Here is a 57,671-nt window from a genome sequence, read left to right on the forward strand (position 1 = left end):
GGAGCGATTAAATCGCAGCTCCCGTGCAAATGGGGTGAATAGCCAGAGAATAAGCCTAGGTGGAAGGGATCCGTTTAGTGATCTGTTTCCAGCAGAAGCCTGGCTTTTGCCGCCAACTCACCGCGTTCCTCGCGATGGGCTAATAAAGCATCCGCCCCCGCATCCAACCAACGGGCTTTATCCAGATCATCTTCAGCAGGCACAACGAGAATCCGCAAGTTGGTGTATTCGCTGCGAGATCTCAAATAATCGAGTACCTGAAAACCACCATCGCCAATCAGGCCCGCGTCGATAACCAACAATGCCGGTTTGGCATTGGCCAGTAAAATACCAGCTGAAAAACTGTCCCCAGCCACTTCTATTTCACAGCCAATATTCTTTAAAGCCTGAAGGCCCGTGGAAGTCAGCTCTGAATCGGTTGTCAGTAGCAGTACTTTTCGACTGGGCACCGCCAAGTCATTTGGCACTGGCATCGAGTTATCGCGAAGAAAACCCACAAAATCCTCCACACAGATACGGTGGTCACCGCGCCCTGGAAGTTTGTAAGCCTTCAACTGCCCCCGCTCAATCCAGCGAATCACCGTACGGAAATTGACTCCACAATACCGAGCCGCTTCCCCGGTGGTTAGCACATGTAGTTCGCTCATATTTATTCTCCCCAACAACTGCAATCCTTGATGAACAGGTCAATCTCTCGAGCCCAGGCCCCATCCCCCGAAGCCAGGCGCGAAATTATCCTGCACAACAGGTTCGCCCCTATAAATTATGCTGTTCAATGCTGCAAAACCAGCCCGAAATTCGGTCCATGTATTTAGTTAACGAACAGTGGAACAACCCCCTCAAAAAATACTAAAAGATATAGTTGACAGGTATGACAGGTCCCATAGAATGGCCTTAGATTTAGCGGTACAGCCGTGTCGCAAGATCCTCTCCAGCGGGTATGGCCGGCAAGCCAGCTACCCCGCGATTGGCAATTAGATGTTTGCTAAGCGAATACCCTAAGACCCTGGGCCCCCTTGTTTTTTCGGGGCCTTTTTTTTATCTTGCCAAAATCTCAAAACCTCCTCCCCTGAAACTCCTGCCCAATTCCCTGGTAAGTGGGCAGCGCCGGAACCAATGGATTTATGGCAGTGCAACCCTTCACCGGGAAACCGGTTTCTCCAGCCCCGGAGCGATTCCTTTGAAGATCTACCTCGTCGGTGGTGCCGTACGCGACAAATTACTCAACCGCCCCGTTACTGAGCACGACTGGGTTGTTGTTGGTACCAACCCGGAACACATGTTAGACATGGGGTATAGCCCTGTAGGAAAGGATTTCCCAGTTTTCCTGCACCCTGAGACCGGAGAAGAATATGCACTCGCGCGAACGGAGCGTAAGAGCGGACATGGCTATGGGGGGTTTTCCGTAAATACTGATGCCAGTATTACTCTTGAAGAGGACCTGCTACGCCGCGACCTCACCATCAATGCGATAGCGGAATCGGAAGACGGCGCCCTCATTGATCCCTATGGGGGACGAGCCGATCTCGAGGCCCGACTGTTACGCCACGTATCGCCCGCATTTGCCGAGGACCCCCTGCGCATCCTGCGCGTAGCCCGCTTTGCAGCCCGTTACCACCATCTGGGATTTATTGTTGCGGCGGAGACTATGGCGCTCATGCGACAAGTGGTTGAGGCCGGGGAAGTTGAATACCTGGTGGCAGAGCGAATCTGGAAGGAAGTTAGCCGCGCCCTTACTGAACCGGCCCCGGATATTTTTATCCAGGTATTGCGAGAGTGCGGAGCACTGGCAATTCTTCTACCGGAATTGGAACAGTTATTTGGGGTACCTCAGCCCCCCAAACACCACCCTGAGGTAGATACAGGCGAGCATGTATTAATGGCCTTGCGCTCAGCTCCTGCGGATCTGCCAGTGCGCTTTGCTGTCTTGCTACACGACCTGGGCAAAGGTTTAACGCCAGAGGAGATATTGCCCAGCCACCACGGCCACGAATCCGCCGGTATTCCCTTGGTGCGGGCAGTCTGTGAGCGCTGGCGCACTCCCAAAGAATTAACTGCATTGGCTGTTGGAGTCTGTGAATACCACCTGCACTGCCACAGAGCATTTGATCTACGTCCACAGACCATCATGAAGATGATTCGCAGTCTGGATGCACTCCGCCGTCCCGAGCGGTTTGAGAATTTCCTGCGCGCCTGTGAGGCGGATGCCCGAGGCCGCCAGGGGCTTGAGGACCGAGATTACCCACAGGTGAACTTCCTGCGCGCCACCCGCGACGCGGCGGCCGCGGTCACTGCTGAAGCACTGATCCAAGAAGGCTACCAGGGCGCCAAGCTGGGGCAGGCGCTGGACCGGGAGCGTGTTAAGGCGATCGCCAAAATAAAGGACCAATATGAGGAATAAGTTCAGTGCGTAGTGTATTGATTACCGGCGCCGCCGCACGCTTGGGTCGCGCCATTGCCGAAGAACTGCACAATGACCATCGGGTGGTTATTCACTATCGCAACTCGGCGGAAGCCGCTCGCGCCCTGGCACAGAACCTGAACGAACGCCGTCCCAATTCTGCCATCGCACTGCACAGTGACCTGAGTAGTGCCCAAGCCTGCTCGGATCTCGCTCGGCGAGCCCAAGATGTATGGGGCGGTATTGATGCCCTGGTGAACAATGCCTCAGCCTTTCACCCCACCCCAGTGGGCAAGGCCACTGAGGAGGATTGGGATCGACTAGTCGGCAGTAATTTGAAGGTGCCCTTCTTTCTTACCCAAGCCCTTAAAGAAAGTCTCGGCCGGCAGCAAGGCTGTGTGGTAAATATGGCGGATATCCACGCCGAGCGCCCTATGCCCGAGCATACTATTTACTGTGCCGCCAAAGCTGGGCTGGTAATGCTGACAAAAAGCCTCGCGCTGGAGCTATCACCCCAGATTCGAGTCAATGCAGTCGCCCCCGGTGCCATTCTTTGGCCAGAGCAAGAGGCATCTAACGAAGCCAAGAAAGCGCAAATCACCCAGCGCATTCCTTTGGCCCGAACCGGTGACCCTAGCGATATCGCAAAGACCGTGCGCTTCCTTGTCTGTGACGCCCCCTATATCAACGGCCAGGTTATTGCCGTTGACGGCGGCCGCAACCTCAATATCTAGAGCAGTCCAACCAATATCTAAAACAGTCCAACAGCGGGGCTTCACTTCAATTTCACCGGCACTCTGTCAGAATGTTTTGTAACTTTCTCTGCCACACGAGCTTTGCCGGTGCGCTCACTGAAGATATTGCTGATTGAAGATAACCCCACTATCGCCCGCCAGCTTGCCGAATTCCTGCTCGCTGAGGGCTGGCAAATAGATTATGCCCGCCGGGGTCGCCAGGGTTTACAGCTGGCCCTGGAACAAGTCTTCGATCTGATCATTCTCGACCTGGGCCTGCCGGATATAGATGGCTTGGAGGTCTGTGAAAAGATCAAGGCACAAGCCCCAGTTAACATGCCAATTCTGATGTTAACTGCCCGCGATGCTATCGCAGATAAAGAACGCGGTTTTGGTATCGGTGCCGATGATTACTTATGTAAGCCCTTCGAGCCAAGGGAACTGATACTGAGATGCCGCGCCCTGGCACGTAGACACCAGCTACATACCAGTGAAGAAATTAAGGTCGGTAATTTACAGATAAACCAGCACCAGCAAACGGCCTACCGGGATAAACAACCTCTGCCCCTGACAACGATCGGTTTTCGCATTCTCACTATGCTCGCCCAGGCGTCGCCAGCACCAGTAAGCCGCTCGGCAATAATCCACCATATTTGGGGTGATGAACCCCCAGAAACAGACGCCTTAAAATCCCACATTTATAGTCTTCGCCAAACACTGGATAAGCCTTTCCAGGCCCCTATGTTGAAAACCATCACCAATCTCGGTTATCAGTTGGAAATTCCCAATGCGCGAAACCAGTAATTTACAGAGGAAGGTCTTCGCTATTTTTGGCAGCTTTACCCTGCTGCTATGCTTGGTGTTTTTTGCCATCTGTATGATGGTGGCCTATGTGGTTGAAGACCATTTACTCGATAACTTATTGGCCGAAGAAGTCCGCCACCTCGAACAGCAGGCAAGACTGACTAATGCGACCCCAGAGCCACGCCTACCCTATTTAACGCTATACACTGAAAGCAAAATAATTCCGACCGAATTACGCACTGCCCTACCAAGCCATGCAGAAAAAGCAGAATGGTTTAGTGATTCGGAACATCACTTCCATCTACGCAGAGTACATTTTCCGGACAATAAATCCGCAGTTCTCGTGGCTGAAGTCAGTGAATTGCTCACTGTTACGAGGCAATCCTCACAATTTCTCTGGCTCTTTGCTGGGGCCTGTATCTTGACCCTACTCTTAGCCCTCTATTGTGCTTTTCGTATTTCCCGTAAAACCATCGCACCTGTAGTAACCCTGGCTAAAGCCGTCGAGCTGCAAAGAAACTGCGATTCTCTAATTTCCCTACCTTATAACTATAAACAAGATGAAATCGGTTATCTCGCAAGTACGTTGCAAGATACGCTTAACCAGCTCAAGCTAACATTGCGCAGGGAAACCGAATTTACCCGGGATACAAGTCATGAATTACGCACCGGGCTAACCATTCTGAAAAGCACGCTGGCTCTCAGTCAAAATCGGGAAATGACTAAACCTGAAAGAAATGAGCTATTAGAAACGGTTACCGGTATGGAAAAAACCGTTAAAACACTATTGGCCCTCGCCCGCTCAGAGTCTCTACAGCCGGAAGATATCCCATTGCGTGCCTTACTAGAGGAGCGCCTTTTAATTCAACACCCGATAATTGTGCAAAAGCATTTTACTGTTGATTTGAAATTAGGGCCCAAAGTCAGAGTCCTGGCCAACCGACACCTGGTAACTCTGCTATTCGACAACTTAATCAGTAATGCATTACAGCACGCTTCCAGCCCCAAATTGGTTATTGCCTATAAGGGGGACACACTCTTTTTTGAGAACGCCACAGACAATCAATTAGATCTAGAAACCTCCCTCTTACCCGGCCAAAAGAGGGAAGGCAGTGACGGTATTGGTCAAGGCCTTTTCCTGACCAAGAGAATCTGTGAAGCCTTAAATTGGACCATCTCTATCCAATGTCGAAAAAATATTTATCAGTGCGTTCTGTCTTTTACCCAGTAGCTGGCCAAGGTCCAGATATTCATTACTAGAACATACTGCGCTCAAAAGGCACAGCGAATCGGCATCCATGCCTTATACGATCCCGGGCACAGTTTATTCTTTCTTCCTATTTAGCAATCACGATCTCACCTGAATTTCACCTTCCCCCCCTTATTCTCCTGCGAATTCACTCACTAGAAGATTTTCCGTCTGCTACTGCAATTTTGGAGATTAATATGTTGAAGAAAATTGTTATTTCCCTGGCTCTGACTTTGTCCGTATTTTTTGGTTTTATTATTTGGATTAAGGGCCTAATTCCACCCCAAGAGCAGGACTTTTCCACTACGACAGTAAGTGACCTGCCGTATTTACAACAATTACCCAGGGAAAGCCAAGGAAAAATCTTAGCTGTTGTCACCAGTACTGAAACGATGGGAGATAGTGGCAAAGCTATCGGTTATGAATTAACGGAACTGGCACGCCCCTATTACATCTTTTCGGCCAACGGATTTATTGTTGATATTGCCAGCCCCAAAGGCGGCAAACCGCCTGCGGTGATCGATAAAGATGATATGGGGCCTTTCGATTACGCCTTTATCAATGACCCGGAGGCACAACAAAAGGTCAATAACAGTATTCCTATCAATCAGGTATCAGCAGAAGATTATCGGGCAGTATTTTTTGTCGGCGGTAAAGGCACCATGTTCGATTTCCCCGACAACCCCCATATTCAAGCCTTGGTGCGGGATCTCTATAGCAGCGGCAAAATTATCGGTGCGGTATGCCACGGACCGGCGGCGCTTGCCAATGTAACCCTAAATAATGGCGAGCCCTTGATCGCCGATCGGCAGATCAGTGCTTTTACTAACGAAGAGGAGTTATTTCTTATTCCCGACGCCCAGCAACGATTTCCATTCCTGCTGGAGGATCGCTTACGTGAACAGGGCGCGCTTTTTCAGGCTGGCCCCACTTACCTGGAACAAGTCAGCGTGGATGGCCAGCTTATTACCGGGCAAAACCCCTGGTCCACCTGGCTGGCAGCTGAGAGTATGGTAAAAGCGATGGGGTATGTCCCAGTTCCACGCCAAGTCACCCCGGCGGAGCAGACCGTCGAATTACTACTCACTTATGAGCAGTACGGCTTTACCGAGGCCACAGAGAAATTAAAAAAGCTTCAGGAGGAAGGGGGGATAGATCAGCGCCTACTGGCCATGCACGGCATTGTCTCTGTAATGCGCTGGGAACCCAGCAAGACCCTGGATATTATCAGGCTGCTATCGAAGAGCCAGGACTAACAAAGCCTGTGAAAAGCTCTCTAGCCAGCCTGCTCTAGGGGCTGGCCATTTTCATCCACAAATAATACATCGCGGATGCTGAGTTTTTGTCCCTGCGCACTCTGCACAGCCACTTCGGAGATTGGCTCGCCACTGTTTTTATCGACCAGATGCATACCATCTTTATTGCCGTTCCAGCGCATATTCCACTGGCGCAGGGCTATCACTACGGTGAGCAGGTCGCGGCCCTTCTCTGTTAAGCGGTACTCATAGCGGGTGCCGTGCTCACCCGCATCAAAACGCACCAACACTTCGTTATCCACCAGGCGGGACAAGCGATCCACGAGGATATTCTTGGCGATTCCCAGGTTCCGCTGGAAATCCACAAACCGGCGAGTACCCAGCATCGCCTGCTTGATTATCAGCAGGGACCACCAGTCCCCCACTTCATTCAGGGCACAGGCCAGAGAGCAATCGAGATCATCAAAACGTTTACGCGACATGCCCCCAGTATACCGGTAAAAGAGTTGCAACACGAAACCAGATATTGAACTCCAGACAAAAATAAGGTCTTATAACGCAACCATATTAACCATGACCCAGAGGGACCAGTGAGTCCCAGTATTGAATCGAGTAATTCAGGAGAGAGAAATGAGCGGTTCCCTGGACAGCCTGCTGCGTCCTTTCGAGCATAAATCCCTAAAACTGCGTAACCGGGTCGCTATGGCTCCCATGACCCGCACCATGTCACCGAGCTACGCCGCCAATGATCAAGTGGCCGGCTACTATCGCCGCCGCGCCGAGGGTGAGGTGGGCCTGATTATTACCGAGGGCACCTTCGTCAATCACAAAGCCGCCAACGGCTACGAAAATGTACCGGCAATTTACGGTGAAGCCGCCCTCGCCGGCTGGAAAAAAGTCGTGGATGAAGTCCACGCGGCTGGTGGCCAGATTATCCCCCAGTTGTGGCATGTGGGCTCCGTGCGCAAAGAGGGCATAGGCCCGGACAAATCCGTACCCGGCTACTCGCCCTCAGGCCTGTTCAAACCTGGCAAATCCAATGGCCAGGCGATGAGCAAAGAAGATATCCAGGAGGTCGTACAGGCCTTTGCTGATGCGGCCAAAGCCGCCAAGGAAATTGGTTTCGACGGTGTCGAGATTCACGGTGCCCACGGCTACCTGATCGACCAGTTCTTCTGGGAGGGCACCAACCAGCGCGATGACGAATACGGCGGCTCCATCGAAAATCGCACCCGCTTTGCAGTGGAAATTATCAAAGCGGTGCGTGAAGCCGTGGGCGAGGACTTTGCCTTAGTACTGCGCTACTCCCAGTGGAAACAGCAAGACTACGACGCCAAGTTGGCGCAAAACCCCGAAGAGCTAAGACGCTTCCTGACACCGCTCGTTGAAGCCGGAGTGGATATATTTCACGCTTCAACCCGACGTTTCTGGGTGCCGGAGTTCGAGGGCTCTGATCTTAACCTGGCAGGCTGGACCAAGGAACTGACCGGAAAGCCGGTAATTTCCGTAGGCAGTGTCGGCCTCGACGATGATTTTATCGGCGGTAATAATCAGGGAATGGGCGGTACCGCCAACCCTACCGACCTAAGCGAGCTGACCCGCCGTATGGACAATCAGGAGTTCGACCTGATCGCCGTTGGCCGCGTTCTTTTACAAGACCCCCACTGGTTCGCCAAGATGCGCGAGAACCGCGCCGAGGAAATCACGCCATTTACCAAGGAATCGCTAATGAGCCTCAGTTAAGGGTCAACGCAACAGAAAGCAGTCCTACCCGGCTGCTTTCTGTTAGCAATTACTACTGGGATGGAAGGAAAGAATACATCGCACTCGAGACACGCTGTGAATACATCCCTGTAAGCTCCTAATCGGCATCCATGCCTCATAGGGTCCCGAGCGCGGTGCATTCTTTCCTTCTCCCTCTCTAGTATTTTTGCCGAAAATCATCACCTCTCCCCCAACCTCACCCAAATTTCACCTGCCCTTGCTTAACCTCTCCTCCATAAATACTGGAGATCGGTTTTATGCAAAGGACATCCACCAAAATTATTAAAGCGCTACCCCTTGGCATTTTGGCTTTCGCCTCAATGGCTCTCTACTGGTACCTCTTTATTGCGCTGAAGGAGGAACCCATGAGTTATGAAGAAGTTGTTTCTTCCTACAACTACCAGGCTCCGCAGAATATTGATTTTTCCCTAACACCGCTTGGCAACCGGCAGTTCAGCTTCTCTTTTTCAAGTTTTGACGGCGACAGGGTAAATGGGCAAATTCGTTATCCCCAGACTGAAAAACCCAGCTATCCAGTTTTGTTGGGTGTTTCCGCAATGGGAAGAAGCCACGAGCGCTAGTGGGGGGACTCCTACAAAGGGCGCCCGACAATTACCCAGGTCAATAAAATTACCGATATTGCCAACAGTAAAGGCTATGTGGTTATCGCCATTGATGCACGATATCACGGCATTCGCAAAGACCCGGAACGGTCCCTAAGCAGCATCATGAAAAAATTGCACTTCTTTGGCGATAAAACCGCCTATGAGTATATGATTCGCAAAACCGTTCTGGATTATCGGGTTTTGATCGACTGGGTTTCAACGCAGCCCCAGCTCGATAAAACCAATATCAATCTCGCCGGTTACAGTATGGGAGCGCAAATCGTACTGCTACTCAGCGCACTGGAGGAGAATATTCAAAAAGTAATCAGTATGGTGCCACCTTATCTCGATAATAAAGTTGCCGCAGTGGCGCGGATAAACCTGGTCGCCCATAGCCGGGCAAAGGAACTTCTACTAATCACCGCCGATAACGATGAATATGCAACAGAAGAACAAAACAGAGGGCTGTTTGAACTTATCAATGCAAACAGTAAACGGCATAGGATCTTCGCCGGGAACCATATTTTGTCAGCTGGCTATATTGATACTGTTGCCGGATGGCTCCAGTAGATGAAAGGGTTTATGCCCCTCCAGAAACCAAAAAAGCAGCCCTTCGGCTGCTTTTTTGGTACGAAGGGAAGCGCGCAATCACGGCCAATTAAATTCTACCGGCCACAGTTTTTGCGAAGCCTGGTCGTACTCATCCCACAGCTGACGGTAAGTTTTCTGCTCGACCGGATGCAATACTTCTGGAGCAATCTCTGCCAGAGGCTGTAAAACAAAGGCATTTTTTACAATCTCACCGCGGGGTAACTTTACTCCGTCGATAGCACCAGTGAGATTATCGTAAGTGAGGATATCAATATCCAAGGTGCGGGCGCTGAACATGGGCCCTGAGCGCAGGCGACCATTGGCGTCTTCGATTCCGCGTAAACAAAGGGCCAACTGCCCAACCGGCAAATCTGTATGCAGCCCCACTACCAAGTTGTAAAAATTATCCCCAAGGAATCCTACCGCTTCACTTTCGAAGACACGAGATACCTGCAAGTCACCAAACTGCCCGGCGAGGGCGTCCAGCGCTGCGCGGATATATTGCGCGCGATTGATATTACTACCGAGGCTGAGATACACCTGAGCCACGTTTACACTCCCGCAGACATCGCTGCTGCTCCTTTTGCCGGCCTTTCGCCGCGCTCGATAATGACACCCACATCCCTGGACCCTCTGACCGCGCCGGGTTTAGACAAACGCAGTCGCAACCAGCTCACAGAAAACTCTTCCCTGACAATTGCCGCAGCCCGTTCCGCCATAGTCTCCACCAACAGAAACTCGCTGCTCTCAATAAAAGCAATCAGCCGCTTGGCCACCGCCTTATAGTTGAGCGTGTATTCGATATTATCTGTACGCGCCGCCTCGCTGATATCGAAAGCCATCTCCAAATCAAGGCTGACGGTCTGGCGTACTTCCCGCTCCCAATCGTAGATACCGATAATGGTATCCACCTTTAAATCCCGTATATAAACAATATCCATCTATCGGCTCTTTTCTTTTTACTGCCAGGATGTCCCTGCGATTTTTTAACGTTCCGTCTTGGGCAGTTCGGTCATCGGCCAGCGCGGGCGCACATCCACAGCCAGGTCGCTTTGCTCTCCAGCCTTCAAGCGCAAGCTACCGGCATAGGCGATCATGGCACCATTATCCGTACAAAATTCATGGCGCGGATAGTAAACGCTGGCGCCGTCCTTACTTAGGCCCGTTTCCAGACGCTCGCGCAATCGTTTATTTGCAGAAACCCCACCGGCAATCACCAGTGTTTTGTAGCCGGATGTCTCAATCGCGCGACGACATTTAATCACCAAGGTGTCCACCACCGCCTCTTGGAAGGCCGCCGCAATATCCGCACAGCTCTGCTCATCCGGTAGACCATCTTCAAGGGCGTGCTTGCGCACCGTGGTCAGGGTGTAGGTTTTCAGACCTGAGAAACTGAAATCCAGCCCCGGCCGATCCGTCATCGGGCGCGGGAAGGTAAAGCGCTTGGGGTCACCTTTCTCGGCCAAGGCTGCCAGCCGTGGACCGCCGGGGTAATCCAGGTCGAGCATCTTGGCCGCCTTGTCAAAGGCTTCACCCGCCGCATCATCCAGAGACTCCCCCATCAGCTCGTAGTCGCCGAGGCCACGCACTTCCACTAGCTGGGTATGGCCTCCGGAGACTAATAGAGCCACAAAAGGGAAGGCGGGAGGATTCTCCTCCAACATCGGTGCCAATAGATGGCCTTCCATATGGTGTACCGCCACCGCGGGAATACCCCAGCCATACGCCAGGGCGCGACCGGCGCAGGCCCCTACCATCAAGGCCCCTACCAAGCCTGGCCCTGCGGTATAAGCCACACCATCCAGATCAGAGGGCCTGGTATGCGTTTTGGCCATAACCCGGCGCACCAGGGGCAGCAGTTTGCGTACATGATCACGGCTTGCCAGCTCAGGCACCACACCACCGTAATCGGCGTGCAAGTCCACCTGACTGAACAGCGCATGGCCTAGCAGGCCGGACTCTGAATCGTAGATAGCGACGCCAGTTTCATCGCAGGAAGTTTCTATACCGAGGACGCGCACTTGATTTCATTCTCGTAACTGCTTCGAGGGCCGTTATCATACTGGAAAATAAGGTTGCGATCCCGTAGCGGAGTGTTTAGAATTTGCGCCCTCGCTGTGAACCGGCCACCGGATGCAACTGCGAGAGCATTGCCGGAATGGCCGAGAGAAACGAATTTTAACAGGTATCCTAATGCCCTCAGTACGACTTAAAGACAACGAACCTTTCGATATTGCCCTGCGCCGTTTCAAGCGCTCCTGTGAAAAAGCAGGCGTACTGTCCGAAGTACGTCGTCGCGAGTTCTACGAAAAGCCCACTGCTGTACGTAAGCGCAAAGCTGCTGCCGCCGTTAAGCGCCACGCCAAGAAGCTGCAGCGCGAAAACCGCAAGTTCCAGCGCCTCTACTAAGAGCCGCCGGCAGCATTAAGCCTGTCGCAGCGAGGCAGCCGGACGGGCTCAGCCCCGTAGCGGTACCCAAAACGGCGTGCGAGTTTTACTCGCGCGCCGTTTTTCGTTGTGCCAATCGCATTCTCCCCGCGCGGCAGACGCGCTATCCTTAGCGCCCAAACCTCACAATCAACGCCAATCCCGGAACACTCACTATGAGCACCCTCAAGGACACCCTGACTCAGGCCACTAAAGATGCAATGAAAGCGCGAGCAAAAGAGCGCCTGGCCACCCTGCGTCTGATCAATGCCGAGATCAAGCGGATTGAGGTAGACGAGCGCATCGACCTGGACGATGCCCGCATCCTCGCCCTGCTGGACAAGATGACCAAGCAGCGTCGCGACTCCATCACCCAGTTTGAAAAGGCCGGACGTGACGAGCTGGCAGCGGTGGAGCGGGCCGAAATTGAGGTTATCCAGGAGTTTCTGCCCAAACAGCTAAGCGAAGCGGAGATCAGCCAGATCGTCGCCTCCGCCGTTCAGAGCACGGGCGCCAGCAGCATGGCCGACATGGGCAAGGTGATCGCTCAGGTTAAGCCCCAGGTACAGGGGCGCGCGGATATGGGCGCGGTGAGCAAACTGGTCAAGGCCCAGCTGGCCTAACGCCCAACTCGATCACGGAGCACTATGTCCAGCAAGATTCCTCAGCACTTTATCGACGATCTGCTCGCGCGGGCAGATATCGTCGAGCTGGTGGATAGCCGGGTCAAGTTGCGCAAAACAGGCAAAAACTACTCCGCCTGCTGCCCCTTTCACGACGAGAAAACCCCGTCCTTCACGGTAAGCCCGGATAAGCAGTTCTACTACTGCTTTGGCTGTGGCGCCAATGGCAACGCCATTGGCTTCCTGATGGAATACGACCGGCTGCCATTTCCCGAGGCGGTGGAAAAGCTAGCCGCCACCCGCGGCCTGGAAGTCCCCCGCGAACAACTGGCGCCGGGGCAGGAGAAGCGCCAGCGGGAAAGCCAATCCCTCTACCAGCTCACAGAAAAAGCCGCCGAGTTCTACCGCGCGCAGCTTCGCAGCCACCCCGCTGCTGGCAACGCCGTGGCCTATCTGCGCAATCGCGGCCTATCCGGGGAGATCGCGCGGGACTTTGACATAGGTCTGGCCCCGCCGGGCTGGGACAACCTGCTGAATGCCCTCGCAGACACCAGTGAAAAAGCCGATCAACTGGAACAGGCCGGTCTCGCCATCCGTCGCCAGGACAGTGACGGCAGCACCAAGTCCGGCGGGCGCCACCACTACGATCGCTTTCGCAATCGCATTATTTTCCCTATCCGCGACCAGCGCGGCCGCACTATTGCTTTTGGTGGCCGGGTACTGGGGGACGAGAAGCCCAAGTACCTGAATTCCCCGGAAACGCCGATATTCCACAAGAGCCGCGAGCTCTACGGCCTGTGGGAAGCCCGCCAGGCCAACCGCAACCTAGAGCGGCTGATCGTGGTTGAGGGGTACATGGATGTGGTGGCCCTGGCCCAGTTCGATATCCGCTGCGCCGTCGCCACACTGGGCACCGCCTGTGGCGAAGATCATATTCAACTGGCCTTCCGCCACACTTCCGAGCTGTTGTTCTGCTTTGATGGCGATCGCGCCGGCCGCGCCGCCGCGCGCCGCGCCTTGGAATCCGCCCTGCCAAACATGCAGGACGGCCGCAGCCTGCGCTTCTTACTACTGCCCGAGGGTGAGGACCCCGATACCCTGGTACGCCAGCTGGGCGGAGAGCGCTTCCAGCAATTGATCGAAGAGCAATCCCTGCCGCTAGAGGACTTCCTCTTCGACCTGCTCAGCGAGGACATCAACTTGCAGACCATGGACGGCCGCGCGCGCCTGTCCAAACTGGCGGCACCACTGCTCGATCTGCTCCCCGCAGGCGTCTACCGCCAACTTATGTTGCAGCAGCTGGCCTCGCGCACCGGACTCGATAAAGACACCCTGCAAGAGGTGATCCGCGCAGAGAAGGCCCGTACCGCCGCCCAGGTGCAGCGGCCCCAGCCCCAACCGACAGTTGCAAATCCCGCAGCCAAGCCGCACTCCGATTTCAGCGAGGAGCTGCAACACCGCACGCCGCCGGAGCCCTGGCCCCGAGAGGGTGCCCCCTACCCAGAGCCCCTACCGCCCCTGGCGGATAATCCCCGCCGCAGTGGTCAATATCGCCTGCCGCCCGAGCGCATGCTGGTCGCCCTAATCTTGCACCACCCCGAACTGGCCGCGCAGATTGAGGATCTACAACACTTTCGCGCCACCGGTAATCCCGACCTAGTGCTCTTTGCGCAACTGGTAGAGCTCTTTAAGAGCCGCCCACAACTGAATTTCCGCCAGTTGATCGGACACTGGCGCGCCCACCATGGCGCGGAATCCAGTGACATTCTGGCAAAACTCGCGATATCCCCCCTGGTATCCGGTGTGCGCCACTTGGCCCAAGGGGACAGCAATCTGGAATATGACCCCCAGGCGGAATTTAGCGACTGCCTGCGACACCTGCAGAAGTCCGATGACAAACAGCGCAAGCGCGATCTGCTCGCCCAATTGAAAGGCGCAACCCCACTGAGCCAGGAAGAACAGCTGGCGCTATTAGCCAACTGGCGAAGAAAAGACAATTAATCTGCATTAACCCCTTGAAAACTGCGGGCTCATCACTATATTCACTCACCCCGCCGGGCGGGATCGGGAACCCCAGCACCCTAAACTTCGCACCATAGCCGTCGCTTGACAGCTACAGTGGTTATTGCTAGTGCAAATACGCTATAATCCCCAGTCTTTGTCCCGTATTTTCATCCCCAGAATTCAGGGTTGTGCATGACCGACAAAACCCAGCAACAAACCTCCCGCATCAAGGAGTTGATCGCCCGCGGTAAAGAGCAGGGCTATCTCACCTATGCCGAGGTAAATGACCACCTCCCGGAAGATATTTCTGATCCCGATCAGGTGGAAGACATTATTGGCATGATCAACGACATGGGTATCAAGGTGTTCGAAAGCGCACCCGATGCCGAAGAGTTGTTGATGGCCGAGGGTGACAGTTCCGCCGACGAAATCGCCGCCGCCGAAGCCGCTGCCGCACTGGCTGCGGTAGAGTCCGATGTAGGCCGCACTACCGATCCTGTACGCATGTATATGCGCGAAATGGGCACCGTAGAGTTGCTCACGCGCGAGGGCGAAATCGCCATTGCCAAGCGTATCGAAGAGGGGCTGCGCGAACTCATGGCCGCTCTCGCCTACTGGCCTGGCGCCGTAAAACAGATCATCGACGAGTACGCGCTGATCGAGAAGGAAGAGCGCCGCGTGCCCGACGTGATCTCCGGCTGGCTCGACCCCGCCGAAGACGTCCCACCCGGAGCTCAGGCCGGTCAAGCTGCAGAGGCCAGTGCCAGCAGCAGCGACTCTTCCAATAGCGACGATGACTCAGACGACGATTCAGACGACTCCTCCACCGACGAAGAGGAAGAGAACGTCGGCGGCCTCGATCCCGAGGAACTCGCCCAGCGCATGAATGCGCTCATCGCCGCTCAGAGCGCGGCCGATGAGGCGATCGCCGCCCACGGCCGCGACTCTAAAGAAGCCGGTGAAGCCCTTGAAGCCGTCGCCGAAGTATTCCGTTATTTCAAGCTGGCCCCGCGCCAGTTCGATCCGCTCTACGGTGAAGTGCGCAATATCTTGGACAGTGTGCGCAGACAAGAGCGCATCACCATGAATCTGTGCATCAAGCGTGCACGTATGCCGCGCAAGACCTTTATCAAGGAATTCCCCGGCAACGAAACCAATGAAGATTGGATTCCAGCGATCATTAAAAAGAAGCGCGACTACTCCGATGCCCTGCGCCATGTGGTAGACGACATCGTGCGTGCACAGCGTAAACTGGCCCAGTGCCAAGAGCGTTCCGGCCTGGATGTCGGTCAGATCAAAGAGATCAACCGCCGTATGTCCATCGGTGAGGCCCGCTCCCGCCGCGCCAAGAAGGAAATGGTGGAAGCCAACCTGCGCCTGGTAATCTCCATCGCCAAGAAGTACACCAACCGCGGCCTGCAGTTCCTGGACCTGATCCAGGAGGGCAACATTGGCCTAATGAAGGCGGTAGATAAGTTCGAATACCGTCGCGGCTACAAGTTCTCCACCTATGCCACTTGGTGGATTCGCCAGGCTATCACCCGTTCCATCGCAGACCAGGCGCGCACCATCCGTATTCCGGTGCATATGATTGAGACTATCAACAAGCTCAATCGCATCAGCCGCCAGATGCTTCAAGAGATGGGGCGCGAGCCCACTCCAGAAGAGCTGGGTGAGCGTATGGAAATGCCGGAAGACAAGGTGCGCAAAGTCCTCAAGATCGCCAAAGAGCCCATCTCCATGGAGACGCCTATCGGTGACGATGAAGACTCACACCTGGGTGACTTTATCGAAGACCAGAACCAGTCCTCCCCGGTAGATACCGCTACCCAGACCGGCCTGCACGACGCCACCCGCTCCGTGCTTTCCGGCCTGACCGCGCGTGAAGCCAAGGTACTGCGTATGCGCTTCGGCATCGACATGAATACCGACCACACCCTGGAAGAGGTGGGCAAACAGTTTGACGTAACCCGCGAACGTATCCGTCAGATCGAGGCCAAAGCGCTGCGCAAGCTGCGGCATCCATCCCGATCGGAACACCTGCGGAGCTTCCTCGACGAGTAAGCACCAACAAAAAAGCCCGGCTCGACCGGGCTTTTTTATGTGACACAATCATGACTGCCCGCGAGGGCCTACGAATGGCAGGAGAGCACGACGGTGCAAGAAGAAGTCGCCAACAAACCCGGTAAGAAAGGCGTCGCCCGCCTGATTGCCGCCGCCAAATACTCAAGTCAGGGCCTCAGCGCAGCCTGGCGCAACGAGGAAGCCTTCCGTATTGAAGTCATCCTCGCTCTATTCTTTGTCCCTTTTGCCCTATGGATAGGAGACACACCGGCCGAGCGCGCCGTACTGATAGCCGTTAGCCTAGTGGTACTGCCTCTGGAACTGATCAACAGCGCCATTGAAGCCACCGTAGATCGCATAGGAGCGGAGAAGCACCCACTGGCCAAGATCGCCAAAGACACCGGCTCTGCCGCCGTCGCAGTGGCCTTGATAATGTGGTTTATCGTTTGGGGCTGTATCGTAATCCCCAAGCTACCAATCTAATCCACACAATACTCTAAATGGGAGGCCCCGCCTCTCGCTATTATCAAGCTAAACATGTGTACCAATTAAGCCCAATAAATTGTACAGCCGTACCATTCGGCGAAGGCACCACCATTTCTTAGCCAGCTATTGATTAATAAGTGCACTAATCGGCAACCTGCAAAAACTATGATCGAGTCACGATATTTGAGAAGCGTTGATGGAGAGTAATCCCTTTAACAAAGGCATTGATTTGAAAGGAAAAATCTTGTACTTTCCCCAACCGCTTGCAGTGATCTCCGCAAGCCATGTGTGGGCCCTTAGCTCAGTTGGTTAGAGCATCCGACTCATAATCGGCAGGTCCTGGGTTCAAGTCCCGGAGGGCCCACCATCTTCTCTACTTTTTCAGAATTGAATTTACTCTAAAAATAGTACCGCCCACCCTTTCTTCCTGTCTCCTCTACCGTTAATCGCTAAAGTTCCACTAAGCGTTACTACCTCTTTGTAAGCAAATGAATGCAAAGATCAGTTTTCACAAATACAAACGTTCCTTGCTGCAACCTGAACTCTAGAGCTTCAAAGCTCACCCGTTTATCTTTGCTTGCTTAATTAGATCTCGGGTCGATTTGCTGGTTATTCACAATACTTGGTAAATAAGTTTTACTGAAACTAACAATTTTTCGCTCTGAAACTATGATCAATGGCAGCGGGTGATCGCAGTAATTAATAACAGCGGCAACCAATATCTAAGGAGAAGAATCATGAAAGCACTGACACTGAAAGCACCCGGTGGACTGGATCACATTTCGCTGAGCGATATTCCTGATCCCGGTGAACCGGGGCCTGGGCAGATTCGGGTGGCTATAGGCGCGTCCTCTCTCAACTTCCATGATCTACTGGTAGCCAATGGCAGCATACCCACAGAAAGTGGTCGTATTCTGATGTCCGATGGTGCCGGCACAGTAGAAGCCGTTGGTGAGGGAGTAACTGAATTTAAAGTGGGGGATTCTGTAGTGTCCTGCTTTTTCCCCCAATGGCAGGCGGGGCCTGCAAACCATAGCGTTTGGGGGTTTGCCAATACTCCCGGTGATGGTATCGATGGGATGGCCGCGCAATATGTTGTGCGCGATGTCACCGCATTTACCCTGGCCCCCAAGGGGTGGAGCCATACCGAATCCGCCACGATCACCACGGCGGGCCTCACCGCTTGGCGCGCATTGGTAAGTGACGGCAAAGTAAAACCGGGGGACTGCATTTTAACGCTGGGCACCGGTGGGGTATCTATTGCAGTGATTCAAATCGCCAATATGTTGGGCGCCAAAGTAATTGTGACATCGTCATCGGATGAAAAGCTCGAACGCGCCAGTAAATTAGGGGCGACGCACGGTATCAACTACAAGACCCATACACAGTGGTCAGAAAAAGCGCTCGAGTTGACCCAAGGCAAAGGGGTTGATCATATTATTGAGTTGGGAGGACCAGCCACTCTGGAACAATCGATTCAATCAATCCGGGTCGGTGGACACATTTCACTGATTGGTGTTTTAACTGGTAGAGAGGGAGAGATTCCAACAGCTCTGCTGATGGGAAAACAGGCTCGTCTACAAGGATTAGTTGTGGGCAATCGCCGAGAACAGCAAGACTATGTGGCGGCGCTAGAGACCAACGCGATTCATCCGATTATTGATAAGACCCTGCCATTCAGTGAATTGGCTAAGGCCTTCGAGTACCAGACCAGTGGCTCACACTTTGGAAAGATTTGTGTGGAGTGGTAACAAACTCAAGCTATTTGCCTGAAGAACTCTCCGTATAGAACCTGCCACACTCTATACGGGAGTTGTCACACACTTCGATTTATCCTAAACCTAATGCCATAAATCCTTTGCCACGATCTGCACGGATATTGCTTATAAAAACTGTATCCGCTGCCCAGTGTTCCCCTTCAAATAGTTTTCCCTAGTAACGCTTAAATTTCTAACACCAAGAATTACCAAGCCATCCTATTCAATGGGTCTAAAGCTGAATGATTTGCGATAAAGTCATTACCGTTAAGCGTATTTATACTCACCCCACCTCTGTAGTTCACCCATACTTGAGCATCAATCACAGCGTCATGGCCTCTTCATCAGTTTGGAAAGCACTATGAATCAGCACATCCGTGCGACCTTATACATCCTCACAGTGTTTGCAGCCCACTCACATGCTGAGTCCCCTACTGTAAATCCACCAACAGAGAGTCAGATCAAAGAATATTTGTCTGGCAACCCCAATGATCATTCCGGATTGCACCCTACCCATTCACACAAGGGTTACCAGCAGTTTGACTTCAATACTATTGATATCGAAAAACTCAAACAGAAAAAAGGCAAATTGTATTCCAGCGAAGAGGAAATCAGGCGAGTACTGTCTGGCGGAGTAAATAACCCAACGGGCGAAAAGCAGCTGTGGAAAGAGGGCCTGATGTTCCAGGGTATTGAGCCTATGGAACATATGATTTCTGCCGCCAATTGGTTTCCACGCACAGAAAAATTACAGCCAAATGAAATGCGCGTAACATTTATGGGGACATCCCCGGTTATTCGACCAGGACAGACAAATACCAGCATATTTGTTGAGTTGGGGAATGGGGATAACTTTATCTTTGATTTAGGCGAAGGTTCCATCGCAAATTATTCAGCCGCCGGACTGGCATTGAACGAACTCACCAAAGTCTTTATCACGCACTTGCATGTCGATCACTTTGGTTCACTGCCCTACTTGTATAAATTTGGTGGCTGGAATGGGCGCTGGCACGAACCTTTAACTGTATATGGACCCTCCGGATCCAGTGAGGAATATGGCACCAAATGGATGGTGGACGGCATGCTGAAGATGCTGAACTGGCATACCGATGCTTTCGATGTATTTCCCGCAGGAAACCAGATTCGTGTAGTCGAGTTCGATTATAAGGATGACGGCGGTGTTATTTATGACAAGGATGGCGCGACTGTTCGTCATTGGCGCCGAAGCCATGCCAAAGATGGCGCCTCTGCTTACCGACTCGATTGGAAAACACCCGACGGTGAAAATCTATGCTTTGTCTGGACCGGGGACGGCCGCCCCTCCAAGCTCGACCTTAAATATGCAAAGGGCTGTGATCTCTATGTCACCGAGGTACAGACAGAGCTGCTCGGTCTAAGTTCGAAGGTACAGGGGGTGCCGCCTTTTCTCGCACGCTATACCGTCGACACCCATCATACGCCGGGGTACGCCGCTGGATGGCTTGCCAATCAAATAAAGCCCCGATTATTTATGACAACCCATATGCCCTTCGACCCTTATTTGAATGAGGAAACTGTCGCCCAGATACGGGAGTTTTGGAAGGGCCCCTATCACTTTGGGGCACCGGATGGGATAGTGGTCAATATCACCCCACAGCAAGCCTGGGTACGTGAGGGCATACTACCCGACTATCCCAATAACCGTGCTCCACAATTTGATATGTCCAGCGGTAAAGATTTTGTGATACCGCACCCGCGCAAAGCGCGTAAAGATATTCAGCAACAGGAAATACGCGACCTCGAAGTAAATCCAGATCTCTATTACCCAAAGGGATACAAGCCTGAACTTCTAACCGAATGGCCAGTAGATTCGGATCTCGTCTTACCCACAGAAGAAGTACCCGAGTCAATGAGAAAAGGAATGGGGCAAGCGGAAGAGGACAGAGCCAGGTTACGCAAAGCTCATGGGCTGGAAGACTAACGAACCACTAAAGGCGTTCATTATTTAATTTCTCTGGAAATAGACCTAAGAATACTAGTAATAATAGGCTTTATCACTTATCGTCACTCAATTTTTTTACTATGACTCTTTCTACTGTGCCACATTTCCAATATATCCGGCAATAAAATAAAGGTACATCTACTCTAACCCCACTCCAAGCTAAACCGATGCGCCGATATAACAAGAGCTGGAATCAATATCGAAGGAAAAAATTAGAGTTGATGTTTTTTCAAATTCATGTAGAACTACAGCTGTCTTTCTGCAGTTTTAATGCGGCACCTTGAGTAATTACATGAATTATATGCGGCCCTAAATTCTGCTTACAGTGCAGACATTATACTTTCACGATCCTTAGCCCGGATAAAATTTAATAATTGCAACAGTGCTCCGTCTCTTTCCTCTTTGTAGTCTTCCCAGCTGGTTGTCATGGTTAAATCAGGATAGAGAGCATCGCTAGGCGATTCTATAAAACCATAGTATCGCTTGGAAATACTTACACTACGTTTGGAATTTTTTAGCCTGAAGTAGCTAGCTTCAGAGGCAATATTGGGGTCTGCCCCTGTGGGGCTTCCTACCAAAGTAGCATTAAGGATTTGTTGATATTGTGCCGTATTACACATCGCTGCTGACTGAGTACCTGAGTCCATCATCACGAATATACCCTGGCGCCAGTCTAATTGATCCAGCCCCTGAATACAGGCCGAGAGTGCTAAACCAGTATAGAAGTCACCTCCGGGGTTACCACGAAAATCTATCACCAGATTTCGAGCTCCACTATCACGAATAGTATTCTCTATGCCCTCACAGTGTTTCTGTAGCTGTTCGGACTCTGAATAACGATCAAAATTGATATAGACTGTATTGTAATCATTTAGATAACCGAGGCTAATACCGTAAATTTCAAAGTTAAACTTTTGAATATCTGGTTCTGAAACTACATACCGGCTATCAAGGATTGCAAACTCCTGCATTGATACAGACTCCACTGCTACAGAGATAGACTTCCTTTCCTTTGTAAAATTAAATACAGCCAGATTGAGATTTTTACTGACTCCAGTACCATAAATAAATTTATTCACAGTAATATGAAAACTAAAGGATCCCTTAAAGCTACAGGGATTTTCCACATAATTAACATAAGGCAAAAGCCGCTCTCACAACTGTGCTAAGGAGTAATCACCAATGTCCTCTAGCTCTGCCCCCAGTAAGAAATTATACCTCTCCGTTGTATCCACTACTTTGAGTTTTTCACCAAAATATTTAAGGCGGAATGGATAGTGCCTGTGCGATCCGGACATAATATTATAAGAGGTATGAGCATCACCGATACTGCGCACGAGGCGCATCATCTCAACCTCTACCTGAGACTCGTTAATAGCTGGCAAATGCACTATTAATTGATTAACTTCAGAATCAAACTCCTTTTCATTAATATTCACAAAGGGATTGATATGTTTCTCTTTTATCAAGGTTTGTAGCTGAGTGATATCCTCCGCCCACAAAGCACTTTCTTTTGGATCAAGTGCATAGTTTTTGCTTGCGAAAACAAATAAAACTATCCCAAGCAATGATTGGTAATTCATGGGCAATTCCTGCTGAAATAAGAGGGAGAAACTCCAAACTGGTTGTGAAATGCACGGCGAAAACTATCGTAACTAGTAAACCCCACGAGAAGTGCCACTCTCTCCAGTCTTAAAGATTTACAAGTGATCAGATCTCTTGCCCGGTTAAGGCGTAACTGATTTAAGTAGTGGCTGGGAGTACTATTCAGATGCCGCTTGAACAAACGAGTTAACTGGCGCTCACTGAGTGAAGTTTTATCAGCCATATCTGTGACGGTAATGGACTTCTGGTAATTTTCAACCAACCATTCCAGCAGTGGGTTGAGACGCATACTATCGCTGGACTGTACCTGTAACAGGTCCGAATATTGGGATTGACCACCCCGGCGTTGTAAGTAGACCACTAGCTCCTTGGCAACGCTCGCAGCAATTGTATTGCCATAATCTCGGCGAATAATCTCCAAAGCAAGATCAACCCCCGATAAAACACCTGCAGAAGACCATACAAAATCACTTTCTATAAACAGTGGATTTTTTTCCACTTGATAATTGGCAGCCTGTCTAGACAATTGCTGACAATACCGCCAGTGAGTAGTTACCCTGTGGTGTTGATCAGGAAAAATTTTAGCCAACACAAAGGCTCCGGTGCAGATACTCAAAACCTTACTGGCACCTTCAGCAATCCCTCTTAAGGCGTTTAATTGCTTGGCATCCAATGCCAGTTTTCGCATCCCCGTTCCCCCGCAAATAACCAGGTAATCCACTTGGGGAGAATGATAAATATCAGTATCGATAGAAAGTGATTGCCCATACACTGTATTTACTTGTCCGACCGTTAGCCCTAACAAACTACATGAGTAAGCCTCGCTGACAAAACTATTGGCCTCCATAAATGCATCCAAAGGACCAAACAAGTCCAGAGCCTGGAAGCCATCGGCGATAAAAAATCCAATTTTTTGAGTCATCATTATTCCTCCTCGAACACATATTAACGGCCCACCAACGTCGCCTTAGACACAATTACGACATATTAAGACATCTTACCCAGACGATGCATTCTGTGAATGAAGGAAATCGCTTTGTTGATATATAAAGTTGAATAAAAGAAGAGGAATCTGTCATCGAAGTGTCTGATATCTGACAAGACTGATCTTCAGCTTACAGTTCATAAGAAGTGATCTTAATTAATGATAAACGCTCAACTAAGGGCTTCAATGTGACTGAGTGTAATGAAAAGATTATTAGTCAGCACTTTCTATGATCTAATTCATTAAGAGCAAACCCATAAACACTCTAGTAAACCACCCGAATGGAGGATAAAACCTATAAATAAAATGAGTCAACCACCCATTAGGCATTGCAAATCCAACTCTTGAAGTACCAAGATCGACCTGGCTTACAGCTACAGATGCCAATATAATTAAGCTATACTACTAAAAATTCTAGAGCGCAAACCCATTGAGCTCCATTAATAGATAGACAATACATGTATAGTTCATTCGCTCTCTTCGCTCTGCTCTCAACCGCCACCTCACAAAATACCTGCACCGATGGTATTGCGCTAGCCAAAGGAGTAGCTGCAATCTTTGGGGAATATCCCTGGTATAGCCACCATGAAAAGGATTATGTGATACGTAATTACCCCAAAATGTATCTTGTGGTTCCCAAGAAACTCAATGAATCGCTGAAAGCTGGTGGTATACCGAAGGCAACCATCAATAAAGAAAACTGCCAAGTGATCAATGTTTATCTGGCCCGGTAAGAACACAGTATCCCAGCTAAATTATATTCGGAAAAGAACAGCAGTGTAGGGATGATAATCCTCCCCTACTTTCTTGCTGGCGATACATCTGATGTACCACTGTATCCCTTCCAACTTTACGGTATTTTATTTTTCTATCCGGCTATATCCTACAGGTCCTGCTTGGGGTACAAAAACTTAAAGGCCAGATCTAGGCAATGTTACAACTCCGCCAGTGTATATACCGCTGTCAGACTGGCTCCGACCACCAGACAAAGCGGATAGATATTACCAAGAATGAAATATTTTAAAACTGTTAAGCCCCACCCCTGCTGATAGATACGCTTTTGCATTAACAACAGGTACACAGGTATCCACAAAGACAGCAGTACCAGTAGCCAATTGCACAAGGTCTCAATCCATCTATAGTTTTTCAACCAGTCTTGCGTATTTACTACCAGCGTAATTAATAACAAAACAAGACAAATAAACGCATGGCTGTGTAAAGCAACTATCAAGTGCTCCATATATAGGCGGCGTTTAAAGGGACTGATCAACCAAAGCATTAGAGCAAACAGCGGAATCATTAATAGCAGTGTAGAGGGCAGCGCACTGAGAAACGCCTTTTTAAAACGGTTCGGATTCTCGGTAACACTCTCAATATTCTTACTCGCCCGAGCCAGCTCAGAATTGATCCAGCTGTTCATCTGCTCCGGAAATATATCAATTTCTACTATCTCGTGATCCACTTCTGTAATTGCATCCTCCAAGCCTGCGCTGAAATGCGCTTTAGCCTTGCGCTCCTGCTCTTGTTTATCTTCCCTATCCTCCCCTGTACTCGCCTCACCGGAGGCTTTCTGTAATTCAACTACTCGGTTGGCTAAGAGCGCCTGAACCTCGCCCAGTTCAGCAGCGACCTCTGGATTAGTGACGCCCTGCTTTGCTTTCTCTACTTTAACCAGAGCTTCACTCATTTTTTGCTCGGCAGTAGAAATTGCGTCTTCGTTACTAGACCCCGAGTCAGTTCCCGAGCTGAAGTTAATATTCCAGTCACTGCTTAAGCGAATCACAAAAAAACTGGTAACACAAAGAAAGATAAATAAGCGTACGGGACTGACATAACGTACACGACGCCCGGAAAAATACTCTGTAGTCAAAAAGCCGGGGCGCAACAATAGCGAGGGCAGGGTTCGCCAGATGCGTGAATCCAATGCGAGCAAGGTATCAAATAAATCGCCAATTACATTCGAAAAATGTCGGACCATTCCTTTGATTGGTTGCCCACAAACGTAGCAATGCGGTCCCAGTAACGTTGTCTTACAGTTTGCACAATGGGCTTCATGAGCTCCATTCACGCCTGCCGTTTCAGAGACACTCATAATTTACCCTCTTAACATCTCTTCAAGACCTCAGCAGATATCACTATTCATGTTTTTTATAGCTATTCTGCTATCTACTTATTTATTCAACACTTTCTATGGCGTGCTGAAAACACTGGCAATTTTTTACCCTGAACAAGACAAATGGTCTAATTCATAAATCCCCAAATAACAAAACGCGCTCAAGTGAGCGCGTTTGTATATTCTCAGAAAAAGACTTTCGCTTCTTTTACCTTCAACTGTCCTGCAAAAAGCGCGCAATTGTCCGCAAACCATGGCCTTTGGCACCTGTAGCCCAGAGGTCATTGGCGGCGGGTTGGTAGGAGCCCGAGAGGTCCATATGCACCCAGTTGTTACCCTCTTCCGGAACAAAACGTGCCAGAAAGGCCGCTGCAGTGGAGGCTCCGGGGCTGCCTTCTATTCCGATATTGGAGATATCCGCAAAGCTCGAAGGCGTTTGCTCCAGATGGAAGCGCTCCAGCGGCAGGCGCCAGGCCTTTTCACTTTCCCGAGCGGCAGCATCCAATACCTTCTGCGCCACTTCATCCTCAAAGCTGAATACCGAATTAAAGTCGCGGCCTACGGCCATTTTTGCAGCACCCGTCAAAGTGGCAGCATCCAACAACCAGCGAGGCTTATCTTCACCCGCGGCAAGCAGGCCATCAGCCAATACCAGACGCCCCTCCGCATCAGTATTTAACACTTCAACCGTCACACCGTTTTTATATTCGATAATATCGCCCAGCTTAAAAGCGTGACCGGAGACGAGGTTTTCCGCGCAACAAAGATACAGTTTTACCCTTTTTTGCAAGCCTCGGGCGATCGCCAGCGCAAGGCCGCCAGTTACCATGGCGGCGCCACCCATATCGGATTTCATCGTGGCCATATTGTTGGAGGGTTTAATGCTGTAACCGCCGGAGTCAAAGGTAATGCCCTTGCCCACCAGGCAGGTATCCACCGGAGCATCAGCCTTGCCAGTGGGGTTGTAATCCAGCTGCAACATCACCGGCTCACGTACACTACCGCGGCCTACATTATGAATCCCGACAAATCCCTCTTGCAGAAGCTCATCTCCGGCGATAATACGGAAGCTCACAGCCTGAGGCGCAATCTTTTGCAACATGCCCGCAGCACTTTCCGCGAGTACTCTGGGCGGGACATCCTCTGGAGTGCCATTGGTAATCTCGCGAACCCAACGCGCGGCGCGCTCGCGTGCGGCCAGTTCTTGTTGCTCTTTGGCGTCCTCCGTACCCCAATCGATTGTTTTACTAACACGCGGATTGAAATAACCGGCCCAAAAAGCCCAGCGGCGTTCTATATCCCAGCCCTCACCGCTGAGCGCCACTTCAGTAACCCCCATGCCATCGAGGCGACGCGCCCCTCTCTGTGCGGCGAACAGGGCGGCACCTTTGGCTGCGCCAATATGGATATAGGCCTCGCTGCCGTTAAAGCTGAGTAGTGCAGCCTCTCCCCAGGGTTCCTCTGCCGTACCTTCAACCAAATGAACGCGCATTACCTTTGCCATACAACACCTTTTTTGAAACTTGTGTGCCAATTTTATTGGGATTCTTGCTGCATTCTAACAGTACGTCAAAAATACTCGACGATTGCACCGCAACGAGTGCGACGGATAAACTGTCAGCAGGAAATAGAATAAACCTTCAGGAAAAAAAGATCTTAGGGAACGTTCATGGCCGAATCCTGCCACTATCACGCCAGTGCCGACGCATCCTGGCAGTGCCAGCCCTGTCAGCGCAAATACTGTAGCGAGTGTATCCCCGGTTCCCGTGCTAACTACCAGGGTCTCGGGCCCGAGTGCCCACTATGTCGCAACCCGGTGGAATATATCGGCGCCAGTAACGGTGCAAAACCATTCTGGCAAATGGGGCTTTTCTACTTTCTCTACGCACTGAAACCCGGCCCCCTGGTGATTATGGCACTGGCGGCCGGCGCCAGTTTACTGATCTCGGGCCTGGGGCTTTTAGCTATTGTGGCCCTGGTGGGTATTGTCGCCCTGGTGAGCCGCTACAACCTGTTGGTTATCGAGCGGCTGGCCAGTGGACAGTTAGAGGCTCCGGGGATAAGTGATGCCCTGGACGGCAACAGCGCACCACTGTTTTTAAAAGTCATCGCCATGACTTTGATCGCCGGTTTTGTCGGTTACAAACTATTTGCCCTCGGCATGGGTGTAGTACAAGTTTATGCCTTCGTACTGCTCCTGCTGGCGCCAGCGGCTATGATTGTCCTGGCGCTAGAGCACAGCCTGCGCGCGGCCATTAACCCACTCAAATTACTGCAATTTACATTGATCATCGGCTGGCCCTATTGGCTACTCTGGCTCACCACCACCGCAGTCTCCGCCGCGCCCAATCTGTTTATGGCCATCGCCGCGGAGAAGTTACCGCCCTGGTCCCTGGGCCCAGTGATCGCCGCCACCACCACGTATTTCTATATCGTTACCAGCGCCATGATGGGTTATATCTGCTTGTCGCGGCAGCAGAAACTGGGCATTCAGGCGGACCCGGATGACGATAACCTTTTTATGGAAGAAGAGGCGTTCAGCCGCGCACGGGCCTTGGCGGATGCACAAATATTAATGCGTGAATCCGATTTCCAAGCCGCGCGCCAAGCCCTGGTGGATGGGCTGCGCCGCCACCCAAACGACGAAGCCCTCAACGAGCGCTACTATCGTTTATTGTTGGCGACCCAGGACAAAAAAGCCCTGCGCGAACTCGGGCCGCATCTACTGGACAAGTTTGTACAACTCAACCGACCCCACAAAGCGGCGGAACTCTATCTCGCCACAGAGCCGGTACCTCCCATCACAAAGCCCGAAGTTCGCCACGCACTGGCCCAGATACTCTACCAACAGCACAAGTATCAACCGGCGGCACAGCTACTGAACAATCTGCACAAAGAAAATTATCCTCAACTGGATGCCGCCTATCTGCTGCTGGCACAGGTTTATATCGATGGGCTAAATCGCGAAGATCTGGCCAGGAAATTGTTGCAGTTCGTGCGACAAAAATTTCCCGACAGCCCCCTGCGCAGTCAAGTCGAGACACTCAGAAAAGTGTTAAATAGCAGCGAGGCCGCAAACTAAAGGTATGGGTAGCAGTACACACCCATAGCGCGCAGCTGAGCAGGGGGCTAAAGGCTCAGCGGGGATGCTCTATATCTCCGTGATCCACCAGCTCCCAGGGCAACCCCTTGTTGCGGTAGATTCTCTTATTTTTATTGGGATAGTCGGCCACATCGTGATCCAGGCGCTGCCCCACCACAATGCAGCGCAGGGTTTCATCGCCGGTATTTTCCATCACATGAGGCAAACCACCGGCCGGATAACCGACAAAGTCCCCCTCAGAAACCGCATAAGTCTCTTCGCCAATTTGCACTTGCCCCTGTCCTTGTAGGAGATACACACACTCATCCTCAAATTTGTGGCAGTGATATTCTGTGGACTCATACCCCGGTTCTATTTCAATAATATGAAAGCCAAAACCAGTTATCCCGGTCATATCTCCCAGGGATTTATTGCGACGCACCGCATTGGGATTGAGGAAATGCACTTTGTGTTCGCCTTCCATTTCCAGAATTTCTTCTTTTTTTACAATCGATCGATTCATACCGCTCCCTTTCCAGTTAGACCTTATTGTTGTCGGTTAGCGTTAGCCTTTTAAAACCCAAGCCAATGGAAAACTGCTGCTTCTAGGGCTGCCCAGAGGTCTCCATAGCCCGAGTCAATTCCATCGTTTCCCTCGCGCGCGCCTCCTCGCCAATACGCCGGTAATAGTTGACCAGAGCCGTGCCCAGCTTCGGGATTAAAGGGTGCTGCACCTGCTGGGCAATCAGCCTGTTGAGCAGCTCATCCAGCCAGGACCAATGCTTAGCTTCGGCAGCGCGGCGCGCCATGAGCAAGCAGACCTTGGCTGTGAGGGCGCGGGGTTTTTGCGTGGCATTCAGATAACGCTGGTAACCAGCGGCGAGGATGCGCGTATCAATAGCCGGGTTGGCCCCCTGGGCGAACAGCGCCAAGTTGGCGCGGTGGAAGGCTTCGCTATCTGGGCTGATCGCCGTCAAATCGATATAACGCTGAATCAGCGGCAAGTTATCTGGATACTGGCGCACCGCTGCCGCAGCGGCCTCAGCGGCCTCAAGCAACTTGCCCTCCTCCTGGAATCGGTCGATACGGGTCAGCGCACTTTTCTGTGGCGAGGGGAGCTCTTCCTCCTCTTCCGGCATCGCCTGTACCGGTGGGCGCCAGTAGAGCAGCATCAGGGCCAGGACAAAACCAGCCAGCAAACCACCGGTGTGGGCCCAATAAGCAATGCCCGCATCTCCATAAAAATAACCGAATACCTCCTTACCCAGCCACAGGGGCAGTACCATCAACGCCGGCGCACTGAACTCACCAAACATAAATCCGAGCGTGTAAAAAAAGCGCAGGCGACGCACCCCGTAAATGGCCACGAACATGCCCATAATTGCCGACACGGCGCCAGAAGCACCGACCATCGGCACATGGCTGCCCGATTCCACCAGCATATGCAGCCCGGCCGCGGCCAAACCGCCGATCAGGTACAGGGTAATAAACCAGAGCCCGCCCAGAGCCAATTCCACCGACAGGCCAAACAGCAACAAAAACACCATATTGCCGATCAGGTGATCCCAGCTGCCGTGCAGAAACATATGCCCAAACGCCCCCGAAATAGTGGGCTCTGCCGGGGTCAATCCCAGGGCCAAGCTGCTGACCTGATCGCGCAGTTCCGCGAAGTTCTGACGCTGCTGTAGCCATTCGGTCTGCCCTTCCAGCTCCAACTTGGGCAACAGCCACTGGTGAAATTCCGGGTTCCATAACAACTCCCGGTAAACAAATTCCTCTCCCTCCACATCCATCTGCAGACGCCACTCAGGATGTTCTTCATTGACGTAAATAAGGAAATGCTGCTCCTCCAATTCCGGCAGATCACTGGAAAAATAGTACTCTTCGGCCTTCTGCCAGCGGGCTTCATCGCCGCCTTGGTAGAACACAAACATCAGCAGATTGGCGAGAATCAGCGCAAAGCACATCAATGGCGGGCGACGCCAGTCCGGCTTGTTCTGGATGGGGATAATCAGCACGGGCATTTCCTTATTGATATTGCACGAGCGCCCGGTAGCAAAACCCAGCAATAAGAAATCAGGTCGATAGGGCTGACACTCACGCCAGCCGCTTGAAAAATACTACGCCTATTTGCCGCAACTCAAGGCCCAACCACCCCCAGCGACCTTACTTCTTCATCGCGCGGGTAATTACCGCAGGCACATCCCAACTGCGCAGGTGCAGGTCCCGCTGAGGGAAAGGCACTTCGATACCCTTCTCGCGAAACTCGCGCAGCAGCTCCAGGTTATAGAGCGCATAAGAATCGCCCAGGGAGGTAACCATATTACTGTTCACCCACACCACCAGTTTAAAATTAAGCGCGTTATCGCCGAATGCCATCAGCCACACTTCGGTTTTACGCTTCCAGTCGGTGTGGGTGATATTGACCCGAGAGGCGGCCTCCAGTGCGGCCTCGCGGACCAGGTCGGGGTCTGAGGCGTAGGACACCCCAAAAGAAACATGAATGCGCCGCACCGGATCGTCCAGGGTATGGTTGATCACCCGCCCTGCGACAAACTCCGTATTCGGCACCAGGATATCCACATTGTCGCGGGTGGTAATGCGGGTCGAGCGCACATTGATATCGCGGATACGCCCAAACACACCGGACTCCAGCTCCACCAGGTCCCCCACTTTGAGCGGACGCTCAAACAATAGAATTACCCCCGAGATAAAGTTGGAGAATATCGCCTGCAAGCCAAAGCCGATGCCCACAGACAGGGCACCGGCTACCAGCGCCAGCTTCGAAGTATCCAGGCCCAGCATGCTCAACACCACAATGAGGGCGGCACCAACATAGGTGTAGTGCAGCACTCTGCTCAGGTTGTACATGGAAGATTCACTGGCGTGCTCCCTGCGCACCAGCCGGTGCAGGAAGGCGCGGGTCAGCACCGACAATAACCAGGCGCACACCAACACAAAGACCATCTTGGCAATCAGGCGTAGGGTGATAGGATTTTGCGCAATGGTAAACAGTTGGTAATCGGCCAGGGTGCGCCAGCGTTTGTACACTTGGCGGCCGGTCAGAGATAAGCGCTCGCGCACGGTAGCCCACCAGCCCTGGCGCTCCCGGTAGACCTCCAGCTGGGCCTTTTCGTAGCGCTGGATATCCTGCTCCAGGTCGTTGGCCCGCGCCAGGCCACTGCCAATGCGCTCGAAATACGCCCACCAGCGGCTCAGGTCTGCATCTTCCGCCTCATCGCGCCAGGCCACCACTTGTCGCTGGCGAATCGCCAGTTCCCTCGATGTGCTCTCGATCACCACATTGGCGTTTTGCAGTAATTCGCGGCTCACCACCAGGGGGGACTCCTCATCCTGCGGATTCAGCACAAAGTTGATGGATTGCAGCAACTCGCTCTTGCGCTTGCCTAAGTGCTCCTCCAGCAGGTCCACCTCCAGCTGCATCAGCGTGAGGTCCTTTTTCATATTGATATCGGGATCGGTAGAGAGGTCTGTAGTACTCTGGATACTGGTGCGAGTGGCGGCGATACGCTCGATTTTCTTCTCTCTGTCGCCAATTGTTTTTTTCAACTTCTCGGCGTCTTCCTCACTGAACTGCAGGTCGTCGAGCATGCGCCGCAGCTTAGTTTCCGCTAGATCGATTTTCTCCTGCCAAGTACCGAGAAACCCGTTCACACTCTCCAGCTGTTCGATAATATTCAGGTGATTAATCTGCGCCAACAGCAGCGCCTGTGCCGCCGCATCCTCCTCACTGCCCTTGGCATCGCGCAACACAATGACTTGTTTGCGCAGTTGCGCCAGGGACTGGGAACGGCTGTCTCGCAACTGACGCGCCTCCAGTTGCACCCCACTCAGGCGGCGCTTCCCTCGACTGATCGCGGCATCGGCGCTGGCCCAGTCTAAAACGGTAGGATTTTCCGGAAACTTTACCTCCGGCATCAGCTCAACTTTTTGATACTCCTGGCGCTTTTTCCAGGTAACCGCCACCCCCTCCAAACTCTGGGTGATTTTTTCAGCCCCTTTTTGCAGCCCCTCCTCCTCTTCAGGCAAGTCCTTTTGCCATTCGCTCCAGCCCGTTTGCAGGGCCTGTAACCACTCCCTTCGCTGTTCCGGCGAGGCGCTGGTCCACGCGGTCCACCAATCGGCGCTGGGGTCGGCAAAATCCGGCACCTCAGGCTGAAACTCCTTCGGTTTGGAGCCGGGTAACTGAGCCTGTGCCGTCAGGGAAAAAAGCGCGAGAAAAATTAGGCAGAGGACAAGGGGGAGTCGGCGAGAAAATCGATGCTCGGTGCGCGTCTTGTACTTGTATAAATAGGAATAACCACCAGCGCCCAGCATAAGTACATCTGTCCGTGAAGCAGCATCTGCAAGGGGGAGAGCCTGCCCCTAAGGGCTTATTTTTTGAGTGTAGCCGAGAGCGGCCATGCTCCCAGAACGGGCAGGCTTAAGTAGGATTAGTAGCGTCTGCGCTCGTACCCGCGCATACAGTTGAGGTACTGCCTGCGATAGGCGCGCGAACTGGTCACTGCGGCTCTGCCGGGTTGGCGCGCACTTCTCACCAAGCTCTCTGCCCTCGCCTTACAAAATAATTCCCGGCGACCAAGACCTCGGTGCGAGCGGCGTACAGGCCGCGAACTGCGCAACTGACTGACACGTCGGGGGGATTCGTATTTGGAGGGGTAGGCCCGCGGGTAAACTTTCACCTGAGGCGCGAGGGGATTGCGATTGTAGTTGCGCCAGTTGGCCGGGGGTGTGACCACGACAAATTGGTTGTCCTTTGGGTCAAACTCAAAGAAGGTGCCATTCCCAGCCCGCCGATAATCCTTGCCCTCCAGGTAAAATGCAGTCCCGGTGGGCACTTCTGGCACCCTAGCGCCCAGTGGCGGTTCCACTCGGGTATAGCCATCTGGTCCCTGCCGATAGAAGTATCCGCCTACATAGAAGTAGATCTCATTATTGGCTTCGATTAGGCGCGCCCCGTCCGGGAGGCGCACCATCTGCGTCTCCGCCAGGGGTGCCGAAGTCATGGTCAGTAACAGCAGGGCAAACACGAAACGCATGAAACACCTCAACGAGCAATTGATACTCGCGGAAGTGTATTGTCATGGAAAATTGTTCCCCAATTTATTTAAGGGAAACTGTGACCGGAAAATAAGTCAGCTACCCCCCTGAATACTCATGCCGTCCTCATCGCGCACCACTTCGGAGAGTATCTTCACCTCCTGCCCCGGTTGCAGTCGCTCGGCACCGCGCACGATCACCCGGTCCCCGCTGGCTAAATCGCCATAGACCCCGATCCATTCACCATCACCACTACCCAGACGCACAGTCAGGCGCTCCGCTTTTTTCTCCTCATCCACACGGAATACGAAGGTATCGCCATTGCGTAGTACCAGCGCATCCCGCGGCACCGCCATAGTGGCGCGGGCCTCAGATAAGGGCACGGCCACCTGCACTGGCATTCCCACAATCCAGTCCCACTGCTGCGGCGCACTCTGTGGCAGCTGCACCATCAGTTTGACTCTGCGTGAATTATCGCTGGCCACAGGCACAAACTGGCGCACCTGGCCGGTGAAAATCCGCGTGTTGACACTTTCTCCCTCGGAGCGCGATACCGCGTCACTGCGCACCGAAATAGTGTCACCGGCACCGATCAGGGGCAGTGCCGCCAGGGGAATATCCGCCTCGACCTCCAGCTGAGACATATCCAGGGCGCGCAGCAGCTCTGAGCCTGTGCGCACATACTCCCCCGCCTGCAATTCGCGACTCACCACTAAGGTGTCGAAGGGGGCATCAATGGTGGCCTTGGCGAGTTCGTAGACGCGCCGGTCCCGCTCGATTTGCGCGGCCAGAAGATCCTGAGCCATGGCTTCGCGCTCGGCCTGCTGTTCCTCCAGTGCCGCGCGGGAAGTGCTGTTGGTTTCGGCCAATTTACTGAGGCGCTGCAGCTGCGCGTCCAAATAGGTAAGACGCGCCTGCAGCTGGGCGATGCGACTCTCACTATTGCGCAACTGCAGGCGCCAGTGGGTGGCATCCAGCTGGGCCAGACGCTCGCCCTTTTTCACCAGACTGCCGGGCTCAGCGACAAACTCCAGCACGCCGTCCAGCTCTGAGGAAATGCGGATATCGCGACGGCTCACCACCTCTCCGGCAGACCACTGACTGGGCGCCATTTGGCGAGTCTCGGCCCTGTCCACGGTGACCGCCACCGCGCCGCTCTGGGCCAATACCGGCCCAACAACAAAAGTGAGGGTGATACCGGCGAGTAACTTCTTCATTGGGAATTCCTCAAGGCCAACCTTTGGCGCAGGCGGGTGAATTGCGGCAGCGGCAGGTTTCCGGTCTGTAACAGCGCCGGCAACAGAATCAAGGTAAACAGGGTACTGACCGCCATACCGCCGACAATCACCGCGGCCAGGCCGCGATAGATCACACTGCCCTCCCCCGGTGCCACAAGCAGAGGCAGCATGCCGAACACGCTGGTCAGGGTGCTCATAAAAATAGGCCGCAGACGCAGACGCAACGCCTGTTCCACCGCCTCCACACGCGTCGAGCCGGCCTCCTCCGCAGCGCGGGTTTGGTGCACCAGCAAAATGGCGTTGTTGACTACCAGCCCCAGCAAGATGACAAAGCCGATCATGGTGAGTAGGTCGAGGGGCTGAAAGCCAATCAAATTCAGTAGCTGCAGCGCCAGCACGCCGCCCACCGTGGCCAGCGGTACCGTTAACAGCACCAGACCGGCATCGCGCAGGGAGCGGAACAGGGCGCTCATCAATAAAAACAGAATCAGTAGCGCCAGAACAAAATTTTGCGACAGAGAGACCAGGGCCTTGTCCAGGTCGCTGGCGTTGCCACCCACCAGGATGCTGCCATCGTCGGGCAGGGCCTCGCGGATCTGCGGCAGGACCGCTTCTTCCAGCTGGGCGCGCACTTCTTCTAGGGAGACGTCATCCGGCGGCACGATATTCAGGGTGATGGTGCGGCGGCCGTCCACTCGGCGCAGGTTGCCCGGCCCCACAGTGCGCTCCACACTGGCGAGTTGGCTCAGCGATACCACCTCGCCACGGGGAGTGACCAGCGGGGTGTTTTGCAGCTGCTCGGGGGTGCTCCAGGGCTGTGCTTTGAAGATTACATCGAGGCGTTTTTCCCCATCGAAGTATTCGCCCACGTAGAGGCCGTTGCCGAGGGTGCGGATCAGGCCGCCCATATCCTGACGGTTCCAACCCTGCTCCAACATGGCGCGATCGTTGGGGCGCACAGTCAACTCCGGCTCTGAGAGCGACAGACCCGGATTGGTTTGCACCGGTGTCCCCGGCATCACCTCTTCCATCACCTCCACACCGCGGGCGGCGGCGCGCATCAGGCCATCGGCATCGCGGGCCTGTAGATGTAGCGCAATGCGGCGATCACCGCCAAACTGGCCGAACAAATTGCCGCGCGCGGCAAAGCCCTGAAAATCGGGAATATCCACCAGAATTTCTTCACGCAGCAGCCGCTCCATCTCTTTGGCTTGATCCATATCTTTAACGCGCACCCCCATGGTACCGCCGTTGGGCCAGGAAATAATGTAGTAGTTCTTCAATTCCGGTTGGCGCTCGCCGCTCATGTAAGGCGCCATGCGCCGATCCAGCTCGTTGACGATTTCCTTCTCAATCGTCTTGGTGTTGGTCGACGAAGGAAAATTCATCCATACATCTACCGCATCTCTTTTTACCGGCGGTAAATAATCGAGGTTGGGTAAGAAAAAATAAGTCGCGGCAATAGGCACCAGTAAGAACCCGCCGATCACCTGCCAGCGCCGCGCGCGCGTACTGGTTAGCGCCATCACACGGGCAGTGATTTTTTCCCACACCCGCGCCAAGCGGTCCTCATTGGAAATCGGCGGCAACCACAGCTTTGCCGCCAGCGGCACTATGGCCACAGCAGCGAGCAGGGAAAACACGACTGCCACAGCAATAGTCAGGGCTAGGTCACCAAACACCTGCCCCTCGACACTGTTGAGGAAGAAGACCGGCAGGAAGATCGCCACCGTGGTGGCCGTGCTCGCCAACAGTGCCCCCCACACCTGTCCAGCCCCCTGCTCCGAGGCCTCCTCGGGCCCCAGACCTTTTTCGCGCAGGCGTACAATATTTTCCAACACCACAATCGCGGCATCGAGCACCATGCCGGTAGCGAAGGCGAGGCCGGCGAGGGAAATCACATTCACACTGCGGCCGGCAGCGGACAGGACGACGAAGGTGGAAAGCAGAGAGATGGGAATGGCGGCAGCCACAATCAGGGTGGCGCGCATACGTCGCATAAACCACCAAAGCACCCCCACCGCCAGGAGAATACCCAGTATCAGGTTACCGCCGAGTAAATTGAGAGCGCGGTAGACGAAGACCGAGGCATCGAAAGACTGCACCAGCACCAACTGCTCGTTTTTCAGCTTGGTGTCATTGAGCTCCGCCACTTTCTTTTTTACCCGCTCCAGGGTGGCGAGCATATTCGCATCGTTGGTGCGGTTGATGCGCATAGACACCGCAGGGTTGCCATTTTGTGTGGTCACCCCGCGCGACTCCGATGGCCCCACACGCACCTCAGCGATATCGCCGAGGCGCACCGGCTGGCCGTTGCGCCATTCGAGCACCAGCTCGGATAAATCCTGCGGCTGGTATTCGCCAACAAAACGCAGGGTGTAACGGCGCCGCCCCACATCGGTGAAGCCACCGGAAACATCCCGCGCCGAGGCCAACTGGCGGCTGATCGCCGGCAGCTGAATGCCCAGGTCGGCGGCCTTCCAGGGATCGAAAATTACCTGCAGTTCCTCCTGTGCGGCGCGACCGGACTGGGCCTGCACACTGGCGACACCGGGCACAGACTCCAGCTCCGGGCGCAAAACATCCTCAATCAGACCGGCGTAGTCGTCGAGGTGGTGGGGATTGCCGGGAAGTTTCTGTAAAAAGAAATAAGTGAGTGCGGTGGCATCCCCGCCCCAACCGCCCAGCATCACCCGCGGCGGCTCGGCATCCCGCGGCAGCGGTGGCAGGCTACTCATTCGGCTGATGACATCGATCAGCACTTTGTCCATATCGGTGCCCATGGTGAATTCCAAGTTCACCCAGGCGCCCCCACGGCCCGCGTTCACCTGCATCATTTCCAGGCCAGTCAGGCCCTGCAGTACCGATTCGATGGGCTCGACAATTTCCGCTTCCACCTCTTTGGGCGCGGCGGCGCGCCAACCGGCCTGGATGGTAATGCGCGGGTTTTCGATATCGGGGAAGAGTTGTACCGGTAGGCGACTGGCGAGAAAGGCTCCCAGCAATACGGCGAGTACCACGGCCACACCAGCGGCGGCGGGATTTTTTAGAGCGGCTTTTGTCAGCGCCATTCCATAGGCCCTTATTTTATATTCACGATTAACCTGGCAATGACCTAGAAAAGTCTTTATCTACCTGCACGGTCTCCCGTAAATACTGACGCAGAATCATAAAATTGCAGGTTTTTCCCGGCTTACGCCCAACTAATTTTTTCGGAAATACGTACCGATTTTGTCAGCAAACGTATTACTCCCGGGACTCTGGCTAGGCGCCAACAGCTGCACTTTCTTGTGCCGTGCGATACACCCAACGGCAAATGCTGCCGGGCGATGGTGGGAAGGCTACTGCAATAAAAAACGTAAACAAGGGTATTGCGACAAAGTGCCGGGAATTATCGGTCAGGCCACCAGACGATTTTCCACTCGCACTGCAAACGAAAAAACTCAGAGAAAATGCTGTACTTTGTTCTTGTAGCTGCGGCTCATTTTCAGGCACTCACCATTATCCAGCACCAGGTGATACTCGCCGTTAATATGGGCACGGATTTCCCGCACGCGACTCAGATTCACGATAGTGGAGCGGTGAATTCGCTGAAATAATTTGGGGTCGAGCTGTTGCTCCAACTCCTTCATGGTGATGCGCATCACATGGGTTTCCCCCAGGGCATGCACACACATGTAATCACCGGCGGCATCGATCCAGTCGATTTCCCGGGCCGGCACCAGAGTAATTTTTCCGGAGTCCTTCACCGCAATTTTATCCGGGTAGGCGCTGCCGGCGAACTGACCACTCACCAGTTTTTGCTCTAGCGCCTGCGGAGATTCCCTGGTCAGGTCCGCCACGGCTTCCAACAACTGTTCGCGTTGTATGGCGATATCCGCGGTAGCCATTTTTTCCCGCGCGCGCGTCAGCGCCAATTGCAGGCGCTCCTCCTCGATGGGCTTGAGCACATAGTCCACCGCATTGACTTCGAAGGCCTCCACCGCGTACTGGTCGTAGGCGGTTACAAATACGACCTGCGGCAGCTTTTGCAGGGGCATCTGTTGGACCAGTTGCAGACCATTGATACCGGGCATCTGGATATCCACAAAAGCCACATCGGGATTCATCTGGGGGATAATCTCCAGGGCCTCGCGGCCATTGCCGCACTCGGCAATCACCTCGACGCCAGGCATCTGCTCCAGGCGCAGGCGCAGGCCGCGGCGTGCCAGGGGTTCGTCATCGACAATTACTGCGGTCAGGTTTTCAACTGCACTCATCTCGTTATTCCTGTTCGTAGGGAATGCGAATATTCACCGACAGGCCACCCTCGGGGCGGTTGCGGAAACGCACTCTCTGATCATCGCCATACAGGGCGCGCAGTCGCTCACAGGTGTTGCGGATACCAACACCGTAACCCTTGCCAACCAGGCGCAATTCCTCTTCCGGCATACCCGGACCATTGTCGCTCACTTCAAGCAATAATTCCCCGGCAAAAACCCGCCCCTTGATATTGATCTCTCCGCCGCTCTCTAGCTGGGAAATCCCGTATTTAATCGCATTTTCCACCAGGGGCTGTAACAACAGGCTAGGCACCAACGCCAGGGACGACTCCCCCTGCAGATCCAGGCTCACCCCAAGGCGGTCGGCAAAGCGCACCTTCTCGATATCCAGATAGAGCATCAATGCCTCTACCTCCTTGGCCAGAGTGACCTTCTGCATAGGGTCATTGTCCAGGGAGTGACGCAGAAACTGTGACAGCCGCGTCACCATATTGTTGGCAGTGCGTCCGTCATTATCCAAAATCAGGGTGGAGATCGCGTTCAGGGTGTTAAACAAAAAGTGGGGGTTCAACTGATAGCGCAGCATTTTCAGCTGAGCCTGGTGCGCCATAGATTCCGCGCGCAAGGCCTTGGCCCGCTGGGTCTGCGAAGACTGGTAATACTTTATGCCGTAATACAGCGCCGCCCAGGTGGTGAGAATCAAAAACGAATAGGAAAACCAGTACATGGCCAGCACGGCAGGGTGTTCGTCGCTCTCTTTGCCGTAGAGCCACAGTGAACCGCCAAACTTGATCGCCGCCCACACCGCAGCGGCGCCCACGACCAATAACACCGAGCCGAGGAAGCGGGTCGCCGGGGGTTTGTTCCACAGACGCCGGAATCCCTGGCGCATGACTTCACTGAGGAAAATTCCGGCGACGGTGGCCACGGCGATATAACCCGAGTGGATCCAATGGTCCTTTACCCAGAAAAAGCTGCCGACAAAAGTCAGCAGGGTATAGCCGGCCCAGCCACTGAGCTGCAGGGCCCAGTATTGAGACCCGTGGCTCGATAGGCGCTGTGAAAGCCACTGAAATGCTTTGTTTCCCATAATCTCCCGCTAGAGGCATCAGAAAATAGCGCCGATTTGACACTTTTGTATGGCTTCATACTAAATGGGGCCGATCGCCGACGAAACACCAACCGGCGCAGCACAGGGACAAACTGCCGCATGACACTCTGGTTATTCAAATCCGAACCCGATGAATACAGCCTGCAAGACCTCGCCGCCGAAGCCTCTGGCTTCGGTCGCTGGGATGGCATTCGCAACTATCAGGCGCGCAACTTCCTGCGCGACCGAGTCGCCATAGGTGACGGGGTGCTCTTCTACCACAGCGCCTGCAAAATACCGGCGGTGGTAGGCACCGCCGAAGTGGTGCGCGCCGCCTACGCGGACCCCGCCCAGTTCGACCCCGAGAGCAAGTATTTCGACCCCAAGGCCAGTGCCGACAAGCCCCGCTGGTACTGTGTGGACCTGGCCTGGCGCAGCGAATTCGCCCGCCCTGTGCCCCTGGCCGACATCAAGAAAAACCCGCAGCTGACGGAGATGGTTTTGGTGAAGCAGGGCCGTTTGTCGATACAGCCGGTGCGTCAAGAGGAGTGGGATAGCATCGTAAAATTGGGGGGGAAATGAATCGAAGGGGACGGCACCGATTACCGTCCCCCAATGAATTCTCCTTGCCCGCCGCTTATCTTTCGTGCCGCTCTTCATCCGGCCGCGGCGGATTGCGCCCCACGCTGTACCAGTCCAATTTCCGCGTCAGCACCATAGTGCAGCCGAGTACTCCGAACACCAGCAGCGATCCCATCAACAGGGCGTAGTCCTCGGCACTGAGCAGGCCGTAGAGAAGTGCATAGAGCGCTGCCAGCAGTCCGGCAAATCCCAAACCGCGGTGCCAGCTGCGCAACACTGCGCTGGTGTAGAAACCAATCAAACCCACACACGCGCTGGCGGACAATACATAGGCCTTGGCAAAGGCAATATGTTCAGACAACGACAGCAGAAGCAGGTAGAACAACGCCAGTGCCAGTCCCACCAGGGCGTATTGTACCGGGTGCACAGCCAGGCGCTTGAGGATCTCGAAGAGGAAGAAGGTGGCGAAGGTCAGAGTGATAAACAGCAGAGCGTATTTGATCGCGCGGTCTGTCTTTAGATACTGATCCACCGGATCGAGAAAACTCACACCAAAGCGGCTTCCAAGCAGGTTCTTACAGTGACTCCCCCCTCTGCAGCGCTGCAATATTTCTTCCAGGTTGGTGGCGAAAAAACTGGTCTGCCACTCGGCAGTGAAACCGCTATCGCCCACTTGTCGGCGGGTGGGCAGGAAATCCCCAAAGAAACTCGGGTGCGGCCAGTCGGCACTCATTATCACACGGCTGTCGCGGCCCACCGGCACCAAGCTGAAATCCTCGGTGCCCTGCAGTTTGAGATCGAAAGCAAATTCCAGGGTCTGACCACCTTCGCGCTCCAGCGCTGGTAGTACGGCGTGCACGCCATCACCGAGAATTGGCGCGCCACTGCCGGGGGCAAATTCCAGGATCTGATTGTTCAGGTGCAGTTTCAGATCATTGCGGATACCGCGAATATCGTTGATACCCACGGAGAGATAGGGTGTACCCAAAAGATACTGGTCCAGGTCGGCGCCAAGGCCCAACTTCTCGGGCACGCGAAACAGGCCGCTGACCTTGCTGTCGCTATGGTACAAAAGCGCCTCATAAATACCACGCGCACGCCGCTCTGTGGTCAGATCAGTCTCAAAGACAAAACGCTCCGGCAGAAAGTATAAGTGCCCCCGCTCCTCCCGCTTTTCTTTGTAGCGCTCTCCCGTTTTTTCGTTCGTCATCCACTGCCAAAACGTCTTGACGTAGGGCACCACCAAAATGGGGCCGGTGATTTGCTGGTTGTAACTGGAGCTGCGCGCAATATCGTCAATCACCCCATCCTGATAGCGCTTTCGCTCAGTAATCAGGCCATCAATCATGGTCAGCGGAATCAATAAAAGCAGAATCAAAATGGCAATAGCGCCCAATTTAAAAGCCAGGGCTCGGTTCATGGTTCAGACCTCAATGTCGGGTTTCGATCTGCCCAGTCTGAGCGACCGATGTGGCGCATCGGTGGAGGCGGGAAGGAAATTGGAAGGAGATTGTGTGGATTTTTATGGAGCCGGTTCAGGCTCCAGGCAATAGCAGGCGGACTTCAACGCCCCCCTCGACGTTGTCGATGGCCAGGTCGCCGCCATGCAGCTCGGCCACCTCCTGTACAAAATTGAGCCCCAGGCCCGTGCTCTTGTGCCCACCATCGGGCCGAGGTAGCGAGTAGAAGCGCTCGGTCAGACGCCCCAGGGCATACCGGGGTATCGCCTCGCCCACATTGTATAAGCGGAGTTCAACCCGCTGTTCGCGCCGCTCGGCACTAAAGCGGATTAGCCCGGCGGGAGCCGTGAAATCCAGGGCATTATCGAGCAGGTTCGCCAGCGCCTGGCGCAGTAAGAAGCGCTCGCCGCAAAGTTGCAGCGCCGGTTCCAGCGCCAGCTCTACGCGCAACCGCGCCTTAGTGATTCGCGCCCCCTGTGCCTCGAGCAGCTCCTCCAGTAGTGGCCCCAGTGGCACCCCCACGCGCTCCTCCAAACCCTGGCGCTGCTCCACCTGAGCTAAGTGCAGCAAACGTTCACTCAGCTGCTGCAGGCGCGCTGTCTCCCGCTGAATATTGTTCACAAAACGCTGGCGCTGCACCGCTGGCATATCGCTATCGAGCAACTCCGCCGCGCCGTGGATGGCCGCCAGGGGGCTCTTCAATTCGTGGGTGAGGGTGTGCACATAGCGCTCTACATAATCCCGGCCCTCCAGCTCGTTGCGCATCTGTTCCACCGCCGCGGCCAATTGCCCCAATTCGCCGCTGGGTAGACGCGGCGGTTTCACCCGACGGCCCGCACTGGCGGCCTTGGCGTAATCGGTCAGTTTGCCCAGGGATCTCCCCAGCCACCAGGATAATAATGCCCCGACCATCAGGCCGAGACCGAGCAGCCCCGCACCCAGCCAGGCCAGACGCCGCTGCGAGCGTTCGATATAGGGCTGCAGGGTACGGTTGGGTTTGGCCACCGAGACCACGCCGATAATCCGCTCGCCGTCGAGGATCGGCGCCGCCACATACATCACGGAGGAGTCTGGATTATCTGGCTCTTCGCGGGTGGAGCGGGCGCCGTAATCACCGCGCAGAGTGAGGTATACATCGTTCCAGCGCGAATAGTCCTGCCCTAAGGCCCGTCCACTGGAGTCGAGTAGGACTCTGCCATTCGCGTCGGTGACATAAATACGGTGGTTCACCTGACTCTTGGTGTGCCCCCAGATAGTGGCTTCAGGGCGCCGTCGACCATAGGCTTCGAGCAGCGCCGGCAGGTGACTCTGGGCCAGATTACCGGCGGCAACCTGGTCGCGCAGGATCTCCGCCAACAGATTCGCGGTGTCCACCAGGGTTTCCTCGGTGGACTGGCGCACGCCGGGGCGAATCTCATCCATCACCCTGCTCAGCACGAACCAGCTGGCCAGACCGACAAACAGGAAATAGACCGCGAAGATGCGCACCCCGAACGGCATCTCAGTGCACCAGGCAGCAGCTGTAACCCAGGCCTCGATGGGTTTGGATAGGCTTGGCGGCGGGCGCCACCTCACGCATTTTGGCGCGCAGACCTTTGATATGGCTGTCGATATTGCGCTCGTAACCCGCTTCCAGGGCCACCCCCAAGGCATCGAGTAACTGCGTGCGGGAAAACACCCGGCCGGGCTGGGCCAGCAGGGTTTGCAGCAGACGAAACTCGTGATGGGTCAGTGGCAGCAGCTGCTCGTGAAAATGGATCTGGCAACGTGCCGAGTCGATGCGAAAGGGCCCCTGCTTCGCCGCGACCTGCGGCGGCGCTGTTGCACGCGGTGCCACCCGTTTGAGGATGGCCTTGACCCGCGCCGCCACTTCGCGCGGGCTGAAGGGTTTCACCACATAGTCGTCGGCACCGATTTCAAGGCCTACCACCCGGTCTATTTCCCCGCTGCGCGCGGTGAGAAAGATCACTGGCACCTCAGAAAATTGACGCAGGCGCTTACAGGCTTCAAAACCACTGATATCCGCCAGCCCCACATCCAGGATCACCAAATCAAATGGCTCGCTCGCGAGCAGTGCCAGAGCTTCACCGGCCAGCTCCAGCCAGCGAGTGGCAAACCCCTCGGCCTGCAAGGCATACACCAGGGTATCGGCGATCGCGGCTTCATCCTCAACAATTAATACTTTGGGCATGGGTTACTGGGCTCTAACACTCTGCTCTCTGGCGAATAACTTGTCTGCACCATCATTTACTCACAGGAAATCGACCATTTCCTCCAGGGGCTTTCTGGCGATCGCCGGCACCTGGGCGCCCTCCGCCGGCAGTCCGGCCACCAGAATCATGTAGGGCTTCTCCTCAGGCGGGCGGGAGAGAATGTCATTGAGAAATTTCATCGGGCTGGGGGTGTGGGTCAGGGTCGCGACACCGGCATTGTGCAGGGCCGCAATCAGCATACCGGTGGCGATACCCACAGATTCCGCGGTGTAGTAATTTTTTAACCGCTCCCCATTTTCTGCACGGGAAAACTTCTTCAGGAAAATCACGATCAGGTAGGGCGCGGTTTCCAGGAAGGGCTTGGATGCATCGGTACCCAGGGGCTCCAGGGCACTGAGCCACTCTTCCGAGGCGCGACGCTGGTAAAACTCGCGCTCCTCCTCTTCCGCCGCCAGGCGAATACGGCGCTTAATTTGTGCGGTTTCCACCACGACAAAGTGCCACGGCTGCCTATTGGCTCCGCTTGGGGCACTGCCCGCCGCACGCAGGGCATTCTCAATAACCCCCCGGGGCACAGGATTTGGGGAAAAATCCCGCACCGAACGACGCCGGTGCATCAAGCGGAAAAACTCGTCGGAACGTTCGCGCATGGCTTCTTCATGCAGGCGGATGAAATCGAGCGGCTGGCAAGGTTTCTCTGCGGTCATAGCCCTAAACCACACCTTTGGTCTGCGCAATAAACACACTGAGCAGTGACAATAGGGTCAGTAGAATCACCAACAGCAACAATAACAGCAAAGGCCTGAACGGCTTGCGCTGCACTTGGTTAACACCGCTTTTAAGGTACTGATCCACGCGGGCCTGGTCGGCCTCGGACAGTTTCTTCTGGGGAAGATCGGACATGGCTCTGACGCTCGTTTTTGTTGTGCCCCGAGTGTAGGAGAAAGCGAAAAACGACTCCACAAAAAAAGCCCCGCAATGCGGGGCTTTTACACAGCTCGGCAAAAGGGCTGTTAGAACAGCGCCTCCTCCAGGTCCATCAGGGTTGCACTGCCGGCGTTAACGCTGGCAGCCAGGGCCTGGGTACGCGGCAACAGACGTGCGAAATAGAAGCGCGCGGTCTTCACCTGACCTTTGTAGAAACTGTCCGCCTCCTGCTTATCCAGTGCCACCGCAACCACCTTGGCCCACATAAAGGCGTAGGCTACGTAGCCAAACAGGTGCAGGTATTCCACGGACGCCGCGCCCGGTGCATGGGGGTCTTCCTGAGTGGCTGCAACCATCTTTTCGGTCGCTTCGCGCAGGCGCTGCAGCGCCGCTGCCAGTGGCTGAACAAAGCCTGCCATACCCTCGCGATCCACTTGGCTGTCGATAAATGTCTGCACATCTCCCGCAAACATCTCGAACAGGGCACCGCCGTTGGCGACGGTTTTGCGCCCCACCAGGTCGAGAGCCTGGATGCCGTTGGTGCCCTCGTAGATCTGGGTAATACGCACATCGCGCACCAGCTGTTCCTGGCCCCACTCGCGAATATAGCCGTGACCGCCAAACACCTGCTGGCCGAGTACGGTGCAGTCGAGGCCCATATCGGTGGCAAACGCTTTCACGATCGGTGTCAGCAGGGCCACCATGGACTCGGCATTCTTCTTCTCGTCGCCCTCACCAAACTTGGAGATATCCAGCCACTGCGCCACATAGGTGGACAGGGCGCGGCCGCCGCCAACCAGGGCTTTCTGAGTGAGCAGCATACGGCGCACATCGGGGTGAACAATAATCGGATCGGCAGCTTTTTCAGGCTGCTGCGCGCCCGCCGGTGAGCGGCTCTGGATGCGATCGCGCGCGTATTCCACGGCATTCTGGTAGGAGCGTTCGGAGGCGCCGAGGCCCTGAATACCCACTCCCAAGCGCTCGTAGTTCATCATGGTGAACATGGCCGCGAGGCCCTTGTTCAGCTCGCCCACCAGCCAGCCCTGGGCGCCATCGAAATTCATGGCGCAGGTGGCGGAGGCCTTGATTCCCATCTTGTGCTCGATGGAACCGCAATTCACATTATTGTTTTCACCGACATTGCCGTCTTCATCCACTTTGTATTTGGGCACCAGGAACAGGGAGATTCCCTTGGGTCCTTTGGGTGCATCCGGCAGCTTGGCCAGCACCAAGTGAATGATATTTTCGGACAGATCCTGATCGCCACCGGTGATAAAAATCTTGCTGCCGCTAATGCTGTAGCTGCCGTCTTCGCGTGGCTCGGCCTTGGTGCGGATAATGCCCAGGTCCGTACCGGCGTGGGGCTCGGTCAGATCCATAGCGCCGGCCCAGGTGCCTTCGTACATCTTGGGCAGGTATTTTTGCTTCAGCGTCTCGCTGCCGTGGGCGTCAATCGCCAGGCAGGCACCGTTGGTCAAAACCGGGTAGAGGGCGAAAGAGATATTCGAGGCATTGATCATTTCCTCAACTTGGGCGCCGAGCATCTTCGGCATGCCCATGCCGCCGTACTCCGGATTACCCAGCAGTGCGCCCCAGCCGCCTTCACAGAAAGTGGCATAGGCTTCTTTGAAGCCCTGTGGAGTGGTCACAACGCCATCGTTCCACTGGCAACCCTCTTCGTCACCGCTGCGGTTAATCGGGTCCAGGGTGTTGGAGGCCAGCTTGGCCATCTCTTCGAGAATCGCATCCGCGGTTTCGCGATCCACCGCCCCGTTCAATCCGGGCAGTTCCGCCCAGAGTTTTTCCGCAGCAAATACTTCGTGCAGCAGGAAGTTCATCTCCCGCAGTGGCGCCTTGTAGTCGGCCATGCTCCCGGTCCTCATTCAAGTGTTTCAAACGCTTGTTTGAATCTAGGGCCGTAGAGACGCAAAGTCAACTGGTTTGGGCCCTCACGGGCCCTGATGGGAGAGCTTGCAGGGAGGGCGTTCAGGCCGGTAAGAGCGGGCGAATATCCAGGTGCTGCGCCACTTCGCGGTAGTCTCCCGCCACGCTGTGGGGAACTACACCGAGCAGCGGTGCCGGCAGCAAGGCCTCAAGGGTGGCGAGGTTTTCCTCCCCGCGGACCATTTCTGGGCACACAAAATTTGCCACCCAGCCCGCCAACGGCAGGCCATCGCGGCGGATGGCCTCGGCGGTTAGGAGCGCGTGGTTGATACAGCCGAGCCGCATGCCCACCACCAGAATCACCGGGGTGTTCAACTCCCTCGGCAGCTGCGACAGGAAGGCCCTGGGCCCCAGCGGCGTACGCCAGCCACCGGCGCCTTCGATCAGCACCAGGTCGGCACCGGCGCACATCACACCGCGGCAGACACCGGCCATACGGGCCACATTCAACTGCGTGCCCGCCTCAATGGCGGCGATATGAGGCGCGATAGCCGGCTCCAGGGCAAAAGGGTTCACCTGCTGATAGCCGAGCGGCATGGTCATAGCCTCTTGCAACAGCAGAGCGTCCTCGTTGCGCAGCCCGTTTTCGGTGCGCACACAGCCGGAGGCCACCGGCTTCACCGCGGCAGTTTGCAACCCCGCATTCGCAGCTGCGGTGAGTAGTGCCGCGCTCACAAAGGTCTTACCCACTTCGGTATCAGTACCGGCAACAAAATAACTTCTACCCAAGGCGAAAGCCTCCCCTCATCAAAAAAGTTCAATTTTTTTCTTGTGGTGACTTTTCACGCCACGCACTTGGTGATAATTTAGACGTGTAGCGCAGATTTTGAACAAGTCAAGCCAAGCACTGATAACAAAGGCACGGGGCCGCGCTCACAAAATAACTCCCCCAAAAGGGGAAACTGCTCTGCAGGGACGCGGGAAATCTCGAAATAACTGAAAACACTCAAACAGCTTAGAGACCATGCGATACCTTACTCTTGCCCTGCTGCTGGCGCTGCCCCTGCTCGCCACAGCGAAAGTTACCCCTGTCGACCATGTTGTGGTGTACAAGTCCAAGAAACTGATGCAGTTGATTCGCAACGGCCGGGTCGTGAAAAGCTACACCGTATCTTTTGGTGACAACCCCAGGGGCCACAAAGTTCGCCAGGGGGACGAGCGCACGCCCGAAGGGCGCTACACCCTGGACTGGAAGAACCCCAAAAGCCGCTTCTACCGCTCCATCCACGTGTCCTATCCAAACAAGCAGGACCGGGCACGCGCTGCCAAAATGGGCGTCAGCCCCGGTGGCGACATCATGATCCACGGCATCAAACCCGGGTGGGCCTACATGGAGAGGCACCTGCGCCGCAACAACTGGACCGACGGTTGTATCGCGGTGGCCTCCAACCGGGAGATGGACGAGATCTGGGCTCTGGTAAAAACCCCCACGCCCATCGATATCTATCCCTGATCGAATCCCTGGGCAAGCTTCATATAGATCACCTCGTAGCTGAGCGGCAGCCCCTTGGGCTGCCTCAGCGCCTCGTAGGATTCTGCCAGACGACGCAACTTGCTGCGCCCGGTCATACCCCGTTCTGCGGCACGATTAATATTGTGCGCGCCCACGCCTTTCAATTCCCGCATCAACTGGCGCAAGTTGTCAAAATACAGCAAGCGCTGTTCGTCGAGCACTTCCCCTTTCAATTGCGACTGTGTCGCTGCTTCGCGCCAATTCACCAAGGGCAGAAAGCGATTGACGTGCACACCGCTGTCCACTTCGGCCCAGCTATCGCGGAGTTCAGCCAGGGTACCTGGCCCCAGTGTGGCCACCAGGCAGTGCCCTTTGGGGGAGAGCACCCTGCGCAGCTCGGCGAAGAGCTGCGGTAACCGGTAACACCATTGCAGCGCCATACTGGAGAACAGCAGATCCACACTGCCGTCCGCCAGGGGCAACTGCTCTGCATCTGCAGCGATATAGGCATCTGCCTGGGGCCGCTCCTTGCGGGCAAATCGCAACATATCCTCGGACAGGTCCAGGGCAACAATACGGGCATCGGGAAAATGGTGGCGCAGCAGTTTACTGCCAAAACCCGTACCACTGCCCAGATCGACAATGTTACTTGGGGTCCAGTGACGCTCTGCCAATTTCACTAATTGGCGGCAAACGGCTCGCTGTAAATGGGCGCAACTATCGTAGCTGCTGGCGGCGCGCCCAAATGATCGGGCTACCGCAGGCTTATCAAAGGGTTCCACTAGCGGAGTGCCGGCAGCGGACAGGCTTTCTACGAAATGCCGCAATCGCTTAGCCACCTGATGAGGCTGCGACATGTGTGGTTTATGACCGCAACCTTCCATTATTTCTACTTGGGCACCCGTAGCTTGGATTTCCTCCACAGCCGCCAGGGGCACCAAAGCATCTCGCTTGCCGAACATATGTAAGGCGGGCACCGCCAAGCTCTGAAGCAAGTTGCGATTATCCAACCGGGACAGGCAATCCAGGGCATGCAACCAGGTATCGGCATTAATATTGGGTCTGCGCCCTTTCAGGTGCTTGAGCAAGGCGCGCATGGCGTTGTCACCATGGGATTGCAAAGCACAAAATCGCTCCCAGATGGCGTAGGGATCCTGTACGAAGGCGGTGCGAAAACGCTCAAAGGTGCGTTGGGGCATTCCCGGCCAGTCAGCCTGTTCCACAAAGCAGGCATTCGCAGAGATAGTGACAATTCCACAGATTTTTCTCTGTTCCCGCATGGACGCCAACTGCACAGCCAACATACCGCCAAGAGAGTGCCCAACCAGAACACAGTTTTGTGGCAGCGCGTGATAGAGCTGCTGCAATAGCACCTCCTGCTGCTGCCAGGGCTCGTCCCTTCGCCCCCCAAACCCGGGCAGCTCGATACAGCGCAGGGGCACCCCCAGCTGTTCGCGCACCGCTTCGAGTAGTGGCTGCCACGGACCGTTATCCCCACCCCAACCATGCAGGAATACCAGATTCTCAACCTGGCTCACGAACGCACCACCGCATTTTCCTGCAGCACGGAGACCAGTTCATCGAGTAGTGCATTGATTTGGTCATGGCTATGGGCGGCACTCAGAGTAATTCGCAGACGAGCCGTGCCCACAGGCACGGTAGGCGGTCGAATCGCCCCCACCAAAAACCCTCGACACTCCAATTTTGCAGACACCGACATAACTGTTTTTTCACAGCCGAGCAGCAGGGGCTGGATCGCAGTGGAGGAGCCTGCCAGAGGTAAATTTAGCTGTGCCGCTCGCTGGCGGAAGTGAGCGATATTCTCCTGCAGACGCCGGGCCAACTCGGGTTCACTGCGCATCCGCTCCACCGCAGCAATACTGCCGGCGGCCACCGCTGGTGGCATGCCGGTGGTATAGATATAAGGGCGGGCAAACTGCACCAGGTAATCGATCAAGGCGCTGGAGCCTGCGACAAAAGCCCCCGCATTACCCGCAGCTTTACCCAGGGTGCCCATAATGACCGGTACCTGTGACTGATCGAGACCCGCCGCGGCGCTGCTACCCGCCAGAGGCAATTGTGCGCTGCCCATCACTCCAAATCCGTGCGCTTCATCCACCAGTAACCAGGCACCATAGTCCCGACACAAGCCGGCAATTTCGGCCAGGGGCGCTAGGTCACCATCCATACTGTAGACGCCATCCACCGCCACCAGGGTATTTCCCCCGCGCCGAGCGGCGCGCTGCAATTGGCGATGCAGTCCATCCAGGTCGCCGTGTGGAAAACGCAGGCTGTTGGCACCGCACAAACGCGCACCATCAATCAGAGAGGCATGGTTGAGCTTGTCAGAAATAATATTATCGGCGCGGCCCAGTAGTGCACAGAGTGTGCCCACGTTGGCCATATAACCACTGGAGAACACCAGCGCCGCCTCGCGCCCGGTAACTTCGGCGAGGCTCTGCTGCAGCTGTTGATGCACCTGAAAATGGCCATTGACGAGGTGGGATGCGGTGGCGCCGGCACCCAGTTCAGCACCGGCTTTCTGCGCGGCAATTACTTCGGGGTGGATTGCCAGGCCCAAGTAATCGTTACTGCTGAAGGCCAGCATCTCTCGCCCATCGACTGTAACCAGAGGAGTCGGCGCTGCAGCCAGCGTTTTGATCTGGCGATAGAGACCGTCCCGGCGTCGCTCATCCAGACGCTGGCGCAGGATCTTCTCTAGGGTCATTTGGCCGCGTCGTAGAAGAAAGCGTCATTTTGCTGTTCGCTGATCTGGGCGCTCAGTTCCGCTTCCACCTCGGATTCATCTGCATATTGCTGATACTCCTCGGGCTGGATTCCCAGGCGGGAAAACAGCTGCATATCCTTGTTGGACTCCGGATTGGCCGTAGTCAGCAGTTTCTCACCGTAAAAGATGGAGTTGGCTCCGGCTAGGAAGGCCATCGCCTGCATCTCGTCGCTCATCTGTTCGCGCCCCGCTGAGAGGCGCACGTGGGATTTGGGCATCATGATCCGCGCCACGGCAATGCAGCGGATAAACTCGAAGGGGTCCAGATCCTTCTCCTGCTCCAGAGGAGTACCGGCAACCTTCACCAACATATTGATGGGCACCGATTCCGGGTGCTCCGGCAGGTTGGCCAGCTGCATGAGTAGCCCGGCGCGATCCTTGTCGCCCTCGCCCATGCCGACGATTCCGCCGGCGCAGACTTTCATACCGGCGGTGCGCACACGCCCGAGCGTCTCCAGGCGATCCTGGTAGGTGCGGGTGGTGATAATCTCGCCGTAGTACTCGGGCGAGGTATCCAGATTGTGGTTGTAGTAGTCGAGCCCCGCATCGGCCAGTTCCTGAGCCTGGTCATCATTGAGCATCCCCAGAGTCATGCAGGTCTCCATGCCCAGCGCCTTCACCTCACGCACCATCTGGGTAACGTAGGGCATGTCCTTTTTCTTGGGTGAGCGCCAGGCAGCCCCCATGCAGAAGCGTGTGGCACCGCTCGCCTTGGCCACGCGGGCCTCCTCCAACACCTTCTCCACCTTCATCAGCTTTTCCCGCTCCAGCCCAGTATCATAGCGAGCACTCTGCGGGCAATAGGCGCAGTCTTCCGGGCAAGCCCCGGTCTTGATCGAGCAGAGGGTACTGACCTGCACTCGGTTGGGGTCGAAGTAGACTCGATGCACCTGCTGTGCGGTGAACAGCAGATCACTAAACGGCATGGCAAAGAGGCCCAAAACCTGTTGGCGGGTCCAGTCGTGGCGGATATTGGCGGCGGGCGTATGCTGGTCAGCGGTCACAGGCTTACTCTCTCTAATTACTGGAGTGGTTTGTGCTCTTTTTATTTACGGGGCCGGGGTGACTGCTGTCGGTGGCAGTGGCAAACTCGACCAAACGGACTGGCCAGTTTAGCCAGCCCCCTATCGCTGTCAACTCAGATAATCAATTATGGTTTACAGCCGAATCTCGCCACTACTCTCCCATCACCTGGCCCAGTGCCTACTGTGTGGCGACCGCGCCAGCGAATCTGGCATCTGTCCCGGCTGTGTTGGGGACTTACCCTATCTCGGCCGGGCATGCGAGAGCTGTGCTCTGCCCTTGGCCTCGAGCGCACGCCAGTGCCCCAATTGCCTGCGCCAACCGCCGCGCTTCCAACGGGTGCAGGCCGCCTGGCAATACGCTTACCCGGTGAGCCAGCTGATCCAGCGGTTTAAATATCAGGGTGATTTGAGTGCAGGTCATAGCTTGGCACAGCTGGCCGCCGGGGCAATAAAACCCTGCGGGGAGCCACCCGATCTCCTCGCTCCGATTCCCCTGCACTGGCGCCGCTACTGGATACGTGGATACAACCAGGCACAGCTGGTTGCAGCCGAGCTGGGCAGGCAGTGGCGGTTACCGGTGCGGCCACGCCTGCTGCGCAAAATCAGCGCCACCCGCACCCAATCGCAGTTACGGCGGCAGCAACGCATGCGCAACCTGCTGCAGAGTTTTGCCCTGCGGGGATCGGTGCAGGAAATGCATATTGGATTGGTGGATGATGTACTCACCACCGGCGCCACCCTGGAAGCGGCGGCGCAAAAACTCCTGGAAGCCGGCGCGCGCAAGGTCAGCGCCTTTGTTTTGGCCAGAACGCCATGACTCTTCGGCGCGACCGCAGATAGACCGGAAGTCACAGAAGGGTCACAATATCCTGCCTTGCCGTTCTGGCACCAAAGTCCCAATTAAGCCGGCGCTGCTAAGGTTCTATTCAGTGACTAATTGCTCGCAGGTTCTTTGCTGTGAGCCAGGGATTCAGCGATGAGTGAATACAAGTTGCCACGGGGCATTGTCATCAGCGGCACCGGCCTGTGGACCCCACCGGAAGCTATCAGCAACGAAGAGCTGGTAGATGCCTACAATACCTACGCCAAACAATACAACCTGGAACACGCCCAGGCGATCGAGTCCGGCGCTCTGCAGCCCAAGCCGCAGTCCTCGGCGGAATTTATCGAGAAGGCCTCCGGTATTAAGAGCCGCCATGTGGTCACCCGCGAGGGTATTCTCGATCCGGCGCGCATGCGCCCCTTTATCCCCGAACGCAACGACGACGATCTCTGTGTACAGGCAGAAATGGGTCTTAAAGCCGCCAAGCTGGCACTCGAGAAGGCCGGTAAACAGGCCTCCGATGTCGATATGGTCATTGTCGGCGCCTCTTATATGCAGCGCGCCTACCCGGCCATTGCCATTGAGATCCAGGGCGCACTCGACATCGACGGTTTCGCCTTCGATATGGAAGTGGCCTGCTCATCCGCCACTTTTTCTATGCAACGCGGGGTAGATGCTATTTGCTCCGGCGCCGCGCGCACCGTACTGGTCATCAACGCCGAATTGGCTTCACCACAGGTGGATTTCACCGACCGCGACAGCCATTTCATCTTTGGCGATGTGGCCGTAGCCAGTGTGATCGAGCGCCGCGAGACCTGCACGGTAGAGAGCGCCTGGGAGATCCTCGGCACCAAGGCCAAAACCGTCTACTCCAACAATATCCGTTCGAACTTCAGCTACGCTGCGCGCGCGGCGGATGTGGACCCTTTTGGCCCCGGCAAACTGTTCCGCCAGAACGGCCGCAAGGTGTTCAAGGAGGTCTGCCCCATGGCCGCCGCTCATATTGAAGAACACCTGCACGATTGCGGCACCGACCCCCGCGAGGTGAGCCGCTACTGGCTGCACCAGGCCAATATCAATATGAACAACCTGATCGCCAAGAAGCTGATGGGTGACGAGACCAGTGCGGAGCGTGCACCGGTAGTGTTGGATCGCTACGCCAACACCGCCAGCGCCGGTTCACTAATCGCCTTCAACCTGCACAGTGACGACCTGCAAGTGGGCGAGCGCGGTATTATCTGCTCATTCGGCGCCGGCTATTCCATCGGCAGCCTGGTGATAGAGAAAGTCGCCATCTGAGTCGAAGAGTGCTACGGATACAAAAAAACCGGGCAGCGCCCGGTTTTTTTAATTGGTTTCCCCGTGTTTCTGCTCAAGCTGACTGAGCATCTTTTCCGCCCAGCGAATCCAGGTCTTTTCCGCCTCAATTCCCAATAGCAGGGTCTGATGGGCGAGCCAGTAACGTTCCTGCAAGGCTGGGGCACTCTTCAATACCCGCTCGTTCTGCTCCCGGTAGTTCTCCAGTAACCCGTGATGCCTCCGCAGCTGATCGTTGAGCGCCTCGCGCAATTCTTCCTGGCTCAGGTGATGGCCGGCAAACAGGCGCACGAGAAAAGGCTCGCGAATTTTCTGGGGCGCTGCCGGCTGAGTCACCCAGTCGCATAACTCCGCACGACCTTTTTCGGTGAGGCTGTAAACCTTCTTGTCCGGCTTACCTTCCTGGGGCTGTTCCTCGCAATCCAGCAGACCCTCGTCATACAGCTTGTGCAGCTCCCGGTACATCTGCTGATGACTCGCACTCCAGAAATGAGAAACGCTGCGCTCGAAGCGACGCTTCAGGTCGTAACCACTGCCGGGCTCGATATCCAACAGAGTGAGGACGGCGTAGCGCAGGGACATGATGGCTCCGATTTGGCTTATGCAAAGAGTTGCATATTAACCTCTCAGGCGCCACTGTGGCCAGGAGACACATAAAGCCAATAAGATATTTAGATTAATTTTCTAATATTTTGTAGGAGGATTATCTCGACAGATCTCACCAGTCGAGATGCAAGGCTAGCATTTACGCAATTTGGAGATATAATCGCCGGCCTGCCGCCACCGTGAGGTGAGGGCTCGATGTTCAAGAGGTTGTTTACTCCATGTCCGCGCCCGCACTCACACCGTCCGGCCCCGACGCCGAACCAGCCGCGCCCAACGCGCGTCGCTGGGATTTCCTCGTGGATATCTTCGCCATGAACAGCTTTTCCTGGGCGGTGGCGATTCCCATCGAGCTGCTGCTGGCCGGTATGAGCTGGAACGAACATCTGAAAGTGCGCCTGATGGCCCTGGTCTTCAACACTCTGATTGCGCGGCCCTTCAGTGTCTATCGCAGCTGGGTGGTGAACCGTTTTGGCGGCGGTGGCCCAATCAATGCCTACCTGGTGGATACCTTTGTCTTCCTCAGTTTCCAGTTCCCACTCTATATGGGCAATATGCACCTGGGCGGCGCCAGCTGGGACGAAATCGCTACCGCCAGTATTACCTTCATGCTGATTGCCGGCGCCCTCGGCGGTCCCTATGGAATTTATCTCGACTGGGTGCGCCGAGTGTGGATTAATACCGTCAGCCCCTTGCGGAGCAAAAGAGCCTCCTGAGAGGACACAGACACTCGACTGAGCATTACGAGAGAGGAAAATCGCCGTGTTGACGCAGAACGCCATTGAAGAGAGCTCCATGACCATTGGCGTGGTCGCCGGCACCCCGACTGACACCCGCTTTGGCCTGGATTTCCTCGCCGCGCGCCAGCTGCGCGGTGTCGGCTTGTCCCTGTCGGCATCCCCCCAAGCACAGACCCAATTACAGGCTCTGGAGCGCGGCGCCCTCACCCAACAGTTGATCAGCGCGATAGAACAGCTGCACCAAGGCGGCGCCGAAGCCGCCATGATCTACTGTAACTCCCTCTCCGGCGCCGTGGATATGCAGGCGGTTAAAGCCGCCTCATCCATTGAAGTGGTCTCCCCACTTGAAGTCTATGCCGAGCTGACCCAACGCTACCGCAATTTTGGCCTGCTCGCCGCCAACTGCCAGAGCTGCGCCAATATCGAACGCGAGATCCTCGAGCGCAATACCACAGCCAAGGTAATCGGCATCGGCAACCTGCAGATTGTCGAAGACATTGAGGATGGTCTCCCCGCAGAAATGATTGTGCAACAGCACGCTCTGGATGACCTAGTAGCGGCACTTGTGAAAAGCGGTGTGCAAATTCTTATCCTGGGCTGCACCCACTTCGATTATTTTTATCGAGAGCTACTCGCCCACTGCGATGGCATTCGCTTATTTCTCCCCTCAGAGCGTATGTTGCAATTATTACAGGAACGCCTCCCCCAGGCTGCCTGAGACATTAAAATCATTTTTTTCGACCATGAATTGCGTATTTTTTGAAGAATAGCCCGCCGCCAAACTCGGAAAATACGCTCTGCCTCTATTAAATTTACGCCCAGAGCTACCTCTGTAATAGCGTGCAATTCCTCTCAGCAAAAACCAACCTAAAAAACCATTATCAATAATTGGCGCAATATTACTTGGGAATTGGCGATAGCGGTCATGTCGATGACTGAATTCTCCACCCTTAAGCAGCCCATCCCCGCAAAAATTTCTCTTGTACGCCGTGCCATATTGCAGTATCAAACGGTCTGATCCTTTCGGGAGTATCGATCAAAACCTACCGCAAAAATCACACCGCGGACTGCAGGATTTAGTCCGCCCTAACAAAAAAGTGGTTACAAGGATGACAAAAGCCATTTCTTCTGGGGGGCTACCCTCTAGCCGTATTTATTTATCCACCCTGCAAACCGGTATGCTGCTGTGGGGCTCGGCATGTATCAGCAGTGGCGCACAAGCCTTTGAATTAAATACGCTCACGCGACAAGTGTCTATTTACTGGCTGGCCGCTGCGCTAGTTGCACTTTTACTCGTTTGCCTATTTACACTCAATAGACAGCTCAGCCTGAAAAAATTAAGGCGACAAAGCGCACAACAGATCGAAAATATCAGTGCCGAAAACAGCAACCTGTTTCAAAAGGCGCACAGTCGCAACAGTGAGTTCCTCGCCCTGGAAAAACAATTAGAAGAAACTCGCGAAAGCCTCGAATTAGTGCGCCAGGAAAAATTCGATCTGCTCACCATCGTGCGCCATCAACTGCACCACCCTCTCGATACACTCATGGGCACCCTCAACCTGCTCGGACGCAGCGAGGACAACAACACAAAAGCTCTGGTGGAAATTAGCAAAC

54 protein-coding genes and 1 tRNA gene (1 of these 55 only partly in view) are annotated in these 57,671 nt (G+C 54.7%); 25 read left to right on the forward strand and 30 right to left on the reverse strand.

From position 1 onward, the window contains the following. Positions 1-74: 74 nt before the first annotated feature. A complete protein-coding gene (locus ACCI51_RS10435) occupies positions 75-647 on the reverse strand; it encodes a helix-turn-helix domain-containing protein (RefSeq protein WP_299586172.1) in 573 nt (190 codons plus the stop codon). Positions 648-1,180: 533 nt separating this feature from the next. Between ACCI51_RS10435 and ACCI51_RS10440 the strand changes: the two genes are divergently transcribed. From ACCI51_RS10440 to ACCI51_RS10460, 5 genes are all read left to right on the forward strand, one after another. Continuing rightward, entirely contained in the window at positions 1,181-2,401 is a 1,221-nt protein-coding gene (locus ACCI51_RS10440; RefSeq protein WP_371843515.1) for a multifunctional CCA addition/repair protein, read from the forward strand. A gap of 5 nt (positions 2,402-2,406) precedes the next feature. Beyond that, complete coding sequence (locus ACCI51_RS10445) at positions 2,407-3,135, forward strand: pteridine reductase (protein ID WP_299586177.1); 729 nt, start codon at positions 2,407-2,409, stop codon at positions 3,133-3,135. 108 nt (positions 3,136-3,243) lie between these two features. Beyond that, positions 3,244-3,939 (forward strand): response regulator transcription factor, encoded by a 696-nt coding sequence (locus tag ACCI51_RS10450; RefSeq protein ID WP_371843516.1) that lies wholly within the window; start codon positions 3,244-3,246, stop codon positions 3,937-3,939. After that, positions 3,923-5,170, forward strand: a complete 1,248-nt coding sequence (locus tag ACCI51_RS10455) for a sensor histidine kinase (protein ID WP_371843517.1) — start codon at positions 3,923-3,925, stop codon at positions 5,168-5,170. The genes ACCI51_RS10450 and ACCI51_RS10455 overlap by 17 nt, the downstream gene beginning before the upstream one ends. A gap of 215 nt (positions 5,171-5,385) precedes the next feature. Continuing rightward, entirely contained in the window at positions 5,386-6,444 is a 1,059-nt protein-coding gene (locus ACCI51_RS10460; RefSeq protein WP_371843518.1) for a type 1 glutamine amidotransferase domain-containing protein, read from the forward strand. A 20-nt stretch (positions 6,445-6,464) separates the two neighbouring features. On the opposite strand, the gene ACCI51_RS10465 is transcribed toward ACCI51_RS10460, so the two are convergent. Continuing rightward, the gene (locus ACCI51_RS10465) at positions 6,465-6,926 is read right to left on the reverse strand and encodes a winged helix-turn-helix transcriptional regulator (RefSeq protein ID WP_299586187.1); all 462 of its coding nucleotides are present in this window, start codon (positions 6,924-6,926) and stop codon (positions 6,465-6,467) included. Between the two features lie 148 nt (positions 6,927-7,074). Here ACCI51_RS10465 and ACCI51_RS10470 point away from each other — a divergent pair, with 148 nt between their 5' ends. The 3 genes from ACCI51_RS10470 (at position 7,075) to ACCI51_RS10480 (ending at position 9,383) form a co-directional block, all read left to right on the forward strand. Continuing rightward, positions 7,075-8,187 (forward strand): NADH:flavin oxidoreductase, encoded by a 1,113-nt coding sequence (locus ACCI51_RS10470; RefSeq protein WP_371843519.1) that lies wholly within the window; start codon positions 7,075-7,077, stop codon positions 8,185-8,187. Between the two features lie 386 nt (positions 8,188-8,573). Next, positions 8,574-8,789 carry a hypothetical protein gene (locus ACCI51_RS10475; protein ID WP_371843520.1) on the forward strand — a complete coding sequence of 72 codons (216 nt, stop codon included), beginning with the start codon at positions 8,574-8,576 and terminating at the stop codon, positions 8,787-8,789. Positions 8,790-8,837: 48 nt separating this feature from the next. Then, positions 8,838-9,383 carry a dienelactone hydrolase family protein gene (locus ACCI51_RS10480; RefSeq protein ID WP_371843586.1) on the forward strand — a complete coding sequence of 182 codons (546 nt, stop codon included), beginning with the start codon at positions 8,838-8,840 and terminating at the stop codon, positions 9,381-9,383. 78 nt (positions 9,384-9,461) lie between these two features. On the opposite strand, the gene folK is transcribed toward ACCI51_RS10480, so the two are convergent. The 3 genes from folK to tsaD are packed head-to-tail and all read right to left on the reverse strand — an operon-like array spanning position 9,462 to position 11,425. Beyond that, on the reverse strand, positions 9,462-9,953 hold the full coding sequence (folK, locus tag ACCI51_RS10485) for a 2-amino-4-hydroxy-6-hydroxymethyldihydropteridine diphosphokinase (protein ID WP_299589213.1): 492 nt from the start codon (positions 9,951-9,953) through the stop codon (positions 9,462-9,464). Positions 9,954-9,955: 2 nt separating this feature from the next. Further along, entirely contained in the window at positions 9,956-10,345 is a 390-nt protein-coding gene (gene folB / locus ACCI51_RS10490) for a dihydroneopterin aldolase (RefSeq protein ID WP_299589211.1), read from the reverse strand. A 45-nt stretch (positions 10,346-10,390) separates the two neighbouring features. Beyond that, on the reverse strand, positions 10,391-11,425 hold the full coding sequence (tsaD, locus tag ACCI51_RS10495) for a tRNA (adenosine(37)-N6)-threonylcarbamoyltransferase complex transferase subunit TsaD (protein ID WP_371843521.1): 1,035 nt from the start codon (positions 11,423-11,425) through the stop codon (positions 10,391-10,393). A gap of 172 nt (positions 11,426-11,597) precedes the next feature. Between tsaD and rpsU the strand changes: the two genes are divergently transcribed. From rpsU to gntH, 8 genes are all read left to right on the forward strand, one after another. Beyond that, positions 11,598-11,813: a 30S ribosomal protein S21 gene (rpsU, locus tag ACCI51_RS10500; protein WP_183461320.1), complete on the forward strand. Its 216-nt coding sequence runs from the start codon at positions 11,598-11,600 to the stop codon at positions 11,811-11,813. A gap of 194 nt (positions 11,814-12,007) precedes the next feature. Beyond that, positions 12,008-12,454, forward strand: coding sequence for a GatB/YqeY domain-containing protein (locus tag ACCI51_RS10505; protein ID WP_299589207.1), 447 nt, complete (start codon positions 12,008-12,010; stop codon positions 12,452-12,454). 24 nt (positions 12,455-12,478) lie between these two features. After that, entirely contained in the window at positions 12,479-14,455 is a 1,977-nt protein-coding gene (gene dnaG, locus ACCI51_RS10510; RefSeq protein ID WP_371843522.1) for a DNA primase, read from the forward strand. Positions 14,456-14,650: 195 nt separating this feature from the next. After that, positions 14,651-16,522, forward strand: coding sequence for an RNA polymerase sigma factor RpoD (rpoD, locus tag ACCI51_RS10515; protein ID WP_299589202.1), 1,872 nt, complete (start codon positions 14,651-14,653; stop codon positions 16,520-16,522). 93 nt (positions 16,523-16,615) lie between these two features. Next, positions 16,616-17,005 carry a diacylglycerol kinase gene (locus tag ACCI51_RS10520; RefSeq protein WP_299589199.1) on the forward strand — a complete coding sequence of 130 codons (390 nt, stop codon included), beginning with the start codon at positions 16,616-16,618 and terminating at the stop codon, positions 17,003-17,005. A 293-nt stretch (positions 17,006-17,298) separates the two neighbouring features. Then, positions 17,299-17,375 (forward strand) — tRNA-Ile (locus ACCI51_RS10525). Between the two features lie 370 nt (positions 17,376-17,745). Further along, positions 17,746-18,759, forward strand: coding sequence for a zinc-dependent alcohol dehydrogenase family protein (locus ACCI51_RS10530; protein WP_299589196.1), 1,014 nt, complete (start codon positions 17,746-17,748; stop codon positions 18,757-18,759). A gap of 367 nt (positions 18,760-19,126) precedes the next feature. Beyond that, positions 19,127-20,725, forward strand: coding sequence for a guanitoxin biosynthesis MBL fold metallo-hydrolase GntH (gene gntH / locus ACCI51_RS10535; protein ID WP_371843523.1), 1,599 nt, complete (start codon positions 19,127-19,129; stop codon positions 20,723-20,725). Between the two features lie 341 nt (positions 20,726-21,066). Here the strand turns inward: gntH and ACCI51_RS10540 are convergent, their stop codons facing one another. From ACCI51_RS10540 to ACCI51_RS10550, 3 genes are read right to left on the reverse strand one after another with little or no spacing between them, the layout of a single operon-like run. Continuing rightward, the gene (locus ACCI51_RS10540) at positions 21,067-21,891 is read right to left on the reverse strand and encodes a hypothetical protein (RefSeq protein ID WP_371843524.1); all 825 of its coding nucleotides are present in this window, start codon (positions 21,889-21,891) and stop codon (positions 21,067-21,069) included. Between the two features lie 9 nt (positions 21,892-21,900). Then, positions 21,901-22,329, reverse strand: coding sequence for a hypothetical protein (locus tag ACCI51_RS10545; RefSeq protein ID WP_299582393.1), 429 nt, complete (start codon positions 22,327-22,329; stop codon positions 21,901-21,903). After that, the gene (locus ACCI51_RS10550) at positions 22,326-23,276 is read right to left on the reverse strand and encodes a GlxA family transcriptional regulator (protein WP_371843525.1); all 951 of its coding nucleotides are present in this window, start codon (positions 23,274-23,276) and stop codon (positions 22,326-22,328) included. Before ACCI51_RS10550 ends, ACCI51_RS10545 begins: the two co-directional genes overlap by 4 nt. Before the next feature lie 518 nt (positions 23,277-23,794). On the opposite strand from ACCI51_RS10550, the gene ACCI51_RS10555 reads away from it, so the two are divergent. After that, on the forward strand, positions 23,795-24,070 hold the full coding sequence (locus tag ACCI51_RS10555) for a hypothetical protein (protein ID WP_299582386.1): 276 nt from the start codon (positions 23,795-23,797) through the stop codon (positions 24,068-24,070). 200 nt (positions 24,071-24,270) lie between these two features. Here the strand turns inward: ACCI51_RS10555 and ACCI51_RS10560 are convergent, their stop codons facing one another. Next, complete coding sequence (locus tag ACCI51_RS10560) at positions 24,271-25,428, reverse strand: DUF3667 domain-containing protein (protein ID WP_371843526.1); 1,158 nt, start codon at positions 25,426-25,428, stop codon at positions 24,271-24,273. A 235-nt stretch (positions 25,429-25,663) separates the two neighbouring features. Beyond that, positions 25,664-26,953, reverse strand: coding sequence for an aminopeptidase PepB (gene pepB, locus ACCI51_RS10565; protein ID WP_299582380.1), 1,290 nt, complete (start codon positions 26,951-26,953; stop codon positions 25,664-25,666). A 165-nt stretch (positions 26,954-27,118) separates the two neighbouring features. On the opposite strand from pepB, the gene ACCI51_RS10570 reads away from it, so the two are divergent. Further along, on the forward strand, positions 27,119-28,531 hold the full coding sequence (locus ACCI51_RS10570; RefSeq protein ID WP_371843527.1) for a hypothetical protein: 1,413 nt from the start codon (positions 27,119-27,121) through the stop codon (positions 28,529-28,531). A gap of 55 nt (positions 28,532-28,586) precedes the next feature. Here the strand turns inward: ACCI51_RS10570 and ACCI51_RS10575 are convergent, their stop codons facing one another. The 8 genes from ACCI51_RS10575 to ACCI51_RS10610 all read right to left on the reverse strand — a co-directional run bounded on the left by ACCI51_RS10575 (position 28,587) and on the right by ACCI51_RS10610 (position 40,182). Then, positions 28,587-29,054, reverse strand: a complete 468-nt coding sequence (locus ACCI51_RS10575; protein WP_299582374.1) for a cupin domain-containing protein — start codon at positions 29,052-29,054, stop codon at positions 28,587-28,589. 82 nt (positions 29,055-29,136) lie between these two features. Next, positions 29,137-30,549: a rhomboid family intramembrane serine protease gene (locus ACCI51_RS10580; RefSeq protein ID WP_371843528.1), complete on the reverse strand. Its 1,413-nt coding sequence runs from the start codon at positions 30,547-30,549 to the stop codon at positions 29,137-29,139. A gap of 148 nt (positions 30,550-30,697) precedes the next feature. Beyond that, positions 30,698-32,869, reverse strand: coding sequence for a mechanosensitive ion channel family protein (locus ACCI51_RS10585; protein ID WP_299582368.1), 2,172 nt, complete (start codon positions 32,867-32,869; stop codon positions 30,698-30,700). Positions 32,870-32,985: 116 nt separating this feature from the next. Next, entirely contained in the window at positions 32,986-33,591 is a 606-nt protein-coding gene (locus ACCI51_RS10590) for a DUF6515 family protein (protein WP_299582365.1), read from the reverse strand. A gap of 96 nt (positions 33,592-33,687) precedes the next feature. After that, entirely contained in the window at positions 33,688-34,809 is a 1,122-nt protein-coding gene (locus tag ACCI51_RS10595; RefSeq protein WP_371843529.1) for an efflux RND transporter periplasmic adaptor subunit, read from the reverse strand. Then, positions 34,806-37,901 (reverse strand): efflux RND transporter permease subunit, encoded by a 3,096-nt coding sequence (locus ACCI51_RS10600; RefSeq protein ID WP_371843530.1) that lies wholly within the window; start codon positions 37,899-37,901, stop codon positions 34,806-34,808. Before ACCI51_RS10600 ends, ACCI51_RS10595 begins: the two co-directional genes overlap by 4 nt. A 372-nt stretch (positions 37,902-38,273) precedes the next feature. Continuing rightward, complete coding sequence (locus ACCI51_RS10605) at positions 38,274-39,089, reverse strand: LytR/AlgR family response regulator transcription factor (protein ID WP_371843531.1); 816 nt, start codon at positions 39,087-39,089, stop codon at positions 38,274-38,276. A 4-nt stretch (positions 39,090-39,093) separates the two neighbouring features. Then, positions 39,094-40,182 (reverse strand): sensor histidine kinase, encoded by a 1,089-nt coding sequence (locus ACCI51_RS10610; RefSeq protein ID WP_371843532.1) that lies wholly within the window; start codon positions 40,180-40,182, stop codon positions 39,094-39,096. Positions 40,183-40,302: 120 nt separating this feature from the next. Between ACCI51_RS10610 and ACCI51_RS10615 the strand changes: the two genes are divergently transcribed. Then, positions 40,303-40,764 (forward strand): EVE domain-containing protein, encoded by a 462-nt coding sequence (locus ACCI51_RS10615; protein ID WP_371843533.1) that lies wholly within the window; start codon positions 40,303-40,305, stop codon positions 40,762-40,764. A 55-nt stretch (positions 40,765-40,819) separates the two neighbouring features. On the opposite strand, the gene creD is transcribed toward ACCI51_RS10615, so the two are convergent. The 7 genes from creD to bioD all read right to left on the reverse strand — a co-directional run bounded on the left by creD (position 40,820) and on the right by bioD (position 48,037). Next, the gene (gene creD, locus ACCI51_RS10620; RefSeq protein WP_371843534.1) at positions 40,820-42,184 is read right to left on the reverse strand and encodes a cell envelope integrity protein CreD; all 1,365 of its coding nucleotides are present in this window, start codon (positions 42,182-42,184) and stop codon (positions 40,820-40,822) included. A gap of 115 nt (positions 42,185-42,299) precedes the next feature. After that, the gene (creC, locus tag ACCI51_RS10625) at positions 42,300-43,724 is read right to left on the reverse strand and encodes a two-component system sensor histidine kinase CreC (protein ID WP_371843535.1); all 1,425 of its coding nucleotides are present in this window, start codon (positions 43,722-43,724) and stop codon (positions 42,300-42,302) included. Between the two features lies 1 nt (position 43,725). Then, positions 43,726-44,415 carry a two-component system response regulator CreB gene (gene creB, locus ACCI51_RS10630; RefSeq protein ID WP_371843536.1) on the reverse strand — a complete coding sequence of 230 codons (690 nt, stop codon included), beginning with the start codon at positions 44,413-44,415 and terminating at the stop codon, positions 43,726-43,728. Between the two features lie 60 nt (positions 44,416-44,475). Further along, positions 44,476-45,144, reverse strand: a complete 669-nt coding sequence (locus tag ACCI51_RS10635; RefSeq protein WP_371843537.1) for a nitroreductase family protein — start codon at positions 45,142-45,144, stop codon at positions 44,476-44,478. 4 nt (positions 45,145-45,148) lie between these two features. Next, positions 45,149-45,340: a DUF3094 family protein gene (locus ACCI51_RS10640; protein ID WP_299582333.1), complete on the reverse strand. Its 192-nt coding sequence runs from the start codon at positions 45,338-45,340 to the stop codon at positions 45,149-45,151. Between the two features lie 110 nt (positions 45,341-45,450). Next, the gene (locus ACCI51_RS10645; protein WP_371843538.1) at positions 45,451-47,232 is read right to left on the reverse strand and encodes an acyl-CoA dehydrogenase C-terminal domain-containing protein; all 1,782 of its coding nucleotides are present in this window, start codon (positions 47,230-47,232) and stop codon (positions 45,451-45,453) included. A 118-nt stretch (positions 47,233-47,350) separates the two neighbouring features. Beyond that, on the reverse strand, positions 47,351-48,037 hold the full coding sequence (gene bioD, locus ACCI51_RS10650) for a dethiobiotin synthase (RefSeq protein WP_371843539.1): 687 nt from the start codon (positions 48,035-48,037) through the stop codon (positions 47,351-47,353). A 235-nt stretch (positions 48,038-48,272) separates the two neighbouring features. Here bioD and ACCI51_RS10655 point away from each other — a divergent pair, with 235 nt between their 5' ends. Beyond that, positions 48,273-48,761, forward strand: coding sequence for a L,D-transpeptidase family protein (locus ACCI51_RS10655; protein ID WP_299582324.1), 489 nt, complete (start codon positions 48,273-48,275; stop codon positions 48,759-48,761). Here ACCI51_RS10655 and bioC read toward each other — a convergent pair. Genes bioC through bioB form a run of 3 tightly spaced genes read right to left on the reverse strand, consistent with a single transcriptional unit; the run spans position 48,752 to position 52,475 of the window. After that, positions 48,752-50,299, reverse strand: coding sequence for a malonyl-ACP O-methyltransferase BioC (gene bioC / locus ACCI51_RS10660; protein WP_371843540.1), 1,548 nt, complete (start codon positions 50,297-50,299; stop codon positions 48,752-48,754). The two genes, ACCI51_RS10655 and bioC, sit on opposite strands and share 10 nt — an antisense overlap. Then, positions 50,296-51,489: an 8-amino-7-oxononanoate synthase gene (bioF, locus tag ACCI51_RS10665; RefSeq protein WP_371843541.1), complete on the reverse strand. Its 1,194-nt coding sequence runs from the start codon at positions 51,487-51,489 to the stop codon at positions 50,296-50,298. The genes bioC and bioF overlap by 4 nt, the downstream gene beginning before the upstream one ends. Beyond that, positions 51,486-52,475, reverse strand: a complete 990-nt coding sequence (gene bioB, locus ACCI51_RS10670; RefSeq protein ID WP_371843587.1) for a biotin synthase BioB — start codon at positions 52,473-52,475, stop codon at positions 51,486-51,488. The genes bioF and bioB overlap by 4 nt, the downstream gene beginning before the upstream one ends. Before the next feature lie 226 nt (positions 52,476-52,701). Between bioB and ACCI51_RS10675 the strand changes: the two genes are divergently transcribed. Beyond that, positions 52,702-53,391: a double zinc ribbon domain-containing protein gene (locus tag ACCI51_RS10675; protein WP_371843542.1), complete on the forward strand. Its 690-nt coding sequence runs from the start codon at positions 52,702-52,704 to the stop codon at positions 53,389-53,391. A 159-nt stretch (positions 53,392-53,550) separates the two neighbouring features. Further along, positions 53,551-54,696 carry a beta-ketoacyl-ACP synthase III gene (locus ACCI51_RS10680; RefSeq protein ID WP_299582310.1) on the forward strand — a complete coding sequence of 382 codons (1,146 nt, stop codon included), beginning with the start codon at positions 53,551-53,553 and terminating at the stop codon, positions 54,694-54,696. 48 nt (positions 54,697-54,744) lie between these two features. On the opposite strand, the gene ACCI51_RS10685 is transcribed toward ACCI51_RS10680, so the two are convergent. Continuing rightward, positions 54,745-55,296, reverse strand: coding sequence for a PadR family transcriptional regulator (locus tag ACCI51_RS10685; protein WP_371843543.1), 552 nt, complete (start codon positions 55,294-55,296; stop codon positions 54,745-54,747). A gap of 242 nt (positions 55,297-55,538) precedes the next feature. Between ACCI51_RS10685 and alaE the strand changes: the two genes are divergently transcribed. Both alaE and ACCI51_RS10695 read left to right on the forward strand, forming a co-directional pair. Then, positions 55,539-56,033 (forward strand): L-alanine exporter AlaE, encoded by a 495-nt coding sequence (alaE, locus tag ACCI51_RS10690; RefSeq protein ID WP_299582303.1) that lies wholly within the window; start codon positions 55,539-55,541, stop codon positions 56,031-56,033. Between the two features lie 46 nt (positions 56,034-56,079). Beyond that, the gene (locus tag ACCI51_RS10695) at positions 56,080-56,775 is read left to right on the forward strand and encodes an aspartate/glutamate racemase family protein (RefSeq protein WP_299582300.1); all 696 of its coding nucleotides are present in this window, start codon (positions 56,080-56,082) and stop codon (positions 56,773-56,775) included. On the opposite strand, the gene ACCI51_RS10700 is transcribed toward ACCI51_RS10695, so the two are convergent. Further along, positions 56,746-57,066, reverse strand: coding sequence for a hypothetical protein (locus tag ACCI51_RS10700; RefSeq protein WP_371843544.1), 321 nt, complete (start codon positions 57,064-57,066; stop codon positions 56,746-56,748). The genes ACCI51_RS10695 and ACCI51_RS10700 overlap by 30 nt on opposite strands. A gap of 100 nt (positions 57,067-57,166) precedes the next feature. Between ACCI51_RS10700 and ACCI51_RS10705 the strand changes: the two genes are divergently transcribed. Continuing rightward, a protein-coding gene (locus tag ACCI51_RS10705) for an ATP-binding response regulator (protein WP_371843545.1) crosses the window boundary here: on the forward strand, positions 57,167-57,671 show its beginning. It continues 869 nt past the right edge of the window; only the first 505 of its 1,374 coding nucleotides appear in the window; it begins with the start codon at positions 57,167-57,169; the stop codon falls past the right edge of the window.

Origin of the sequence: Microbulbifer echini (assembly GCF_041447225.1) — a bacterium.
Classification (GTDB): Bacteria; Pseudomonadota; Gammaproteobacteria; order Pseudomonadales; family Cellvibrionaceae; genus Microbulbifer; species Microbulbifer echini.

Excerpts from the sequence above, each read along its gene's own strand:
- ACCI51_RS10435 (WP_299586172.1), bottom strand. The coding sequence starts at position 647 with ATGAGCGAACTACATGTGCTAACCACCGGGGAAGCGGCTCGGTATTGT.
- ACCI51_RS10455 (WP_371843517.1), top strand. The coding sequence starts at position 3,923 with ATGCGCGAAACCAGTAATTTACAGAGGAAGGTCTTCGCTATTTTTGGC.
- ACCI51_RS10460 (WP_371843518.1), top strand. The coding sequence starts at position 5,386 with ATGTTGAAGAAAATTGTTATTTCCCTGGCTCTGACTTTGTCCGTATTT.
- ACCI51_RS10465 (WP_299586187.1), bottom strand. The coding sequence starts at position 6,926 with ATGTCGCGTAAACGTTTTGATGATCTCGATTGCTCTCTGGCCTGTGCC.
- ACCI51_RS10470 (WP_371843519.1), top strand. The coding sequence starts at position 7,075 with ATGAGCGGTTCCCTGGACAGCCTGCTGCGTCCTTTCGAGCATAAATCC.
- ACCI51_RS10475 (WP_371843520.1), top strand. The coding sequence starts at position 8,574 with ATGAGTTATGAAGAAGTTGTTTCTTCCTACAACTACCAGGCTCCGCAG.
- folB (WP_299589211.1), bottom strand. The coding sequence starts at position 10,345 with ATGGATATTGTTTATATACGGGATTTAAAGGTGGATACCATTATCGGT.
- rpsU (WP_183461320.1), top strand. The coding sequence starts at position 11,598 with ATGCCCTCAGTACGACTTAAAGACAACGAACCTTTCGATATTGCCCTG.
- ACCI51_RS10505 (WP_299589207.1), top strand. The coding sequence starts at position 12,008 with ATGAGCACCCTCAAGGACACCCTGACTCAGGCCACTAAAGATGCAATG.
- dnaG (WP_371843522.1), top strand. The coding sequence starts at position 12,479 with ATGTCCAGCAAGATTCCTCAGCACTTTATCGACGATCTGCTCGCGCGG.
- rpoD (WP_299589202.1), top strand. The coding sequence starts at position 14,651 with ATGACCGACAAAACCCAGCAACAAACCTCCCGCATCAAGGAGTTGATC.
- ACCI51_RS10530 (WP_299589196.1), top strand. The coding sequence starts at position 17,746 with ATGAAAGCACTGACACTGAAAGCACCCGGTGGACTGGATCACATTTCG.
- gntH (WP_371843523.1), top strand. The coding sequence starts at position 19,127 with ATGAATCAGCACATCCGTGCGACCTTATACATCCTCACAGTGTTTGCA.
- ACCI51_RS10545 (WP_299582393.1), bottom strand. The coding sequence starts at position 22,329 with ATGAATTACCAATCATTGCTTGGGATAGTTTTATTTGTTTTCGCAAGC.
- ACCI51_RS10550 (WP_371843525.1), bottom strand. The coding sequence starts at position 23,276 with ATGATGACTCAAAAAATTGGATTTTTTATCGCCGATGGCTTCCAGGCT.
- ACCI51_RS10555 (WP_299582386.1), top strand. The coding sequence starts at position 23,795 with ATGTATAGTTCATTCGCTCTCTTCGCTCTGCTCTCAACCGCCACCTCA.
- ACCI51_RS10560 (WP_371843526.1), bottom strand. The coding sequence starts at position 25,428 with ATGAGTGTCTCTGAAACGGCAGGCGTGAATGGAGCTCATGAAGCCCAT.
- pepB (WP_299582380.1), bottom strand. The coding sequence starts at position 26,953 with ATGGCAAAGGTAATGCGCGTTCATTTGGTTGAAGGTACGGCAGAGGAA.
- ACCI51_RS10570 (WP_371843527.1), top strand. The coding sequence starts at position 27,119 with ATGGCCGAATCCTGCCACTATCACGCCAGTGCCGACGCATCCTGGCAG.
- ACCI51_RS10575 (WP_299582374.1), bottom strand. The coding sequence starts at position 29,054 with ATGAATCGATCGATTGTAAAAAAAGAAGAAATTCTGGAAATGGAAGGC.
- ACCI51_RS10585 (WP_299582368.1), bottom strand. The coding sequence starts at position 32,869 with ATGCTGGGCGCTGGTGGTTATTCCTATTTATACAAGTACAAGACGCGC.
- ACCI51_RS10590 (WP_299582365.1), bottom strand. The coding sequence starts at position 33,591 with ATGCGTTTCGTGTTTGCCCTGCTGTTACTGACCATGACTTCGGCACCC.
- ACCI51_RS10595 (WP_371843529.1), bottom strand. The coding sequence starts at position 34,809 with ATGAAGAAGTTACTCGCCGGTATCACCCTCACTTTTGTTGTTGGGCCG.
- ACCI51_RS10600 (WP_371843530.1), bottom strand. The coding sequence starts at position 37,901 with ATGGCGCTGACAAAAGCCGCTCTAAAAAATCCCGCCGCCGCTGGTGTG.
- ACCI51_RS10605 (WP_371843531.1), bottom strand. The coding sequence starts at position 39,089 with ATGAGTGCAGTTGAAAACCTGACCGCAGTAATTGTCGATGACGAACCC.
- ACCI51_RS10610 (WP_371843532.1), bottom strand. The coding sequence starts at position 40,182 with ATGGGAAACAAAGCATTTCAGTGGCTTTCACAGCGCCTATCGAGCCAC.
- ACCI51_RS10615 (WP_371843533.1), top strand. The coding sequence starts at position 40,303 with ATGACACTCTGGTTATTCAAATCCGAACCCGATGAATACAGCCTGCAA.
- creD (WP_371843534.1), bottom strand. The coding sequence starts at position 42,184 with ATGAACCGAGCCCTGGCTTTTAAATTGGGCGCTATTGCCATTTTGATT.
- creC (WP_371843535.1), bottom strand. The coding sequence starts at position 43,724 with ATGCCGTTCGGGGTGCGCATCTTCGCGGTCTATTTCCTGTTTGTCGGT.
- creB (WP_371843536.1), bottom strand. The coding sequence starts at position 44,415 with ATGCCCAAAGTATTAATTGTTGAGGATGAAGCCGCGATCGCCGATACC.
- ACCI51_RS10635 (WP_371843537.1), bottom strand. The coding sequence starts at position 45,144 with ATGACCGCAGAGAAACCTTGCCAGCCGCTCGATTTCATCCGCCTGCAT.
- ACCI51_RS10640 (WP_299582333.1), bottom strand. The coding sequence starts at position 45,340 with ATGTCCGATCTTCCCCAGAAGAAACTGTCCGAGGCCGACCAGGCCCGC.
- ACCI51_RS10645 (WP_371843538.1), bottom strand. The coding sequence starts at position 47,232 with ATGGCCGACTACAAGGCGCCACTGCGGGAGATGAACTTCCTGCTGCAC.
- ACCI51_RS10655 (WP_299582324.1), top strand. The coding sequence starts at position 48,273 with ATGCGATACCTTACTCTTGCCCTGCTGCTGGCGCTGCCCCTGCTCGCC.
- bioF (WP_371843541.1), bottom strand. The coding sequence starts at position 51,489 with ATGACCCTAGAGAAGATCCTGCGCCAGCGTCTGGATGAGCGACGCCGG.
- bioB (WP_371843587.1), bottom strand. The coding sequence starts at position 52,475 with ATGCCGTTTAGTGATCTGCTGTTCACCGCACAGCAGGTGCATCGAGTC.
- ACCI51_RS10675 (WP_371843542.1), top strand. The coding sequence starts at position 52,702 with ATGGTTTACAGCCGAATCTCGCCACTACTCTCCCATCACCTGGCCCAG.
- ACCI51_RS10680 (WP_299582310.1), top strand. The coding sequence starts at position 53,551 with ATGAGTGAATACAAGTTGCCACGGGGCATTGTCATCAGCGGCACCGGC.
- ACCI51_RS10685 (WP_371843543.1), bottom strand. The coding sequence starts at position 55,296 with ATGTCCCTGCGCTACGCCGTCCTCACTCTGTTGGATATCGAGCCCGGC.
- alaE (WP_299582303.1), top strand. The coding sequence starts at position 55,539 with ATGTCCGCGCCCGCACTCACACCGTCCGGCCCCGACGCCGAACCAGCC.